Annotated in this window: 48 protein-coding genes (2 of these 48 cut by a window edge); 28 read left to right on the top strand and 20 right to left on the bottom strand. The window is 65.6% G+C overall.

The annotated features are described in order from the left end of the window. The 3 genes in view from FHY19_RS15815 to FHY19_RS15805 are tightly spaced (each overlapping or abutting the next) and all read right to left on the bottom strand, a layout consistent with a single transcriptional unit that may run on beyond the window. Positions 1-412: the 5' portion of a glycosyltransferase family 2 protein gene (locus FHY19_RS15815; protein ID WP_259157357.1), read on the bottom strand. The gene continues 410 nt to the left of window position 1, outside the view; 412 of the gene's 822 nt are visible here — the first part of the coding sequence; the start codon lies at positions 410-412; its stop codon lies off the left edge, out of view. After that, positions 409-1,182: a beta-ketoacyl synthase chain length factor gene (locus FHY19_RS15810; protein ID WP_259157356.1), complete on the bottom strand. Its 774-nt coding sequence runs from the start codon at positions 1,180-1,182 to the stop codon at positions 409-411. The genes FHY19_RS15815 and FHY19_RS15810 overlap by 4 nt, the downstream gene beginning before the upstream one ends. Further along, positions 1,182-2,378: a beta-ketoacyl-[acyl-carrier-protein] synthase family protein gene (locus FHY19_RS15805; RefSeq protein ID WP_259167154.1), complete on the bottom strand. Its 1,197-nt coding sequence runs from the start codon at positions 2,376-2,378 to the stop codon at positions 1,182-1,184. Before FHY19_RS15805 ends, FHY19_RS15810 begins: the two co-directional genes overlap by 1 nt. 218 nt (positions 2,379-2,596) lie before the next feature. Here FHY19_RS15805 and FHY19_RS15800 point away from each other — a divergent pair, with 218 nt between their 5' ends. From FHY19_RS15800 to zwf, 5 genes are all read left to right on the top strand, one after another. After that, on the top strand, positions 2,597-2,857 hold the full coding sequence (locus FHY19_RS15800; protein WP_259157354.1) for a YcgL domain-containing protein: 261 nt from the start codon (positions 2,597-2,599) through the stop codon (positions 2,855-2,857). Next, positions 2,850-6,170 (top strand): ankyrin repeat domain-containing protein, encoded by a 3,321-nt coding sequence (locus FHY19_RS15795; protein ID WP_259167153.1) that lies wholly within the window; start codon positions 2,850-2,852, stop codon positions 6,168-6,170. Before FHY19_RS15800 ends, FHY19_RS15795 begins: the two co-directional genes overlap by 8 nt. A gap of 29 nt (positions 6,171-6,199) precedes the next feature. After that, positions 6,200-6,526 carry a phosphotyrosine protein phosphatase gene (locus tag FHY19_RS15790; protein WP_259167345.1) on the top strand — a complete coding sequence of 109 codons (327 nt, stop codon included), beginning with the start codon at positions 6,200-6,202 and terminating at the stop codon, positions 6,524-6,526. A gap of 63 nt (positions 6,527-6,589) precedes the next feature. Next, a complete protein-coding gene (locus FHY19_RS15785; protein WP_259167152.1) occupies positions 6,590-8,389 on the top strand; it encodes a glycoside hydrolase family 15 protein in 1,800 nt (599 codons plus the stop codon). Then, a complete protein-coding gene (gene zwf, locus FHY19_RS15780) occupies positions 8,386-10,224 on the top strand; it encodes a glucose-6-phosphate dehydrogenase (protein ID WP_259167151.1) in 1,839 nt (612 codons plus the stop codon). The genes FHY19_RS15785 and zwf overlap by 4 nt, the downstream gene beginning before the upstream one ends. A 323-nt stretch (positions 10,225-10,547) precedes the next feature. Here the strand turns inward: zwf and FHY19_RS15775 are convergent, their stop codons facing one another. After that, on the bottom strand, positions 10,548-12,359 hold the full coding sequence (locus FHY19_RS15775) for a monovalent cation:proton antiporter-2 (CPA2) family protein (protein WP_259167150.1): 1,812 nt from the start codon (positions 12,357-12,359) through the stop codon (positions 10,548-10,550). Between the two features lie 538 nt (positions 12,360-12,897). Here FHY19_RS15775 and mgtE point away from each other — a divergent pair. Then, entirely contained in the window at positions 12,898-14,265 is a 1,368-nt protein-coding gene (gene mgtE / locus FHY19_RS15770; RefSeq protein WP_259167149.1) for a magnesium transporter, read from the top strand. Between the two features lie 219 nt (positions 14,266-14,484). Here mgtE and FHY19_RS15765 read toward each other — a convergent pair whose 3' ends face one another. From FHY19_RS15765 to FHY19_RS15755, 3 genes are all read right to left on the bottom strand, one after another. Then, positions 14,485-16,824, bottom strand: a complete 2,340-nt coding sequence (locus tag FHY19_RS15765) for a TonB-dependent hemoglobin/transferrin/lactoferrin family receptor (RefSeq protein ID WP_259167147.1) — start codon at positions 16,822-16,824, stop codon at positions 14,485-14,487. Positions 16,825-16,966: 142 nt separating this feature from the next. After that, positions 16,967-17,866: an EF-hand domain-containing protein gene (locus FHY19_RS15760; RefSeq protein ID WP_259167145.1), complete on the bottom strand. Its 900-nt coding sequence runs from the start codon at positions 17,864-17,866 to the stop codon at positions 16,967-16,969. Between the two features lie 140 nt (positions 17,867-18,006). Then, complete coding sequence (locus FHY19_RS15755) at positions 18,007-18,792, bottom strand: DUF4198 domain-containing protein (RefSeq protein ID WP_259167144.1); 786 nt, start codon at positions 18,790-18,792, stop codon at positions 18,007-18,009. A gap of 200 nt (positions 18,793-18,992) precedes the next feature. Here FHY19_RS15755 and FHY19_RS15750 point away from each other — a divergent pair, with 200 nt between their 5' ends. From FHY19_RS15750 to FHY19_RS15660, 19 genes are all read left to right on the top strand, one after another. Then, positions 18,993-21,686, top strand: a complete 2,694-nt coding sequence (locus FHY19_RS15750; protein WP_259167143.1) for a bifunctional acetate--CoA ligase family protein/GNAT family N-acetyltransferase — start codon at positions 18,993-18,995, stop codon at positions 21,684-21,686. A 334-nt stretch (positions 21,687-22,020) separates the two neighbouring features. Further along, on the top strand, positions 22,021-23,058 hold the full coding sequence (locus tag FHY19_RS15745; protein WP_259167142.1) for a DUF475 domain-containing protein: 1,038 nt from the start codon (positions 22,021-22,023) through the stop codon (positions 23,056-23,058). 178 nt (positions 23,059-23,236) lie between these two features. Continuing rightward, positions 23,237-23,872, top strand: a complete 636-nt coding sequence (locus tag FHY19_RS15740; RefSeq protein WP_046963568.1) for a VWA domain-containing protein — start codon at positions 23,237-23,239, stop codon at positions 23,870-23,872. Positions 23,873-23,920: 48 nt separating this feature from the next. Then, entirely contained in the window at positions 23,921-24,976 is a 1,056-nt protein-coding gene (locus FHY19_RS15735) for a TerY-C metal binding domain-containing protein (RefSeq protein ID WP_259167141.1), read from the top strand. A gap of 3 nt (positions 24,977-24,979) precedes the next feature. Further along, positions 24,980-26,617 carry a protein phosphatase 2C domain-containing protein gene (locus FHY19_RS15730; RefSeq protein WP_259167140.1) on the top strand — a complete coding sequence of 546 codons (1,638 nt, stop codon included), beginning with the start codon at positions 24,980-24,982 and terminating at the stop codon, positions 26,615-26,617. Continuing rightward, positions 26,614-28,146 (top strand): kinase, encoded by a 1,533-nt coding sequence (locus FHY19_RS15725; RefSeq protein WP_259167138.1) that lies wholly within the window; start codon positions 26,614-26,616, stop codon positions 28,144-28,146. The genes FHY19_RS15730 and FHY19_RS15725 overlap by 4 nt, the downstream gene beginning before the upstream one ends. Positions 28,147-28,243: 97 nt before the next feature. Next, the gene (locus FHY19_RS15720; protein ID WP_259167136.1) at positions 28,244-29,452 is read left to right on the top strand and encodes a TerD domain-containing protein; all 1,209 of its coding nucleotides are present in this window, start codon (positions 28,244-28,246) and stop codon (positions 29,450-29,452) included. Between the two features lie 111 nt (positions 29,453-29,563). Next, on the top strand, positions 29,564-30,142 hold the full coding sequence (locus tag FHY19_RS15715; protein ID WP_259167135.1) for a TerD family protein: 579 nt from the start codon (positions 29,564-29,566) through the stop codon (positions 30,140-30,142). A 125-nt stretch (positions 30,143-30,267) separates the two neighbouring features. After that, on the top strand, positions 30,268-30,849 hold the full coding sequence (locus FHY19_RS15710; protein WP_046963562.1) for a TerD family protein: 582 nt from the start codon (positions 30,268-30,270) through the stop codon (positions 30,847-30,849). Between the two features lie 101 nt (positions 30,850-30,950). Further along, positions 30,951-32,009 carry an ATP-grasp domain-containing protein gene (locus FHY19_RS15705; protein ID WP_259167132.1) on the top strand — a complete coding sequence of 353 codons (1,059 nt, stop codon included), beginning with the start codon at positions 30,951-30,953 and terminating at the stop codon, positions 32,007-32,009. Beyond that, positions 32,006-33,175 (top strand): phosphoribosyltransferase domain-containing protein, encoded by a 1,170-nt coding sequence (locus FHY19_RS15700; protein WP_259167130.1) that lies wholly within the window; start codon positions 32,006-32,008, stop codon positions 33,173-33,175. The genes FHY19_RS15705 and FHY19_RS15700 overlap by 4 nt, the downstream gene beginning before the upstream one ends. Continuing rightward, positions 33,176-33,931, top strand: coding sequence for a hypothetical protein (locus tag FHY19_RS15695; RefSeq protein WP_259167129.1), 756 nt, complete (start codon positions 33,176-33,178; stop codon positions 33,929-33,931). Beyond that, positions 33,928-35,025, top strand: coding sequence for a cysteine protease StiP family protein (locus tag FHY19_RS15690; protein WP_259167127.1), 1,098 nt, complete (start codon positions 33,928-33,930; stop codon positions 35,023-35,025). The genes FHY19_RS15695 and FHY19_RS15690 overlap by 4 nt, the downstream gene beginning before the upstream one ends. Beyond that, positions 35,018-35,893 carry an HpcH/HpaI aldolase/citrate lyase family protein gene (locus tag FHY19_RS15685; protein WP_184406448.1) on the top strand — a complete coding sequence of 292 codons (876 nt, stop codon included), beginning with the start codon at positions 35,018-35,020 and terminating at the stop codon, positions 35,891-35,893. Before FHY19_RS15690 ends, FHY19_RS15685 begins: the two co-directional genes overlap by 8 nt. Before the next feature lie 687 nt (positions 35,894-36,580). Next, positions 36,581-39,079, top strand: coding sequence for a ribonucleoside-diphosphate reductase subunit alpha (locus FHY19_RS15680; RefSeq protein ID WP_259157346.1), 2,499 nt, complete (start codon positions 36,581-36,583; stop codon positions 39,077-39,079). Positions 39,080-39,271: 192 nt separating this feature from the next. Next, entirely contained in the window at positions 39,272-40,315 is a 1,044-nt protein-coding gene (locus FHY19_RS15675; RefSeq protein ID WP_039521116.1) for a ribonucleotide-diphosphate reductase subunit beta, read from the top strand. A gap of 89 nt (positions 40,316-40,404) precedes the next feature. Beyond that, positions 40,405-40,890 carry a flavodoxin gene (locus tag FHY19_RS15670; protein WP_259167123.1) on the top strand — a complete coding sequence of 162 codons (486 nt, stop codon included), beginning with the start codon at positions 40,405-40,407 and terminating at the stop codon, positions 40,888-40,890. Further along, complete coding sequence (locus FHY19_RS15665) at positions 40,862-41,188, top strand: thioredoxin family protein (RefSeq protein ID WP_259167121.1); 327 nt, start codon at positions 40,862-40,864, stop codon at positions 41,186-41,188. The genes FHY19_RS15670 and FHY19_RS15665 overlap by 29 nt, the downstream gene beginning before the upstream one ends. 382 nt (positions 41,189-41,570) lie before the next feature. Continuing rightward, on the top strand, positions 41,571-41,978 hold the full coding sequence (locus FHY19_RS15660) for an acyl-CoA thioesterase (RefSeq protein WP_259167119.1): 408 nt from the start codon (positions 41,571-41,573) through the stop codon (positions 41,976-41,978). A gap of 6 nt (positions 41,979-41,984) precedes the next feature. On the opposite strand, the gene FHY19_RS15655 is transcribed toward FHY19_RS15660, so the two are convergent. From FHY19_RS15655 to FHY19_RS15640, 4 genes are all read right to left on the bottom strand, one after another. Then, a complete protein-coding gene (locus FHY19_RS15655) occupies positions 41,985-42,500 on the bottom strand; it encodes a hypothetical protein (protein ID WP_043889539.1) in 516 nt (171 codons plus the stop codon). A gap of 811 nt (positions 42,501-43,311) precedes the next feature. After that, positions 43,312-44,250, bottom strand: a complete 939-nt coding sequence (gene panE / locus FHY19_RS15650; protein WP_259167118.1) for a 2-dehydropantoate 2-reductase — start codon at positions 44,248-44,250, stop codon at positions 43,312-43,314. Between the two features lie 200 nt (positions 44,251-44,450). Further along, positions 44,451-45,263 (bottom strand): ABC transporter permease, encoded by an 813-nt coding sequence (locus FHY19_RS15645; protein ID WP_259157341.1) that lies wholly within the window; start codon positions 45,261-45,263, stop codon positions 44,451-44,453. After that, the gene (locus FHY19_RS15640) at positions 45,260-46,255 is read right to left on the bottom strand and encodes an ABC transporter ATP-binding protein (RefSeq protein ID WP_259167116.1); all 996 of its coding nucleotides are present in this window, start codon (positions 46,253-46,255) and stop codon (positions 45,260-45,262) included. Before FHY19_RS15640 ends, FHY19_RS15645 begins: the two co-directional genes overlap by 4 nt. Before the next feature lie 35 nt (positions 46,256-46,290). On the opposite strand from FHY19_RS15640, the gene FHY19_RS15635 reads away from it, so the two are divergent. Further along, a complete protein-coding gene (locus FHY19_RS15635; RefSeq protein WP_259167114.1) occupies positions 46,291-47,118 on the top strand; it encodes a ferredoxin--NADP reductase in 828 nt (275 codons plus the stop codon). 78 nt (positions 47,119-47,196) lie between these two features. On the opposite strand, the gene dmeF is transcribed toward FHY19_RS15635, so the two are convergent. Continuing rightward, on the bottom strand, positions 47,197-48,204 hold the full coding sequence (gene dmeF, locus FHY19_RS15630; RefSeq protein WP_259167113.1) for a CDF family Co(II)/Ni(II) efflux transporter DmeF: 1,008 nt from the start codon (positions 48,202-48,204) through the stop codon (positions 47,197-47,199). A gap of 65 nt (positions 48,205-48,269) precedes the next feature. On the opposite strand from dmeF, the gene FHY19_RS15625 reads away from it, so the two are divergent. Beyond that, the gene (locus FHY19_RS15625; RefSeq protein ID WP_259167112.1) at positions 48,270-48,542 is read left to right on the top strand and encodes a metal/formaldehyde-sensitive transcriptional repressor; all 273 of its coding nucleotides are present in this window, start codon (positions 48,270-48,272) and stop codon (positions 48,540-48,542) included. Between the two features lie 113 nt (positions 48,543-48,655). On the opposite strand, the gene FHY19_RS15620 is transcribed toward FHY19_RS15625, so the two are convergent. The 4 genes from FHY19_RS15620 to FHY19_RS15605 form a co-directional block, all read right to left on the bottom strand. Next, positions 48,656-50,215: a beta-xylosidase gene (locus FHY19_RS15620; RefSeq protein ID WP_259167111.1), complete on the bottom strand. Its 1,560-nt coding sequence runs from the start codon at positions 50,213-50,215 to the stop codon at positions 48,656-48,658. 533 nt (positions 50,216-50,748) lie between these two features. Continuing rightward, complete coding sequence (locus tag FHY19_RS15615; protein WP_259157335.1) at positions 50,749-51,159, bottom strand: nuclear transport factor 2 family protein; 411 nt, start codon at positions 51,157-51,159, stop codon at positions 50,749-50,751. A 4-nt stretch (positions 51,160-51,163) separates the two neighbouring features. Next, positions 51,164-52,063, bottom strand: a complete 900-nt coding sequence (locus tag FHY19_RS15610) for an MBL fold metallo-hydrolase (protein ID WP_259167109.1) — start codon at positions 52,061-52,063, stop codon at positions 51,164-51,166. A gap of 35 nt (positions 52,064-52,098) precedes the next feature. Beyond that, on the bottom strand, positions 52,099-52,737 hold the full coding sequence (locus tag FHY19_RS15605; protein ID WP_259167106.1) for a DsbA family protein: 639 nt from the start codon (positions 52,735-52,737) through the stop codon (positions 52,099-52,101). Positions 52,738-52,815: 78 nt separating this feature from the next. On the opposite strand from FHY19_RS15605, the gene FHY19_RS15600 reads away from it, so the two are divergent. Further along, the gene (locus FHY19_RS15600) at positions 52,816-53,775 is read left to right on the top strand and encodes a LysR family transcriptional regulator (protein WP_259167104.1); all 960 of its coding nucleotides are present in this window, start codon (positions 52,816-52,818) and stop codon (positions 53,773-53,775) included. On the opposite strand, the gene FHY19_RS15595 is transcribed toward FHY19_RS15600, so the two are convergent. The 4 genes from FHY19_RS15595 to FHY19_RS15580 all read right to left on the bottom strand — a co-directional run. Beyond that, positions 53,760-54,806 (bottom strand): LLM class flavin-dependent oxidoreductase, encoded by a 1,047-nt coding sequence (locus FHY19_RS15595; RefSeq protein WP_259167103.1) that lies wholly within the window; start codon positions 54,804-54,806, stop codon positions 53,760-53,762. The two genes, FHY19_RS15600 and FHY19_RS15595, sit on opposite strands and share 16 nt — an antisense overlap. Positions 54,807-54,908: 102 nt before the next feature. Further along, positions 54,909-55,838 carry an amidohydrolase family protein gene (locus FHY19_RS15590; protein ID WP_259167102.1) on the bottom strand — a complete coding sequence of 310 codons (930 nt, stop codon included), beginning with the start codon at positions 55,836-55,838 and terminating at the stop codon, positions 54,909-54,911. A 114-nt stretch (positions 55,839-55,952) separates the two neighbouring features. Beyond that, positions 55,953-56,684 carry an SDR family NAD(P)-dependent oxidoreductase gene (locus tag FHY19_RS15585; RefSeq protein WP_259167101.1) on the bottom strand — a complete coding sequence of 244 codons (732 nt, stop codon included), beginning with the start codon at positions 56,682-56,684 and terminating at the stop codon, positions 55,953-55,955. A gap of 199 nt (positions 56,685-56,883) precedes the next feature. Further along, on the bottom strand, positions 56,884-57,671 hold the 3' portion of the coding sequence (locus FHY19_RS15580; RefSeq protein WP_259167100.1) for an aldehyde dehydrogenase family protein. The gene runs 679 nt beyond the window's last position; only the last 788 of its 1,467 coding nucleotides appear in the window; the start codon falls outside the window, past its right edge — the gene reads right to left on this strand; it ends in the stop codon at positions 56,884-56,886.

Below are 57,671 nucleotides of genomic sequence, written 5' to 3'. Positions count from 1 at the left end.
AGTCGTTGCCGATCCGGCGGATGGTCGGCTGGGTGGCGCGCTTGCGCATGCGCGCACCGACGATCACGCAGCCGGGGTGGCGGTTGGCCGCGGCTAGCAGGCGCGGGAAGTCGGCGGCCTTGTGCTGGCCATCGCCATCCATGGTCATCACCGCGCGCATGCCCATCTGTTGCGCCTGCGCAAAGCCGCTGCGCAACGCGGCGCCCTTGCCCATGCGCTGCGGATGGCGGATCAGGCGCACCGGCAGATCGGCGATGCAATCGGCGGTGCCATCGTCGGAGCCATCATCGATCACGATCACATGCGAGCAGTAGGTCAAGGCATCGGTGACCACTTCGCGGATGCGCAATGCCTCGTTCAGGGCGGGCACCAGAATCGCGGTGTCCTCGCGGGTCAACGGCACCCGGCTCATCGCTGCAGCTCCACGCGCAGCACGCGGCCAGGGCCGGCATACAGCGCAGCGCTGTCGCCGTGGCCGGCCAGCAGCGCAAACAGCGGCAGCATCGGCGCCATCGCATTGCCTGCGACATGGTGCGCCAGCGCGCCATCATCGGGAGACGGCGCGCCATCGTCCAGCCGCGCCTGCAGTTGCGGTTTGCCGGCCTGGCCGGCGCGGCCCAGCACCAGCGCGCCACCGAGCAGGCCCTGGCTGGGCGAGATGCGGCCAAGCGGCCCCACCGAGCGTGCGTCGTAGCCGGCCAGCAGCACCGCATCGACGCCGGCGGTGAGTTGCACCAGCGCTTCCAGCAGGCCCTGCGCAAAACTTGCGGCGTGGGCGCTGATCGCCGTGGCCGGGGTCATCGCACCGGCGCCGATGGTCCAGTAGCCTGCTGCGGCGTTGTGCACCGAGTTGTGGAACTTGGTCGGCGAGATCGCCAGCGGGTCGCTGGCCAGCGTGGTGCACATGTAATCGGTGATGGCCAGATCGCCGTGCGTGGAAGTGAACACCGACGGCAGGCTGGCGGGGTCGCGGCCGGCGGCCGTGCAGGCGGCCAGTGCGGCTTCCAGCGACACCGCCACCGTATCGGGCGCGCGGCGGCGCTCGTTGGCGGCCAGCAGTTGCGGTGCCGGACGCGTGGGCGTCTCCTGCAGCGGGGCGCCATGCACGAACGCATGCGCCGCTTCCCAGGTTGGCAGGCCCTGGGTCCAGAAACCGATCCCTTCGATGGTGGCGGTCAGCATCAGCGTGCCCGCCCGAACAGCAGCGAACAGTTGTTGCCGCCAAAACCGAAGGAGTTGTTCATTGCGTAATCGATCCGGGAATGGGCGTTGTCGAAGCGGATCTGCGGGCCGCAGGCGGGGTCGGGCACGGCACTGTTGAGCGTGCCCGGCAGCACGCCGTCGCGCAGCGCCAGCAGCGCGATCACCGACTCGACGATGCCGGCCGCGCCCAGAGTGTGGCCGGTCCAGGCCTTGGTCGAACTGGCGTGCAAGGTGTCCGGGAAGATCGCCGCCACCGCTGCCGCTTCCACGCTGTCGTTGGCCGGCGTGGCGGTGCCATGCAGATTCAGATAGCCCACCGCTGATGCGTCCAGGCCGGCGCGTTCGAGCGCGCCGCGCATCGCCAGCTGCGCGCCCAGGCCCTGCGGATGCGGGGCGGACATGTGGTGCGCATCGCTGGATTCGCCGTAGCCGTACAGCCATAGCGTCGCCTCCGGGGCGGCGGCGGTGCGTTCGACCAGCGCAAAGCCACCGGCTTCGCCCAGGCTCAGGCCGACCCGACGCGCGTCGAACGGCTGGCACGGTTCGGGCGCGACCACCTGCAGCGAGTTGAATCCGAACAGCACGCTGCCGCACAAGGTGTCCACGCCGCCGACCAGCGCCGCGTCGATCACCCCGGCGTCGATCAGCCGCGCCGCCTGGGCGAAGACCTTGGCGCTGGACGAACAGGCGGTGGCCACGGTCACGCTGGGGCCGCGCAGGCCGGTGGCGTGCTGGACGAAGTCGCCCAGCGAATGCGGGGTGTGCACGATGGGGCGGGCCAGATCGTCCGGAAACCGCGCGCCGTCGGCGTCGTCGACCAGCCGCGTATAGGCCTCTTCGCTGGCGCCGATGCTGGAGGTGGAAGTGCCGATGATCACCGCCACGCGCTCGGCGCCGTAGCGCTGGGCGGCTGCCTGCACGGCGTCGGCCATGCCGTCCTGCTGCAGGGCCAGCCAGGCCAGCCGGTTGTTGCGGCAGTCCCAGCCTTGCAGCGCATCGGGCAGCACGACTGCTTCCACGCCTTCGACGCGGCCGATCCAGCACGGCAGCGGTTGCGGTCCGAAATCGTTGTAACGCAGGCCGCTGCGACGCGACTGCAGGGCGGCGGCCTGGGCCGCGAGCCCGGCGCCGAGCGCGGTGGTGGAGGTGTAGGCGGTGACGGCGACCGGGGCCATCTGGGACGAATGCTGCGCTTGGCTCACGATGGTCTGGCTGGCAAAAAGTGCTCGCAGTATATCGGCGGCGTGCGCCGGCCCCGTCGACGGCGCAACTGAACGCGCCGGTCATGTCGCTGACGTGGCTGGGATTTTTCGCAGCGGCCGCGCTTTCGCCGTCGCCGCAATTGGGACACAATCGACGCGACCTACCGCTCTTAGAGCGCGATCACGCGCGCATGCACGCCTACGTCTATAAAAGCCAACGCAAGCAGGACACCTTCGTCTACCTGGCCACGCGCGACGACTTCTCCGGTCTTCCCGCTGCCGTGCACGCGCAGTTGGCGCCATTCGCATTCGTGCTGGAGGTGGCGTTGACGCCTGAGCGCCGCCTGGCGCAGGCCGATGTGGCAACCGTGCGCGAAGCGCTCGGCAAGCACGGGTTCTACCTGCAGCTGCCCAAGACGGTGGTGCTGGCGGGCGAGTGCGACTATGACTGAGCCGCAGCGTGCCGCGCGAGTGCGCGCCGCAGCGCTGGCAGGTGCAGCCGGCGTGGTGTTGTCCCTGCTCGGTGGCCTTGGCGGCGCCGTTGCTGCGGTAAGCCTGTGGCTGGCGCAGCCGGCCTTTGCACTGGCGGTGTCGTGGGCGCGCGGCACCCGCGCGCTGGCGACGCAGCCGCGCGCCATCGCGCAGGCGTTGCCGCCGTTGCTGGCGATCTGGGGCGTCGGCCTGCTCGCCTTGGCGGCATTGATCAGCTGGCCGCTGACCGCGCTGCGCGACAGCGGCAGCCTAGCCGCAGCGTTGGCCCTGAGCGTGGCCGTGAGCGCCGCCTTGCTGGGCCTGTGGCGCACCTGGCCGTTGTGGGGCGAGGTGGAACGCGACGGTGGCGCGCTGGCGCCACGCTGGCACGCGCTGGCCACGCAGGAATTGCATGCCTGGCGCGGCCTGCTGGCGGCCGCCCTGGTGCTGGCGGTGTGCACCGTCGTGGTGGTGGTGGCCTGGCCGGGCTGGTTGTCCGGCGGCCTGCGCTGGGGCCTGGCGATTGCCGCCAGCGCGCTGCTGCCCGCCGCCCATCTGCTGCTGCAACGCACCGCCGCACCGGCGCGCAGCGATGCGCCAGTGGCCAGGCAGGCTGCCGATTTCTTCTCCGAAGCGGCCGCCGAACCGCGCCCGCTGGAGCCGGTCGCCCAGCATCAGCTGGTGCCCGAATTGTTCGAAGCCGCGCGTAGCGGCCGGGTGGACCGCGCGCTGCAGTTGCTCGAAGCAGGCGCCGACCCGCAGGCGATGCCGCTGCCGGAATGGCGCGACCAGCGCAGCCTGCCGGCGCTGGCCGCGGTGCTGCCGGATCTGCGCCTGCTGCGCGAGCTGATCGTGCGCCGCGTGGACGTCAACCAGCCGCATCGCGGCATGACGCCGCTGCTGGCCGCCACCCGCGACAGCTGGCATGGCCGCCCGGATGCGGTGATGACCCTGCTGGCCAACGGTGCCGACCCGCGTTCCACCGACAACGACGGCAATACCCCGCTGCATCACGCCGTACGCAGTTCCGACCCCGGCGTGGCTGCGTTGCTGCGCGATGCCGCCGCCGAACTGGACGCGCTCAACAACGAAGGTCACTCGCCGCTGGCGATGGCCTGCCAGGTCGGCAATTGGCGGCTGGCGAAATTTCTGCTGGAACGCGGTGCCCACTCCGAGCCGGACGGCGGTGCGCCGGTGTTGCTGGCCGCGGCCGGCACCGAAGAGGACGACCCGGCCGGCGTGCAGTTGCTGCTCAAGCACAAGGCGCGGGTGGATGCGCGCGACCGCCAGCGGCGTAGCGCCCTGCACGAAGCGGCGCTGGCCGGCCACGGCGACATCGTCGAGGCGCTGTTGTCGGCCGGGGCCAACCTGGAAGCGCGCGATCTGCTCGGCCGCACGCCGTGGCTGGACGCGGCGCGTCAGGCGCGCAGTGCGGTGCTCGAACGCCTGGTCGCGCGCAAGGCCGATGTGCTGGCCACCGACGGCGACGGCCGCAATGCGGTGATGCTGGCCTGCGCCGCCGACAGTGTGTCGCCGGCCTTGATCCGCCGTCTGCTTGATCTGCAGGTGCCGGCCGACAGCGTCGATGTGCATGGCCGTCGCGCCGTGGACGTGGCAGCCGAAGCCGGGCGTTGGGCGATCGTGCAACTGCTCGACCCCGGCTATCCCGTGCCGGCCGCCGTCAGCGATGCGCACGGCGATACCCCCGGCGTTGCGGTGCTGCCCGATCGCCCGCCGTTGGTGTTGTTGCGCGAAGGCCTGCAGTTCGGCCAACGCGATGGCCTGGACGCGCTGGCGCGGCTATGCGCCCCGGAAGAACTCGGCGGCCTGCTGCATGACGCGCATCTGGCGCTCAACGCCGATGCGGTGGACTGGCTGCTGCGCCACGGCGCCGATGCCGAGATGCGCGATGCCTGCGGCGACGTGCCGATGTTTGCGCTGCTCTCGCGCGGCGTGGAAGCGGTGCCGGCGCTGCAGGTGCTGCTGCGTCACGGCGTGTCGCCGGCCGGTGCGGGCGGCCTGACCCGGCTGCTCAGCGCCTGCGTGCAGCACGATGCCGCCTCGCGCGGGCTGGAACAGTTCGCACTGGAGTTGCTCGAACGCGGCGCCGACCCGTTTGCGCCGTCGGCAGCCGGCGACCCGCCGTTGTCGCTGGCCGTGCGGCTGGGCTGGCTGCGCCTGCAGCAGTGGTTGCTGGAACACGGCGTGGACCGCGAGGCGCGCGACAGCCACGGCATGACCGCGCTGCATCTGGCGACCGCGCTCGGTCGGGACGCCTCGCTGAAATTGCTGGTCAAGCAGGGCGCCTCGCCGGAAGCGCGCGCCGCCGACGGGCAGACCCCGCTGGGCGTGGCGTTGTCGATCGGCCGGCGCGATCTGGCCGACTGGCTGGACTGGCGGATCTGGTCGCTGCCAGGCCGCACGCTGCGCGAAGCGGACGTGCCGGCGGCAGCGATGACCGGCGACACCGATGCGGTGCGGCGGCTGATCGACCTCGGCCTGCCGGTGGATGCCGTCGACGCCCAGGGCTGCACTGCGCTGCTGCGTGCGGCCGGTGGCGGCCACCTGGGTGTGGTCGCGCATCTGCTCGGCCGCGGCGCCGATCCGCAACGCGCGGCCAACAGCGGCGCCACGCCGTTGTCGGCGGCAGTGAGCATGCGCCAGACCGACATCGTCGCCGCACTGTTGCAGGCCGGCGCGCAGATCGAACATCGCCTGCCGGGCGGAGTGACCGTGCTGATGCTGGCCTGCGCGCTCGGCCTGCCGGACATCGTGGCGCGCCTGCTCACGGCTGCAGCCGACGTGCACGCCACCGACAATCAGGGGCTGGCACCGCTGCACTGCGCGGCGCTGTACGGCTTCACCGCGCGCGACACCACCCGTCTGCTGGCGTTGCTGGACACCTTGTTGCTGGCCGGCGCCGACCCGGATGCGCTGGCCGGTGGGCGGGTCAGCCCATTGCTGCTGTTGCTGGGCGCGCGCGCCGAACCGGGCACCGCCTGCGACGAAAAGGTGGTGCTGGCCGGCGTCGAACGCCTGCTCGATGAAGACGTCTCGCTGGATGTGGCCGATCAGCGCGGCTTCGGCCCGCTGCATCTGGCCGCACTGCATGGCCTGCCGCTGCTGGTGCAGCGCCTGCTGCGTGCCGGCGCCGACGCCGACCGCCGCGACGCGCTCAACCGCACCCCGCGCGAGATCGCCATCATGCGCGGCTTCATCGATGTGGCCGGCCAGTTCGAACCCGCCTTGCCGGGCGTGTCCTCGATGGCGCGCTTCCTGCGCGAAGGCCGCTGAGCCGGCGCGGCGGTTCACCGCTGCGGGTACTGTTCGTGTGCAGCCGCAACCGGCTGCGCAGCCCCACCGCCGAGCGCGTGTTTGCCGAATGGCCGGGCGTGCAGACCCAATCGGCCGGGCTGGCCGCCGATGCGCAGGTGCAGGTCACCCCCGAGTTGCTGCACGAGTCCGACCTGGTGCTGGTGATGGAGCGCCGCCACCTGCAGCTGCTGCGCAAGCGCTTCGCCGCGCATCTGCGCCATTGCCGCGTGGTGTCGCTGCAGATTCCCGATGACTACGTTTACATGGATCCGGCACTGATCCGTCGGCTGGAACACACGGTGCCACCGCTGCTGCGCCTGCCGGCGTATTCGTAACCTGATCCCGACACCGCGCATGCAAGACTGGGCGTTCCCTCGCACGAAGGAAGCGCCTCTACGATGAGCGTGCGTATCGAGGACCACGCCATGCTGGGCAATTGCCACAGCGCGGCCCTGGTCGACCACCGCGGCACCATCGACTGGCTGTGTCTGCCACGTTTCGATTCCGATGCGTTTTTCGCATCCCTGCTGGGCGACGAGCAAAACGGGCAATGGGCGTTATCGCCGTCCGGCGACTTTCGCAGCGAACGTGCCTATGAAGACGACAGTCTGGTGTTGTGCACCCGCATGATCACCGACACCGGCACGGTGGAGCTGGTCGACTTCATGGTCGCCAGCGACGAAGGCGACAACCACCAGCGTCTGGTGCGCATCGTGCGCTGCGTGCAGGGCGAGGTGCCGATGCACATGCGCCTGACCTTTCGCTTCAACTATGGCCGCACCGTGCCGTGGGTCACCGGCATCGACGGCGGCATCCGCGCCATTGCCGGCCCCGACCAGCTCACGTTGCGCTCGCCGCAGGAACTGCACGGCGAAGACATGGGCACCGAGTCGGACTTTACGCTGCGCGAAGGCGAAAGCACCTGGTTCCTGCTCAGTCACGGCGCATCGCATGAGCCCACGCCGCCGCAGATCGACCCTGAACAGGCGCTGCAACGGACCGCCGCGTTCTGGCATGGCTGGGCACGTCGCTGCACCGATGTCGGTCCGTGGACCGGGCAGGTGCGTCGCTCGCTGGTGGTATTGAAGGGGCTCAGCTACCTGCCCACCGGCGGTATCGTGGCCGCGCCCACTGCCTCGTTGCCCGAGCACCTGGGCGGCACGCGTAACTGGGATTACCGCTACTGCTGGTTGCGCGATTCGGTGTTCACGCTGATCGCATTGCTGCAAGCCGGCTATCGCGATGAGGCCGCTTCGTTTCGCGACTGGGTCCAGCGCACCATCGCCGGCTCGCCGGATCAGTTGCAGGCGCTGTACGGCATCGGTGGCGAGCGTCGTCTGCAGGAATGGGAAGCGCACTGGCTGCCCGGCTACGAAAATTCCGGGCCGGTGCGTATCGGCAACGGCGCGGTGGATCAGTTCCAGCTCGATGTCTATGGCGAGTTGATCGGCGCGTTCCATTACGCGCGCGAAAAGGGCGTAGCCCCGCCGTCCGATGACGATGGCTCGTCGGCATCGCTGCTGGAAAAGATCCTGGATACGCTCGAAGACCTGTGGCGCCTGCCCGATGAAGGCATCTGGGAGATCCGCGACGAGCGCCGGCATTTCGTGCATTCCAAGGTGATGGCGTGGCTGGCATTCGATTGCGGCAGCCGCGATGGCATCACCAATGCCGATGCTGACAAGCGCGCGCACTGGGGCCGCATTGCCGACGAAATCCGCGCAGAAGTGCTGGAAAAAGGCGTGCACCCGGACGGCCACTTCGTGCAGAGTTATGGTTCCGACCGTCTGGACGCTTCGCTGTTGCTGATCCCCATCGTCGGGTTCCTGCCGGCGGAGGATCCGCGCATTGCCGCTACTGCCGATGCGATTGCGCGCGAGCTGACCATCGATGGCCTGGTCGAACGCTATCGCGCCGACGACAGCGCCGACGGCCTGCCGGCGGGCGAGGGCACCTTCCTGGCCTGCAGTTTCTGGCTGGTGGAAAACTTTGCGTTGATCGGCCGCACCGATGAGGCGCGCGCATTGCTTGAGCGTCTGCTTGGGTTGTGCAACGACGTGGGCCTGCTCGCCGAAGAATACGACCCACGTGCAAAACGCATGCTTGGCAACTTCCCGCAAGGGTATTCCCACGTGGCCCTGGTCAATGCGGCATTGCGCCTGCATGGACGCATGGGCGAGAAGGAACAACATCCATGAACGAGCAACAGACCACACCGCCGTGCATCATCGTGGTGTTCGGCGCACGCGGCGATCTGACCAAGCGCCTGGTGATGCCGGCGCTGTACAACCTGCGCCGCTCCGGCGCACTGGGCGAGCAGTTCGCCATCGTCGGCATGGATCACGGCGATATCAGTGAGCGTTCGTGGCGCACGATGATGGGCCAGTCGATGACCCAGCTGCTCAGCAGCCGCGACGCCGAATTCCAGACTGACGAGTTCGATACCGACACTTGGGAGTGGCTGCGCGAGCGCATGCATTATCTGCGCGGCGATTTCACCGACCTGGGCGCCTATCAAACCCTGGGTGGCGCGCTGGAGAAACTGCACAAGCGCTACGGCACGCAAGGCAATGTGCTGTTCTATCTCGCCACCGCCGCACGTTTCTTCGAGCCGGTGTTGTTGAATCTCGGCGAAGCCGGCCTGGTCAAGCAGCGCGAAAACCAGGGCTGGCGCCGCGTCATCGTGGAAAAACCCTTCGGCCACGACCTGCCCAGCGCCATCGCGCTCAACGCCACCGTCGCCAAGGTGCTGCACGAGGATCAGGTGTTCCGCATCGACCATTTCCTGGGCAAGGAAACCGTGCAGAACATTCTGGCGTTCCGTTTCGCCAATGGCCTGTTCGAGCCGGTCTGGAACCGCGACCGCATCGATCACGTTCAGATCACCGCTGCCGAAACCATCGGGGTAGAGGGGCGCGGACGCTTCTACGATCCCACCGGTTGCCTGCGCGACATGGTGCCCAATCACCTGTTCCAGTTGCTGGCGATGATTGCGATGGAACCGCCGGCCGCCTTCACCACCGAGGCGATGCATCGCCGTCGTGCCGAGGTGATCGAAGCGGTGCGCCCGATCAAGCCGGAAGACGTGGTGCGTGGCCAGTACGCATCCGGCGCGGTCAATCGCAGCGCCGTGCCCGGCTATCGTGAAGAAGACACCGTGCCGGACGATTCAGAGACCGAAACCTATGTAGCGATGAAGCTGCAGGTCGACACCTGGCGCTGGGCCGGCGTGCCGTTCTATCTGCGCACCGGCAAGCGGCTGCGCGAGCGCACCACCGAGATCGCGATCCGCTTCAAGCCCGCGCCGCTGGCACCGTTTCGCAGCACCGAAGTGGGCGGTTATGGCCCCGACTGGCTGGTGCTGCATATTCAACCCGATGAAGGCATTTCGCTGCAGTTCGACGTCAAGCGCCCCGGCGCGCAGGTCGCGCTGGCACCGGTGCGCATGGACTTCCGCTACCGCGACTGGTTTCCCAAGGAGTACACCGTGGGTTACGAGCGCCTGCTGCAGGACTGCATGAACGGCGAAGCCGGCCTGTTCCAGGACGCAGCGATGGTGGAAGGTGCCTGGCGCATCGTGCAGCCGATCCTGGATGCCTGGAAACAACCAGCCAGCGACTTCCCCAACTACGCCGCCGGCAGCGCCGGTCCCTCGGCCGCCGACGCGCTGCTGGCCATGAACGGCGGACACGCCTGGCGCGCGCTCACCCCTGGCCGCAAACCACCGCCGCGCCGGGCACCGGAAGCGCGCAGCAGCGCTACGACACCGGTGAAGAAAGCTACCGGGAAGACAGCAAAGAAAGTCGCCAAGGTGCCAGCCAAGAAGATCGCCAGCGCGCCAGTCAAACGCACATCTGCGGCGTCAGCAGGACCATCGCAGGATGCGGCTGCATCGCCTGGCAGCGCGGCCAAGAAAGCCGTGCGCAAACGCGCGGCCGGCAAGGTCGCAAAGACCGCCGGCAAAACCGCGGAGGGCAAGCGCGCAGCGAAGAAGTCGACTAGCAAGGGCGCGGTGCGTACACCGCGCCGCTAGGGGAGGCGAGCGGCATACAGCCGCCGCAGATCCACGTAGGAGCGCGCTTGCGCGCGACCGGGCTTTATCGGTAACGCCTGGTCGCGCGCAGGCACGCTCCTACGAAAAGCTCAGCGATTGTTTGTGTTGGTGCGGGTTGGCCATCCACATCGGCTCATGACATGTAGGCGATGGAACGCTCGCTTGCAGGCTGTTTCCCCAAGACATCGACTACGCAGCTACCGCTGGCGAGCGATGCACGACATCCACATCGGAGCTTGCTCGCGCGCGACGGGTTTTATCGGTAACGCTTGGTCACGCGCAGGCACGCTCTTACGAAAAGCTCAGCGATCCTGCGTGGTGGGCGCGGGCTCCCCTTCCACATCCGCCTTGACGTCGGCTTCAAACAGATTCATCAGGTCTTCGCGCGCGTCGCGCGAGGTCTGGATCACCTTGGCCTCGTCGTCGTAGACCAGGTGCTGGGCGCGCATCAGGTCTTCGTCGTGCTTGCGGAAGCGCTCGACGTGTTCGCGTGCAAGCGTATCGGCCACACCGAGCGAGGTCAGCACGCGCCCGCCCAGTTCCAGGCTGGTGGCGAAGACTTCGCGGAACGGTTCGGCGCCCAGGTCCATCAGTTTCCAGGCATGTTGGCGGTTGCGCGCACGCGCCAGCACGGTGGCTTGCGGGTAAAGGCGGCGGATCATGCGTACCGTCTTGATGTTGGTTTCCGGGTCGTCCAACGTGATCACGAAAACCTTGATGCGGTCGGCACCGGCGGCGCGCAGCAGCTCCGGCCGGGTCGGGTCGCCGTAATACAGTTCGCCGCCGAAGCGGCGGATATCTGCCACCGTGTCGGGATTGTGCTCCAGCGCCACGAACGGCACGTGGCGCGAGGTGAGCAGGCGTGCCACCACCTGGCCAAAACGGCCCACGCCCGCGATCAGCACCTGCGGCGACTGCGCATCGATGGTGTCGAAGGGGCGCTCGGACTTGGGCGCCTGCACCCGCAGCGGTCCGTTGAGCAGGCGCTGCATGCCGAGCAGCAACACGGGCGTCAACGCCATCGACACGCCGACGATGGCCACCAGGCGGTCATGATTGGCCGGGTCCAGCAGGCCGACGCGATCGGCTTCGTTGAACACAACGAACGCGAATTCGCCACCCAGCCACAACACGCTGCCCAGCATCAGGCTGCTGCGTAGCGGCAGTTTGGCGACGCTGCCGATGCCGACCAGCAGCGAGAACTTCACCACCAGCAAGATCGCAACGCCAGCGGCGATCAATCCCGGCTCGGCAGCCACGCGATTGAGGTCGATGCCCATGCCCACCGAAATGAAGAACAGGCCCAGCAGCAAACCTTCGAACGGTTCGATCTGCGATTCGAGTTCGTGGCGGAATTCCGAATCGGCCAGCAGCACGCCGGCGATGAAGGCGCCCAGGCTGGCGCTCAGCCCGGCTTCCTGCATGATCCAGGCGGTGCCCAGCACCACCAGCAACGCGCTGGCGGTGAACACCTCCGGCATGCGCGTGCGCGCCACCATGTTGAACAGGTGGCGCAGCACGAAGCGCCCGAACAGGATCACCAGGGCCAGCGCGGCCATCGCCTTGGCCACATCCGGCCAGGCGAGGGTGGCGTTCTTGCTGCCACCGAGCAGTGGAATGGCCGCCAGCAACGGGATCGCGATCAGATCCTGAAACAGCAGGATGGCGAAGGCCAGGCGCCCGTAGTCGCTGCCCAGCGCCTTGCGCTCGGCCAGCAGCTGCAGGCCCACCGCAGTGGACGACAACGCCAGCGCCACGCCAACGATGAGCGCGGTTTTCCAGCCCAGGTTGCCCAGCATCAGCAGTCCGCCCAGGATCGTGGCAGTCACCACCACCTGGGTGGCGCCGGCGCCGAACACCGAGTGGCGCATCACCTTCAGGCGGGCCGGGGAGAGCTCCAGGCCAATCACGAACAGCAGCATCACCACGCCGATCTCGGCCGCGCCGCTGATGCGCTCGGCGTCCTGCACCACGCCCACGCCATCCGGGCCCAGCACCACGCCGGCGACCAGATAGGCCAGCACCGCGCCCAGGCCGAAGCGCTTGAAGACCGGCACCGCCACGATGGCGGCCAGCATCAGCACCAGAGCCAGTTCCAGACCGCCGCTATGCATGTACGTTCTCCGTTGAGGTGCGCATTATGCCGCCGGCGTGCAGCTGCCGGCCCGGATCGGCGTGCGCTGCGTGCAACGGTGTGGATTGGCGGTGTGCTCTGCGTCGGTGGTGCAAGCCGGCAGCATCGCGTCGCTGGCACAGATTCACCACGTCGTTCCACATCAGCGAGCCGCATCGCCGGGCATGCACGCGTGCATGCAAGCCACCGTTGCGGGCAATGACACAACGTCTGGGTGGGTGGCAGGCGGCCGGTCATCGTGTGCGATGCAGTCGTTGCCGGCATGCCAGAGCCTGCGCCGTGGCGTCCGCCTGGACGCCCGCTGAGCATGGCCTGCGCAGGGCATTGACCAGGCGGGCGCAGGCGCGCAGACTGCGCCGCGCTGCCGCCCGGATCACCGGTCGGTGCGCACCTTTCGGAGCCCTTACCCATGTCCAGCGACAGTCACCCTAGACCCGGGTCGATGACCCAGCTGGCGCGCGCCTGAGGCTCAGGTTCGCCGGCTGTCATCGACGACGGTCGTCACCAGGCGAACCACCATGTACAACGAAACCCTGCGCCTTGTCCAAGGCGTCGATGCCTTGATCGCACCCATGGCCGACTTCAACACGGCCGATGCGGTGGAATACCTCAACACCCTCGACCGCGACGCCGCCGCACAGGTGCTGGCCGCGCTGCCGCAGCCGCGTGCGGTGAAAGTGCTCGAACAGCCCGAGCTGCACGCCGCCAGCGCGCTGGTCGCGCTGCTGCCGGCCGAGCAGGCCGCATCCTTGCTCGGGCAGATGGCCGACGACCGCGCCACCGACATCTTCCATGGTCTGGATGCCGATCAGCGCCAGCCGCTGCTGTGGCTGCTCAGTGCCGAAGCGCGGTTGTCGATCCAGGCGCTGATGCGCTATCCGCCCAACACCGCCGGCGCGCTGATGACCACTGAATTCGTGGCGGTGCCTGCCGACTGGACAGTGGGCCGCACCTTGCAGCACATCCGCGAAGTGGAGCGCAGCCGCGAGACCGTCTACGCCATCTATCTGCTCGACCCGCAGACCCGCGTGCTGCAGCAGGTGGTCACCATGCGCCGGCTGATCACCGGCGCGCCGGATGCGCCGATCCTGGAGGTGGCGCAGGTCAACCCGCCGGTCACGGTGGACCCGGCACTGGATCAGGAAGAAGTCGCGCGCCTGATCCGCCGCCACGACCTGCTGGCGATCCCGGTGGTGGATGCGCATGGCCATGTGCTCGGCATCGTCACCGTGGACGACGTGCTCGACGCATTGATCGCCGAATCCACCGAAGACGTGCACAAGTTCGGCGGCATGGAAGCGCTGGACAAGCCCTACATGCAGATCGGCTTCGGACAGATGATCAGGAAGCGCGCCGGCTGGTTGAGCGTGCTGTTCCTGGGCGAAATGCTCACCGCCAGTGCGATGCAGCACTTCGAGGACGAGTTGTCCAAGGCAGTGGTGCTGACCTTGTTCATTCCGTTGATCATGAGCTCGGGCGGCAACTCCGGCTCGCAGGCCACCTCGCTGCTGATCCGCTCGCTGGCGCTGCGCGAACTGCGTCTGGGCGACTGGTGGAAGGTGGCGCTGCGCGAGCTGCCGACCGGGCTCACCCTGGGCACCATCCTGGGCATCCTGGCGATCGTGCGCATCACCATCTGGCAGACCGCCGGCCTGTACGACTACGGCCCGCACTGGCAGATGGTGGCGCTGACCATCGGCGCGGCGCTGATCGGCATCGTCACCTTCGGCTCGCTCTCCGGCTCGATGCTGCCATTCGTGCTGCAACGGCTCGGCTTCGACCCGGCCAGTGCCTCGGCGCCGTTCGTGGCGACCTTGGTGGATGTCACCGGGTTGGTGATCTATTTCAGCATTGCTGCGGCGATCCTCAGCGGCACCTTGTTGTAGCGCAGCGGGCGGGGCGCGCGGAAGTTGCGCCCCGCCATGCCCTGGATGAGGACTGCGATGATCGAGGTGCCGCATGTGTTGCAGCACCTTTGGCCAGATGGCTGACGCCGCGGACCGGCACCCGGCGTAGCGCGGCAGGTGCAGGCTCAGGCCGTAGTGCCTGGTTCACCGCGCATCGCTGCACAGCAGGCCATGCAGCGATGCGCAGCGGCGATCGTGTCAGAAGGTCACATACAGCGTGGCACGCAGGTTGCGTCCCGGTTCGCTGTAGCGGCCGATGCCGTCGTCGGTGGCATAGCCGTACAGATAGAAATCGCCGCGGGTGATATTGCGGATGCGCGCCCACTGGTAATAGCGCTCGTCGAACAGGTTGTAGACGCCGAGATTGACGCGCACGTGCGCGTTGAAGCGGTAGCTGCCGAACAGGTCCACCACGCTGTAGGCCTCGCTGAGGAACGGCTCGGCCGCAGCGCCGAAGATGTCGTTCTCGACAGTGACGTCCTTGGTCTTCTTGGCCAGCGCGTGGGTGATGTTGGCGGTGATGCGCAGGCGCTCGTCCAGGCCCTGCCAGCTCAGGCCGAGCACGCCGCGATCCGGATTGATGCTGTCCAGCGGGCGGCCATCTTCCAGTTCGCCCTGGTTGTGGGTCCATGCCGCGCGCAGCAGCCAGGCATCGCCGAGCTTGAACTGCGCATCCAGTTCCACGCCCTTGACCTCGACCTGGCCGACATTGAGCAGCGTGGTGTAGGCGTAGCCGTTGCGCGTGCTGCACACGCCGCGGGTACAGGTCTGGTAGAGCGTGCCGGCGTTGGCGATGACGGTCTCGCTCTGGATGAAGTCGTCGTAGCGGTCGCGGAACACCGACAGGCCCACGCGCGCCCACTCGCTCTCCCAGCGCCAGCCCAGTTCCAGGTTGAGGCTGCGCTCGGCCTCCAGCGCGGGATTGGCGGCCACCGTCGGCACGTTGACGGTGGCGCCGGTGTCCAGCCGGGTCAGTGCGGTGATGCTGGTCGGGGCGTACATCTCGGCGGTGGTCGGTGCACGGAAGCCGCGCCCGGCCTGGAACCATAGCGTCTGCTGCGGGGTGAAGGCGTAGCTGATGCCGGCCTGCCAGGTCGGTGCGGCGAAGGTCACCTCGCGCACCGTGCCGGTGACATCGGTGAAGGTGGACGACAGCGTCGGCGCGTAGCGGTAATGGTCGTAGCGCGCACCCAGGGTCAGCTGCAGGCGGTCGTCGAGCAGGCCGATGCGGTCGCGCAGGTACACGCTCCAGCTGTCGGCATCGGTCTTGGGCACCTGCGCCGGGTCGATGGTGGCGGTGTCCAGCGTGCCGGCGTTGTTCCAGCGGTAGTCGATCGCGCTGAAGTCGATGCTGCGGCGCTGCCAGGCCGTCCCGTACAACAGCGCTTGCGACCAGCCGTTGCCATGCACCAGCTTGTCGAAGTCGACCGCGAGGCGGTCCAGGGTCTGCTCGGTGTCGCGGTCCTCGGCCCGGTGGCACGGCAGCGCCACCGTGCAGCGCGTGGTGGCGGCGGTGGCCGGTGTGCTCGAGCTGCCGCTCTGGGTGAGGATGCGGGTGGTGCCACGGCTTTCGGTCTGCTGGCGGTCCAACTGCGCCTCGAGCGTGTCGAACAACGCGTTGTTCGCGTTCCAGATGTAGCGCAGGCCGTAGCGGTCACGGTCGTTGCTGTCCTCGCCGATGCGTTCGGCGTAGCTGGGCGCGCTGACGCGGCTCAGGTTGTCGACCCGGTTCTGCGCGCGGTTGCGCTCGTACACCACGCCGAAGCGGTGCTGTGCGTTCGGCACCACGTCGAGCTTGGCCAGCACGTTGTCGCTTTCGCTGTCGATCGGGTCGGGCGTGCGCCGCGCGCTGCCGGTGTCGATCTCGGTGCTGGAGTACCAGCCCTCCGACTCGTGGCCCTCGCGGCGGGTATAGCTCAGCATCGATTCGACGATGCCGCTGCGGTTGGCGACGGTGAGGTTGCCCAGCCATTGGTCGTTGTGGCCGGTGTAGCCGGTCTTCAGGCCGACATGGCTGTCGTTGCCCTGCGCCTTGAGGTAGTCGTAGGGATCCTTGGTGGTGAACACCACCGCGCCGCCGAGCGCGCCGCTGCCGGCACTGATGGAGTCGGCGCCCTTGACGATGTCCACGCTCTTGAGCGAATCCACATCCACGCCGCCGCGGCCGGCGCGGAAGAACTCGTAGTCGCGCGCGGTCTCCACGCCCTCGGCCATCGACAGGCCATCGATGGTCATCGCCACGCGGTCGCCTTCCAGGCCGCGGATGTTGAAGCCGTTTTCGCCGAAGCGGCCCATGTCGGCGATGCTCACGCCGGGAATGTAGCGCACCAGGTCCTCCATGCTCTCGGCCTGTTCCTGCTGCAGCTGCGCGGTGTCGAGGGTGGTGACGTTCTGGTTGCTGGAGGCGCGCTTGTCGCGCGCGGCCTTCACTTCGACCGGGTCGAAGGTGGTGGCATCGGCGGGTGCCTGTTCGGCATGCAGCGGGAAGGCCAGGCCGGCGGCGATCGCCAGGGCCAGCAGGGTCGGTGTCGAGTTCATCGTGGAGTCCACAGTCAGGAGGAGGAATGGGCGCCGGAGGGCGCGGACCTGGCTGTGGGCGGCAGGGGACGGCCGCGTGGCTGGGTGGGGCCCGCCAGTGGCGGGCCGGGCGCTGCGGGCAGCGAAGCCCGCGGCAGGAAAGTCAGTCGGCGCGAGCCGGCGTGGCGGCCGGCGCAGTTACGGTTACAGGAGCAGGCAACGCGGCGTCGCCGGCATCGACCACGCCGTCGTGATTGCGGTCGACGCGGGCGAAGGTGCGCAGGCCAGAGGCCTGGTATTCGGCGAAGCTCATGCGCTGGTCCTTGTCGGTGTCGAGCACGGTGAAGCGCACATGCACCTGGCGGTCGTCGGCCAGTTCGAGCGCGGTGAGGCGGCGGTTGAGGCGGTCCTCGAATTCGACTCTGTACTCGTCCAGCGAAAGCGCACCGTTGTGGTCGCTATCGGCGCCGGCAAACTGCGCTTTGCGCAGGTCTGCGTATTCCGCCTCGCCCACCTTGCCGTCGCCGTTCTCGTCGTACAGCGCGAGGAAGCCCTCGGCCGAGCCGCTGTCGGGCATGCCGGGGCGGCCGCCATCGCGGTCGAAGGCGGCCGTTGTGTCGCCCGATGCAGCCTTTGCAGCGGCCGACACGGCTGCCTGTCCGCGCGCCCAGTCCTGCGCACCGGCCGCGTCGAATTCGGCACGCGACACCTGCCCGTTGCCATCGGTATCCAGTGCCGCAAAGCGGGTCTTGCCTTGTGCGGCCTGTGCGCTGCGTTCCTGCTCCAGCGCACGCTGGCGGCGCTCGCGAAACTCACCCACGTATTCGTCCTCGTCGACCGTGCCGTCGTGGTTGCGGTCGGTGGCGTCGAAGCGGGTGCGGCGGAAGGCCGCGAAGTCGGCGGCGGTGATGCGGCCGTCGCCGACTTCGTCATGCTGGGCGATGAAGGCCTGCACGTTGTTGCCATGCCCGCCGAGCAGCGGGCGCGGCGCGGATTGGGCGAATGCAGTAGCAGGAAGCAGCAGCGCGCACAGGCACGCGCCGGCCAGGGAGCCAGTGTTCATGGATTGCCTCTTGATGGGAGAAACGGTGCCGGGCCGTGGCGTGGGCTGGGCCTGCAGGCGGAGTGCGGTGCCGGGCGGATGGCCGCGCCGGTGGTGTCATGCTGCCAGGGCGATGCAACCGCGGTAGCGGTTGCGCAACGCTATTGTTCTAGTACCTGGAAAGTAAGCGTGGTGCTGTTGCTGTACTCGCGCACCGGCGCGTCGGCCGGGGCCGGTGTGCGGTGACGGGTCAGCGCCAGCCAGGTGCCGGCGCGGTCCAGCTTCAAGGTTGCGCGGCCCGCCGCGTCGGTGGTCACGCTGACCACTGTCGGCTTGCGATCGGAGGTCCACACTGCCTCGCTGATGTCCACGGTCTGCCTGGCCAGCGGCACGCCGTCGTACTGCACCGTAAAGACGAAGCTCTCGCCCACATACAAGTCGTTGGGATGCGAGACCGGCACCAGTTCCAGACCCTGGTTGCGCGGCGCCAGCGCGCTGCGATCGGGTTTGCCGACAGTCAGATAGGTTTCCGCCAGGGTGCGCGACTGGAAGCTGGCAACCAACGTGGCGCCCTTGGGCATGGCTACCTTCGGGTCGCGCACGGTCTCGCGCTTGCCGCCCAGCTCCCAGGTACGGAACTGCGCCCCCACGCGCAGGCCGCTGCTGACCCGGTAGGTGCCGGGCTGTTTGCCCAGGGTATGTTCGAGCACGGTGCGGGTGTCGAGCGCCTGCACCCGGGTCGGTTCGACATCGCGGCCGTCGGGCCCGGTGATGCTGAATTGGCTCTGGTCGAAGGCCGCTTCCGGGACGAAGAAAGTCTCGGCGAAGGCCGCATCCAGCGTTACCGTCTGGCCGGGCTGGGGAGCAAAGGTGTTCGGTGCCAGATAAGGCGTGTGCGCAGAAGCGGAGGCTGCAAGCAGCAGCGCCGACAGTGTCAGTAATTTCATGGGAGCCCTGTTCCGAATGAGTCGCTGGCGGCATGGGCGCGGGGCGGCGCAGGGAGCTGGCTGACCACGCAATATTAACGAAAATGGGAATCGTTCACAACAATAGGATGTGCGTGGTCGCTTTTCTTGCGTTGCCGGGTCGATGACGTCGGCTCGGGCCGACGTGTACCGTGTCCGCTCCCCCGCTGTTTCTTTTTGCCATGAGTACCTACCACCTGCAGCAGGTCTTTCGTCCCACTACCGTGGCGGTGGTGGGCGGCAGCCCGCGCGATCGCTCGGCCGGGCGGGCGGTGGTGCGCAATCTGCGCGCGGCCGGGTTTCCCGGGCAGATCGGCTGGGTGAGCCCGCGCTACAGCGAGATCGACGGCGTGCGCACGGTGGCGCGGCTGACCGATCTGCCCTGGGTGCCGGACCTGGTGGTGATCACCGCGCCGGCGCGCATCGTGCCGCGCATCGTCTCCATCGCCGCGCGGCGCGGGGTGGCCGCGGCGATCATCCTCACCGCCGGGCTGGGCAGCGGCCCCGGCTCGCCGGCCGCGCGCATGGAGGCGGCCGCGCGGGCAAAGGGCATGCGCATCCTCGGCCCGCACTGCCTGGGCGTGATCGCCCCGCATGCGCGGCTCAATGCCAGCATCGCCGCGCATTGCCCGCAGGCCGGCGACCTGGCATTGATTTCCGAATCCAGCGCGATTGCCGCCGCGCTGGTGGAATGGGGCGTGGCGCGCTCGGTGGGATTCTCGGCGGTGGTGTCGCTGGGCGATACGCTGGATGTGGATTTCGGCGACCTACTCGACTACTTCGCCACCGACTACCGCACCCGCGCCATCCTGCTGTACGTCGAACGCATCGGCGATGCGCGCAAGTTCATGTCGGCCGCCCGCGCCGCCGCGCGTGCAAAGCCGGTGGTGGTGGTCAAGTCGGGCCGCCAGTTCCGCATCAATCCCAATGCCGATACGCATGCGCAGGCGCTGGCCGGCTCGGACGCGGTGTATGGCGCGGCATTCGCACGTGCCGGCCTGCTGCGGGTGGGCGCGCTGGACGAGCTGTTTGCCGCCGCCGAAACGCTGGGCCGGCTCGGCAGTTTTCCCGGCCGGCGGCTGGCCATCCTCAGCAATGGCGGTGGGGTGGGGCAGCTGGCGGTCGACCAGCTGGTGCTGCGCGGCGGCACCCTGGCCGAGTTGTCGGCCAAGACCCTGGAGCGGCTGGACCAGTCGTTGCCGCAAGGATGGTCGCGCAGCAATCCGGTGGACATCATCGTCGATGCCGATGGGCCGCGGTATGCCGCCGCGATCGAAGCCTTGCTGGACGACCCGGAGAACGACGCGCTGCTGGTGGTCAACGTGCCCACCGCGTTCACCTCCTCGGCCGATGCGGCCAAGGCGCTGACCCGCGCGCTGGACCAACGCGACCGCTACCAGCGCGAAAAGCCGGTGTTTGCGGTGTGGCTGGGCCAGGACGATGCGGCAATCGCCGCGCTCAATGCCGCGCGCGTGCCCACCTATGCAACCGAGTCGGATGCGGTGCGCGGCTTCACCCACCTGGTGCGCTACCGCGAGGCGCAGGCAGCGTTGATGGAAACCCCGCCCAGCCTGCCGGAAGATTTCGTGGTGGATGCGGCCATCGCCCGCACCGTGGTCGACGACGCCCTGGCCGCCGGCCGGCGCTGGCTGGACCCGGTCGCCACCAACCGGCTGCTGGCCGCCTACGGCATCCCGATCGTGCCGCTGCAGGTGGCCGCCACCGCCAACGAGGCCGCCTTGCTGGCCGACCCGTTATTGGCTGTCGGCCGCACGGTGACCTTGAAGGTGTTGTCCAGCGACATCGCGCACAAGTCCGACGTGGATGGCGTGCGCCTGAACCTGTCCAGCGTGGCGGCGGTGCGCGAAGCGGCGACCGGCATCCTGGCGCGTGCGCGCGCCGCGCACCCCACTGCGCTGATCGAAGGGGTGATCGTGCAGCCCACCGTGCTGCGGCAAAAGGCGCGCGAACTGATCGCCGGGATCGCCGACGACCCGGTGTTCGGCCCGGCGATCGTGTTCGGTCGTGGCGGCACGGCAGTGGAAGTGATCAACGACCGCGAGCTGGCGTTGCCGCCGCTGGACCTGCGGCTGGCCCACGAGCTGATCGGCCGCACCCGGGTCTCGCGCATCCTCAAGGCCTACCGCGACGTGCCGGCGGCCGACGAGCGCGCGGTGGCGCTGGTGCTGGTCAAGCTGGCGCAGCTGGCCGCCGACATCCCGGAAATCACCGAGCTGGACATCAACCCGCTGCTGGCCGACCGCGATGGCGTGATCGCGCTGGACGCGCGCGTGGCGGTGTCGCCGCTGCGCAGGCTGCACAAGGGCCGCGGCCATCCGCGCTTTGCGATTTTCCCGTATCCGAAGGAATGGGAACGCCAGATCGCACTCGGCGACGGTACCCATGCGCTGGTACGCCCGGTCCGCCCGGAAGACGATGCGCTGTTCCGCGCGTTCTTCGCGCGGGTCACAGACGAAGACCTGCGGCTGCGCTTCTTCCAGTCGGTCAAGCATTTCAGCCACGAATTCATCGCCCGCCTGACCCAGCTGGACTACGCGCGCTCGATCGCGTTGGTGGCCATCGACCCCAAGACCGGCGACATGCTCGGCGCGGTGCGCCTGCATGCCGACGCCGACTACGCGCGCGGCGAGTACGGCATCCTGATCCGCTCCGACCTCAAGGGCCACGGCATCGGCTGGCAGCTGATGCGCATCATGATCGAGTACGCGCGCTGGCTGGGCCTGAAGCAGATCGAAGGCCAGGTGCTGCGCGAGAACCGCACCATGCTGGCGATGTGCCAGAGCCTGGGCTTCGGGGTCCGCCCGGATCCGGACGATGCGACCCTGATGGCGGTGACACTGCCGGTGGCCGGCTGAGGCGCAGGCAGGGCCTCGCTGGTACTGGGCTGTGAATGGCCGTAGACTCTCGCTGCACGGGATTCCACCCGCAGCCGATTCCGATTTCATGGACGATGTCATGTTGGAAGGCGATGATCGGCCGACGCTCCTCAGCCCTGCCGCAGTGCCAGATGCGCACGCGTCACCGGAGTGCGATTTGCCACACCACGGGCGGATCAAGCCAGTGGGCAGGCGCGACGCAGTGGTACGTGGCATTCCCCTTTTTGTTCGCTTCGTCTCGAAACGCGTAGGCATTGCCTACGTGCCAAGGTCGTGACCGCTCGTTTTAGTCTCAGCACTGTCGGGAGTTTCAATGTTTCGTGATTTCAGAATGTCGTTCGTCATTACCGCACTTTGTCTGGGTGCCGCGGCGTGGTGGGGCCATAACTCCAGCATGGGGGTATGGCAGGCGTTGTGGCTATGCGCGGTCCTGAGCGTGCTCGAGGTCTCGCTGTCCTTCGACAATGCGGTGGTCAACGCCGGCGTGCTCAAGCACATGAGCGAATTCTGGCGGAAGCTGTTTTTGACCGTCGGTATCCTGATCGCCGTGTTCGGCATGCGATTGGTGTTCCCGATCGTGATCGTGTCGGTGGCGACCGGCATGGGCTTGATGCCGGTGATCGATCTTGCGCTCAACGAGCCGGAAAAATACAGCCAGGTGCTGACCGACCATTACCCTTCGATTGCGGCTTTCGGCGGCATGTTCCTGCTGCTGGTGTTCCTCAACTTCCTGTTCGATCGTGATCGCGAGCTGCACTGGCTGGGGCCGGTGGAACGCCTGGTCGGCAAGCTGGGCAAGGCCGATGCCATGTCCGTGATCGTCGCGGTCGCCGTGCTGTTGGGGACTAAGCTGTTCCTGCCGCAGGACATCTTCCAGAGCGTGCTGTTCGCCGGTATGGGCGGCATCCTGCTGTACCTGCTGGTCGATAGCGTGGATGCGCTGTTCGAGTCCGAGGAGGATGAGGGCGGTGTCAGCGTCGCCAAGCGCTCGGGCGTGGCCGCGTTCCTGTATCTGGAAGTGCTGGATGCCTCTTTCTCGTTCGACGGGGTCATCGGCGCGTTTGCGATCACCCGCGACGTGGTGATCATCATGCTGGGCCTGGCAATCGGCGCGATGTTCGTGCGCTCGATGACGGTCTATCTTGTGCACAAGGGCACGCTGGACGAATTCGTGTTCCTGGAGCACGGCGCGCATTACGCCATCGGCGTGCTGGCGATCATCATGCTCATCGGCACGGTGCACCATGTACCGGAAGTGCTGACCGGCCTGATCGGCGTGGCCTTCATCGCGGCCTCGGTGTGGTCCTCGATCCGCTACCGCAAGCGGTACCCTGCTGGCGACAACGCATAGCCGACTGTCGTTCGCTGTTTTCGGCAGGGAGCGACGCTGGTGCGGCCATGTCCACAGCGTCGCGCCACGCCGGACTGGCCGGCACCGGCGCGGCGCGCTGCGCCGGCTACCTGTCTGGCCAAAGTGCCTGCACGATGAGCCGGCCTCTTTCCCGCATTTCCTCTTATCAGGTGAAGTCATGCGTCGTTTGCCAGTCTACTTGCTACTCGATACTTCCGGATCCATGCGCGGCGAGCCGATCGCTGCGGTCAATGTCGGGCTGCGTGCCCTGGTGACATCGCTGCGGCAGGATCCATCGGCCCTGGAGAGCGTGCACATCTGCCTGATGACCTTCGATGCGGACGTCAAGACCATCCTGCCGCTGACGCCACTGGACCAGCTGCAATTGCCGGAGATCACAACCCCCGATTCTGGTCCCACCATGCTCGGCAAGGCGCTGGAGCATGTCTGCGAGCGTGTGGATCTGGAAGTGCGTCGTTCCAGTGAAGATGCCAAGGGCGATTGGGCACCGTTGCTGTTCGTGATGACCGATGGCAGTCCTACCGATCTGCAAGTGTTCGAAGAGCAGATTCCCGAACTGCGCAAGCGCAACTTTGCCAACATCATCGCTTGCGCGGCAGGTCCCAAGGCCAAGTCGACTTACCTGTCCATGTTCACCGCTAATGTGTTTGCGCTGGATACGCTGGACAGCGCGTCGTTCACCAGCTTCTTCAAGTGGGTGTCCGCAGCGGTCAGCGGTGGCAGCCGGAGCCAAGGCACCCCGGAGGGCACGGCGCTGCCGCCGCCGCCGAGCGAAATCCAGTTGGTGCTGTAACTGCGGTTGCCGCGTTCTTGAATCGCTGTCTTCGTTGCGGAGTCTGAGATGCGTCGCCTTCCGATCTATTTCCTGCTCGACGTCTCCGAGTCAATGATCGGGGAAAACCTATATCGGCTCGAAGAAGGCCTGTCGCATATCGTGGCGACGTTACGGACCGATCCGCACGCGCTGGAAACCGCGTGGATTTCGATCATCGCCTTCGCCGGCCAAGTGCGCCGGTTGCTTCCGCTGACCGAACTGACGAGCGTGGTCGTGCCCAGCCTGCCGGCGGGCGGCGGAACCTCGCTAGGCAGGGCAATGAACTATCTGATGGACGAGGTGGATGCCTCGGTGTACCGCAATACCCCTGAGCGCAAGGGCGACTGGAAGCCGATCGCCTTCCTGATCACCGATGGAAAGCCAACCGACGATATCGCGCCGGCCCTGTCCCGCTGGCAGCAGCACTACGCCAGCCGCGTCTCATTGGTTGCGGTCTCGATCGGGCGCAATGCCGACCTGGGAGTGCTCAGCCAGTTCACCGATGCCGATAAGGTGCTGACGCTCGATGACAGCAGCGACGGTGCGTTCCAGCGCTTCATCGCCTGGGTCACGCAATCGGTACAGGCGCGTAGCCGTAGCGTGGGTGATGTGACCAAGGAAGAGCAGCTACCGGACGCCGACGTGTCGATTCTGAAGAAGCTCAATCTGGACAAGCCGATGGAGCGCGTCGACGAGTCCAACGCGTACTTCGTGTCCAAGTGCCAACGTAGCGAATTGCCGTATATCTCGCGCTACGAGCCGATGCATCAATCCTTCGATGTCGGCAGCGCGCAACTCAGCGCCACCACGTATCGGCTGGTGGGCTGCTATCCGGTCAAGAACAGCTATTTCGAGATGTCTTCAGAGGCACCCAACTTCGCTACGGTGGAGTCGGATCAGATCTTCGGCACGCCAAGTTGCCCGCATTGCGGTAACCGGATCGGATTTGCGATGTGTTCCTGCGGCAATACGTTCTGCGTTGCCGGGGAAGGAGAGCAGACCTGCCCATGGTGCCAGCAACGCGCCTACTTCGGCTGTTTCGCCGATGGGGAGTCGGTCGAAATCTCGCGTGCGCGGGGCTAGCTGATGTCGCCATTGCCACCACCGGCGCCGCCGGCGCACGTGCAGGCGCAGGCCGCTCTGGCCGAGGTGCTTGGCAGCTACCTCGGTCAGCACGGCGTTGCGCCGGAACCGGCCCTGCTCCGGCAGCTGCTGCAGGAAGCGCCGGTGCTGGAGTTGCTGCATTGGCTCGACGCCACCGCCTTGCGCCTGGCGCCGCCGCTTGCGGCTGCATTGGCATCCACGCCGCCGCCCGCTCCTTCCGCGACAGCCGAGGCGCAGATTGCAGCGGTACCGGGTCAAGGCGGGCAGTCCCAGGTCGAATCGATCACGCTGGCTAGGGATGCTCCTGCAGGACCGGTGTCCGCTTCGGGGGGGGCGGTCGATGCGCTCTTCGTGGCTCCCGCCACCACCGCGCCCACAGCAACGGCGCTGCGTTGGCGATTTGCCAACGCCACCGCGGGTACGCCGTATCGCGCCCAGGCCACGCCAGTCAGCGATCCGCAGCGGCCCCAGCTTCAGTATCGCCTGATGGCGGTCGATGGCCTTCAGGGAAGCGGCTTGCGCTTCGACGCAGCGGACGGCGTCCTGTCCGGTGTGCCGAGCACAGCCGCGGCGACCGGTGAAGAAATGCATTTTGTCGCGCGGTTCGTGCCGGTCGATGCGGCAGGGGGCGCTCCAGTCCATGCCGGCGTGGCCAGCTTGCTGGTCAATCCCGACCCGCGCGTGCTGTGGAAACAGCGTGAGCCGGACGCGGCCTTGGGCCTGCGTAAACCGCATACCGCAACGGCGCACGCGCAGATTGCCGGTGCGCAGGTGGTCGCTGCCAGTGTGCGTGGGCGGTCACACGCAAATGCGGCCAGTTTCCGCGAAGACGATTTCGCCATTGCCACCGACCAAGATGCACGCTGGCTGGTCTGCGCGGTTGCAGACGGCGCCGGGTCGGCGCCGCTGTCGCGACGCGGCTCGGAGCTGCTGACGCGGCATGCCGTCACCACGCTGGCGGCGCACATGGATGGCATCGAATGCTGGGCGCGCAGCCAGGCGCTGCAGTGGCCGCAGCACGCCGAGGTCCTGCCCAGGGTGCAACCACGTCTGTTGCAGGCCGTGTGCGCCAGCCTGGTCTCGGCCAGCCAGGCCCTGGTCCAGCACGCCACCCTGCTTGGCGTGGATGAAAGTGCACTGGCCTCGACGTTGATGCTGACTGCCGTGCGGCCCTGCGGCGAGCAGCTGCTGGTGCTCAGCTACTGGATCGGCGATGGAGCCGCGGCGGCCTACGACGCTGCCACCGGCCAGGTGCAGTTGCTCGGGCATGCCGACGCCGGCGAATACTCCGGTCAAACCAGGTTCTTCCTTTCCGATGCGTTGGCCGGCGATCCGCAGGCGGCCGTACAGGGGCGCCTGCGCTGTGTATGGCTGCCTGCCGGCGCCAAGGTGATCCTGATGAGCGATGGCGTGTCTGACCCCAAGTTCGGCACCGAGCGCGCCTTGCAGGACCCGGTGCAGTGGCAGCACTGGTGGCAGACCGATATCGCGCCGCCGCTATCCGCCGTGCAGGACATCGCGGCCCTGCCGGAGGTGCTGGTGGACTATCTGGGCTTCTGGTATCCGGGCGAGCACGACGATCGCACTTTGCTGATGATCCAGACCGAGCGCGCACCATGACCGCTGCCATCGTCCACACCAGTGCCCACGATGGAAGTACGGTCGAGTTCTACGATCAGCTGCGTGGCAGCGGCGGGTTGAAGGACTGCTATTTCAGCGTGGATGGCAGCTATGTGGTGCTGTTCTTTCGCCAGCCCCCCGATGCCAATGTGCGCGAGCGCATCGCCAACATTGCTGGCCGCTTCCGCGACGGCATCTTCAATCAGGTGGGCGGCGAGTACTGGAGCGGCATGTTCTGCTGGCCGCAACGCACCCTGGAATGGAACGGCCGCTTTGGCCTGGTCGCACCAATGTATGCGCGGCACTTCTTTTTCGAACATGGCTCGCGCAATGGCGACGTGCTGCAGATCGCTGGGCGCGAGAAGGAAGGCAAATGGTTTGCCTCCGCCAATAACCGCAGCAAGTACCTGGACCCGCGCGAGCTGGGTAACTGGGCCAGCCATCTGCGCATCTGCCTGCTGATCGCGCGCGCCGTCCGCCGCCTGCATATGGCCGGCCTGGCGCATTCGGACCTGTCCTACAAGAACGTGTTGGTCGACCCTGTCGGCGGCAACGCCTGCATCATCGATATCGATGGACTGGTGGTACCGGGGAAGTATCCGCCGGACGTGGTCGGCACACCGGACTTCATCGCGCCGGAGGTCGTGGCCACCGCCAGCCTGCCCAAGCACGACTCGCAGCGTCGCCTGCCGTGTATCCAGACCGACCTCCATGCGCTGGCCACCCTGATCTACATGTACCTGCTGTATCGCCATCCATTGCGTGGAGGCAAGATGCACGACCCGGATGCCACGCGCGACGAAGAGCTGGCGATGGGCGAACGGGCGCTGTTTGTGGAGGATCCGCTCGATGGGTCCAATCGCGTGCGTTTGAGTGATGTGCGCAGCAGCGAACTGCCCTGGGCCGATACCACCACGCGGCCGTATACGTTGACCGGCCCCTACCTGGCGCCGCTGTTTCTGCGCGTGTTTACCGCAGGGCTGCATGATCCGCAGCAGCGGCCGCAGGCCTTGGAGTGGGAGAATGCGCTGGTACGTACCGTCGATCTGCTGCAGCCATGCAGCAATGTCCGCTGCGAGCAAGGGTGGTACGTCTTCGACAATACGTCGCGGCCGCGCTGCCCGTTCTGCGCAACGCCGTATCCCAATGCGCTGCCGGTGCTGGACCTGTATTTCTCCACGCATACGCCGGGACAGTTTCGGCCGGAAAATCATCGCCTGGTGGTGTATACGGGGCAGTCGCTGTTTCCCTGGCACGTCAATCGCCATGTCGCACCCAATGAGAAGCTGGCCGTCGAGCAGCGGCGACGGGTGGGCTATTTCGTGTTGCACGAGGGCCACTGGTATCTGGTCAACGAGGCGATGCCCGAGCTCTACGACGCCACCGCCGGCGCATCGGTGCGGATCGGTGAAAAAGTCGAGCTGAGCCAGGGACGTCAGCTGTTGCTGTCGCGTGCCGAGGGCGGGCGTCTGGTCCATGTGCAACTGGTGTTGCCCGATGCAGCGAGCGGCGCCGTTGCGGTTGACTAGACCTGCGGGGCAGGTCAATCTTTCGACCTGCTGATCGCAGGCCGGTTGCGCCAACGCCGCCGTGCAGCGCAGATGGGCCAAGCCAGGGACAGGGGCAGTGACGACTCTACAGATCGGACAAAACATAGCCCTGGAGGGCGATCGGCTTGATGCGCAGGTCACGGTCGCTGGCGTGCCTTCCGGCATGGATCTGGATGTCAGTGCCTTCGTGCTGGGCGCCCAGGGCCAGGTCCTCGATGACAGTGCATTCGTGTTCTATGGGCAGCCCAGCTTTCAGGCCGGCGCCGTCACTGTCGATGCCAATGCGCGGCGGGTCGGCATGCAGCTGTCTGCGTTGCCGGCGCAGGTCGAGCGGGTGGCTGTTGCGATCACCATTGATCAGGGTCTGCGCCGGGCGCAGCGCTTCGGGCAGCTGCAGCAGCTGACGTTGGCCGTGACCGCCGGCAACCAGACCTGCAGCTTCGCCCCGCCGCTGGTTGGCATGGCAGAGACCGCATTGATCCTTGCCGAGGTCTACCGGCGCAACGGTCAGTGGAAGCTGCGCGCGGTGGGACAAGGATTTACCGGCGGGCTCGGCCCGCTGGCCAAGCATTTCGGCGTGGCTGTGGATGACGATCCGGACGCGACCACGGCCACGCCGCCGGTGCCGCCGGCGATCCCTGCCGTTCCGCCGCCGCCAGTTCCTGCACCGCCACCGCCTGCTGCACCGCCACCGCCGCCGTCGGTGAACCTGTCCAAGATCGTTCTGGAAAAGTCCAAGCCGGTCGCGCTGGAGAAGGCCTCCGGCAAATTCGGCGAGATCGTGGTCAACCTGCGCTGGAGCCGCGGTGGCGGGATGTTCTCGCGCGCCATCGATCTGGACCTGGGCGCCATGGTGGAACTGCAGGACGGCAACAAGACCGTCGTCCAGGCGCTGGGGGGGAGTTTCGGCAGCCTGGTGCAGCTGCCTTACGTCAAACTGATGGGCGACGATCGCAGCGGCAGCTCCGGTCAGGGCGAATTCCTGCACCTCAACGGCGACGAGTGGGCGCGGATCAAGCGCGTGCTGATCTTCGCCTTCATCTACGAGGGCGTTCCCAACTGGTCCAATGCCAACGGCGTGGTGACCATCCGCACGCCGGGCCAGCCTGAGCTGGAGGCACGCCTGGACAGCCCGAACAATCGCGACGGCATGTGTGCCATCGCCATGCTGGAAAACAGCAACGGCGCCATCCGTGCAACCAAACAGGTGGACTATTTCACCGGGCACGACACCATGGACATGCGGTTCGGCTTTGGATTTGAGTGGAGAGCCGCTCGCAAATAGCCTGCGTGCCGTGTCCAGCGGGCGCTGTCATGCGCCGGCATACGATCAATCGCGTTTCCCGGGAACCGCAAGGTTCCGATTCTTACCCGCAACAATCTAAAGGAGTGCAGTATGGGCGTCAGTCTTTCCAAGGGCGGTAATGTCAATCTCAGCAAGGAAGCACCTGGCCTGAGCGAGGTCGTTGTGGGTCTGGGTTGGGATCCGCGTGCCACCGACGGCAGCGAATTCGACCTGGATGCCAGCGCGTTCCTGCTCAAGCCGGACGGCAAGGTGCCGGACGACAGCAGCTTCATCTTCTACAACAACAAGACCTCCGCAGACGGTTCGGTCGTGCATCAGGGCGACAACCGCTCCGGCGCCGGCGAAGGCGATGACGAGCAGATCGCCGTGGCGCTCAACGGCGTCCCCGCCGCTGTCGACAAAGTGGCTTTTGCCGTCACCATCCATGAGGCCGAAAGCCGTCGCCAGTCGTTCGGCATGGTGGGCAACGCGTACATCCGCGTCGTCAACAAGGCCGACAACAAGGAATTGGCGCGCTACGACCTGACCGAAGACGGCTCCACCGAAACGGCGATGATCTTCGGCGAACTGTACCGCAATGGCACTGACTGGAAGTTCCGTGCGGTTGGCCAGGGCTTCAAGGGCGGCCTGGGTCCGCTGGCTGCACAGTACGGCGTCAATATCGGCTGATTACGGCATGGGCAGCTGCGTCGACGCAGCTGCCACGGAGATGGATCATCGGTGGCCGCGCGAATGCAGATTCGCGCGGCCACCTTCACACCGGGCCGTCTCGGTGATGACTCAAGGAGACTGCAATGAGCGTTAGTTTGAGCAAGGGACAGCGTATCTCGCTGAGCAAGGAAGCCGGCGCACAACTGACCAAGGTGGTCATGGGGCTGGGTTGGGATGCAAAGAAGACCAAGGGGTTTTTCGGGTTTGGCCAGCGTGACCAGTCGATCGATCTGGACGCCTCGTGCCTGATGTTCAACGATGCCAATCAGCTGGTCGACCAGATCTGGTTCCAGCAATTGAACTCGCGTGACGGCAGCGTTCGACATACTGGCGACAACCGCACCGGTGATGGCGATGGTGACGACGAGCAGATCGTCGTGCAGCTGGACAAGATTCCGACCGGAATCAAGAGCCTGGTGTTCATCGTTAATAGCTTCACCGGCCAGAGTTTTGCGGAAATCGAAAACGCCTTCTGCCGCCTGGTGGATGCCAATGGCAACAAGGAGGTCGCACGCTACAACCTGTCGTGCCAGGGCAATCACACCGCCCAGCTGATGGCCAAGTTGTATCGCCATGAAAACGACTGGAAGCTGCATGCCATCGGCGAGTCCTGTTCCGGCCGGACGTTCCACGACATGCTGCCGGTCATCAACGGCCAGCTGTAAACATCCAGCTTTAAACACTCAGGACGGCTGCCGCGCCTGCGGCGCCGTCCTTATCGGTCGGCACCATGCGCGGGGCCGCGTTTGATCTTTCGAGTATCCGTATGTCACTTCCCCACGCACGCGTCTGGTTCAACCGGCACTACGCGACCATTGCGCGCATCATCGATCATCTGCGTGGCGAGGCCGAGCCACTGCCGATCTGGGCATGCGTCTCCCATCGGCAGGAGAACTTCCGTGGCTTTGCCCGTGCCGACCATGCCTTGCTCGAACCTGCGGGCCTGAGCCAGGCCGACTATCTGCAGTGGTGCTATCAAGTGGTGCAACAGCTGCAGATCACCCACCTGGTGCCCGGTTACGAGCAGAGCCTGCTCACCAGCCACCGCGCCGAGTTCGCGGCGCTGGGCTGCCACATTGTGCATGCGGCGCCTGCGGACATCCTTCCCAACCTGCATCACAAGCAGTGGGTCTACGCGGCAGTGGAAGGGTTGGTGCCGCTACCGGAGTACCGCTATGCAACCACGCTGGCGGAGGCGGTTGAGGCAATCGAGCAGCTGAGCGCGGATGGGGCGGTGTGCGTCAAACCCACCGTGTCGGTGTACGGCAAGGGCTTCTATCGACTGGTGGACGGGATCGAGCCGAGCACCTATGCCTGTAGCCCGCAGGAATGGATGGAGCGCATGCAGCGCCTGCCCGCGTTTGAGCCGCATCTGGTCATGCGCTATCTGCCGGGTGTGGAGTACAGCGTGGACATCGCCGCGCGTGATGGTGAGGTGCTGGCGTGCGTGGTGCGCCAGAAGGATCCCAACAGCAAGGTGCAGCAGCTTTCCATGCGCACGGATCTGGTGGGCTTTGCCACTGCGATGGTGAAGCGTTTTGGCGCCAACGGTCTGATCAACGTGCAGTTCAAGGACGATATTGCTGGTGCGCCGATGTTGCTGGAGATCAATCCGCGTGCGGCCGGCGGGATCGGCATGAGCTGCATGTCCGGCATCAATCTTCCGCATGTTGCGTACCGCGCCTGCATCTTTCCCGAATTGCCGGTGCATGTTCCTGTGCCGCGCCTGGGCATTCGAGTGACCGAAATCTCGCTGGCGGTGGAGCTGCCTGATGCGCATCCCTTGCCTGGCACGGTGATGCCGCAGGTTGCGGTCGACGCATGAGCACGTTGCAGGTCACCTTGCCTACCGGCACGCTGCGCTGCGCCGGCCGGCCCGGCAATACCCGAGCGCTGAGCGAGATCTGTGGCATTGGGGCGCGCCGCAATCCCAAGCGCGGCTTCGTCTTCGTCTCCAAGGTGCTGGGTAAGCATTGGCCCGCCTCGCCGTCCACGATGGCGCAGGTGCAGGCCGAGCTTGCGGCGCAGATTCCTGTGCCGGCCGATGAGATGGTCCTGTTTGTGGCGCTTGCCGAAACCGCGACCGGCCTTGGTCACGGGGTGTTCGAAGCGTTCCTGCAACGCGTCGGTAGCCGGGCGATGTTGCTCCAGACCACCCGCTACCCGCTCGACGGCGCGCAGGTGCTGCGGTTCGAGGAAGAACATAGCCATGCCACCCAGCAGTTCCTCTATCTGCCGGAGTCGCCAGAGCTGCGTGCGGCGCTCGAGCGGGTGAGCACGGTAGTGCTGGTGGATGACGAGGCAACCTCGGGCCGGACCTTCCTGAACCTGGCAATCGCCTTGCGAGCAGTGTGCCCGCGCCTGCGTACGGTGCATCCGGTGGTGCTGACCGATTTTTCCGAAGGCCGGGTGCAGGCGTTGCTGTCCGCGCTGCCGGGCATCGCCGAGGTTGCGCCCATCTCGCTGTGGTCCGGCACGTACCGTTTCGAGCGTGATCCAGCGGCGGTGCTTGCACCGGCGCCTGTGGCCTACGCTGCGGTGACTTGCCGTCGGCAGCACGTCAGCGCCTACACCGCCCGGCTGGGCCTGGTCGCCGCCATCGCGCTGCCGGACGTGCTGGTGCAGGCTTGCAATGCGGCGCTGGACCAGCGTCCGGTCTTGGTGATCGGTACCGGCGAATGCATGTATCCGGCGCAGCGGCTGGCGCAGGCGCTGGAAGCGCTTGGTCATGCGGTAGTGGTGCAATCGACCACGCGCTCGCCGCTGATGCAGGCCGGTGCCATCGACGACATCGCCATGGTGGAGGACGTCTATGGCGAGGGGATTCCCAACTATCTCTATAACCTGACGCGCTCCCCGAACGTGGTACGGATCGTGGTGCACGAAAGCCGCGAGCGCGCCTGCGTTGACCGACTGGTGCAGCAGCTGCAGGCCATCGAAGTGGATCTGGTCGAGCAGCGGGTCACCACGCCGATGCAGGCGGTGGCCTAGATGTACCAGGTAGCCTTGGTCGATCTGGACGACACCCTGTTTTCGTCGTTGCGCAAGCAGCCGCAGTCAGAGGGGCTGGAGCCGGCGGCGTTGTTGGTCGATGGCACTGCGGTGAGCTACACCTCGCCGCGCCAGCGCCTGTTTGCACAGTGGCTGCGGCAGGCCGATCTGGTGGTGCCGGTGACGGCGCGCACGCTCGAGACTTTCGCGCGCGTGCTGCTGCCTTTCCACGGCCCGGCGATCGTGGCCCATGGCGCCACCATCGTGAATGCGCAGCGGCAGATCGACCCAGTGTGGGCAGCAACGATCCAGACCCAGATGCAGGCACAGCTGCCGGTTCTGCAGCAGCTGCAACAGGCCTTGTCGGACCGGTTCGGCGATGCGCTGGAGGTCAGCATCGCCGGCGCGCCGCAGCAGCCGGCGTATCTGGTGGCGCGCGAGCCTTCGCGCGACGAACAGGCGGTGCGCAGGATTTCCGATCAAGTCATCGCGCCATGGGTGGAGCAGCATCCGGGATATACCCATCACGTCAACGGACGCAATCTGGCGGTGTTGCCACCGTGCGTGGACAAGCGATTGGCGGTGCAGTATCTGCTGGAAGGGCTACGGCAGCAGCATGGCGAGCTGTTCGTCATAGGGGCAGGCGACAGCGTGACAGATCTGCCGTTCCTGTCGCTGTGCGATATGGCGATCGTGCCCACCGGGTCGCAGGCCTGGGCGCAGGTGCGCGGTCTGGTTGGCGGACCGCACGCATGACATCGCTTGGGTTCTCCGGCAGCTATGCGCCAGGTGATGTGACCTTCCTGCTGACCCAGATCGCCGTCGCGCCGATGGCGGATCTGCAGGAAAAAGAACGCCTGATCCAGGGCGGGCACACGCATTATTCGGAAATGTTGACGCCCGAGCAGTTGCCAGCTCCGGAATATCTGGCCTTGTTCCGCAGTGCCGTGGCGCGTCATCTGCCCACCATGGCGCACGACCTGCTGCAACTGGCGAGCGCGGTGCGGCAACGGTATGCGCGTCCGGTGCTGGTATCGCTGGCGCGCGCCGGCACGCCGGTCGGGGTGGCGTTGCGGCAGGTATTGGCCAGCCGCTGGGGCATGCAGGTGCCGCACTACTCGATCTCGATCCTGCGTGGCCGCGGGATCGATACGGTGGCGCTGGCCCACCTGTGCGCGCAATACGATCCGGCATCGCTGGTCTTTGTCGATGGCTGGACCGGCAAGGGCGCGATCACCGCCGAGCTGCGCGCCTCGGTTGCCGCGTTCAACCAGGCCCAGGGCACGCAGGTCTCGCCGGATCTGTTCGTGCTGGTGGATCTTGCCGGCTGCAGCGCCGGGCATGGCTCCGTCGAAGACTATCTGATTCCGTCGGCCATCCTCAACGCGACCGTGTCGGGCCTGGTCAGTCGCACCGTGCTCAACGCCAGCATCGCCTCCGACCAGTTCCACGGCTGCGTGTTCTACCAGGACCTGCGCACGGGCGATATGTCGCAGTGGTTTGTGGCGCAATTGCTGGAAGCGGCCGCCGCGCTGCCCGCGCCCACGCATGCTGACCAGCACACCCAGCGCAGCCAACGCGCTGCCGCCGCACAGCGTTGCAGCGACAGCCTGCAGCAGCTGCGCGACGCATTCGCGGTGCGCGACACCCATTGCCTGAAAGTGGGAATCGGCGAGACCACCCGGGCGATGCTGCGCCGCGCGCCGCGCGCGCTCTGCCTGCAGCAGCCCGACGATTCCGATACCGCTCATCTGCGGTGGCTGGCGCAGACCCGCGGTATTGACGTAAACATTCTTCCCAGCCTGCCATTGAAGGCGGCGGCGGTCATCAAGGATCTGCGACATGTCTGAAGCCTATCGGTTGGGTGCCTCGCTGTACGTGCCTGCGACCAACGACAATCTTTCCGAAGTGCTGTCGGGGCGCCAGTTTCCGCAGGCGCGTTCGCTGATCGCTTGCACCGAGGATGCGGTGTCGTCCACCGACCTGCCGCATGCGATGAGTCACATCCGACGCACCTTGCCGACCTTGCCGCCACGGTCGCACGGCCCGCTGCGGTTCATTCGCCCGCGCAATGCTGAAGTGCTTGGGCAACTGCTGGCGATGCACGACATCGATCGCGTACATGGGTTCGTGCTGCCCAAGATCGATACCGACACGCTGGGCGCCTATGAGCGGCAGCTGGCCGATCACGATTTCTGCATCATGCCGACCCTGGAGACGCCGCAGGCGATGGATCCGCTGGGGCAGCGCGAGATTCGTGCCTGCCTGCAGGGTAGCCCGTTGAGTTCGCGGGTGCTGGCGGTGCGTATCGGCGGCAACGATCTGCTGAGCATGCTGGCAATGAAGCGGGTGCGCGGCACCACGATCTACGACACGCCGGTGGGCCTGGTCATTCAGCAACTTGTCCTTGCATTCCGGCCGTATGGCTTTCAGCTCACCGCGCCGGTCTACGATTTCTTCGATGATCCGCAGACATTGCGGCGTGAACTTGCCATCGATACCGCGATGGGGCTGGTCGGTAAGACCGCGATCCATCCGATGCAGATTCCCGTGATCGAGGACGGGCTGCGGGTCAGCGACGAAGACCTGCGCGCTGCGCGCGAGGTGCTCGGCGCCACCACGGCCGTCTTCAAGTCCAACGGCGGCATGGTCGAGAAGGCCGTCCACACGCGTTGGGCGCAGGCCATCATTGCGCGACAGGCCATCGTGGCGCTTTGAACGAATGAGTCGCAGCCGGCGCAGTCGGGCCAGCAGGTGCATGGCATGGACTGGCGCGCGGTGTGAGGCTGGGTGGCTCCCTTTGTTGAGCGGCAGGGGCGCGCAGAACTGTGACCGCCGGCGGCCAGCGTATGTGCGGCCGCCAGCCCAACCGGACCCAACTGGTCGGCAAAAATGCCGGTTTAGGGCTTGACTGCGCAGTCCACTTGGACGGGTTCGCAGCCTTCCGCCGACCGTTCGTCAGACAGTGCTTTGTCCTGCAAGGGTTTACGGGATTTTCCTACATTTGGTGTTGACCCCTCCGGGGGACCCCACTATCTTGGGGGAGTCGGTGGTTGGTCGCCCAAGGCGTCCGGACCAGTGAGAGCATTGATTTGCAGCAGGTTGCCCATCAAACGCCTCTCCGCGGCGGCAGCAACGAACGATCACAGCCATCCGGGCGTCGCCTGGAGCGGGCGGCGTGGTCTCGTTGCGCCGCTGTTGTTTCGCCACCGACCACTGCGCGACAGCACACCGCGCGGTGGCGGCCGTGGAATCTCCGGTAAGGAGATGGCTGGTAAGGCGATGCCGCCGCAGACCGTGGGTCTTGCGTGCTGGTCGTCGCGTACCGCCATCGCTGTCCAGGGAGTCCGGATCCGGCCGCAGCCCGTCCCCGAGCGGGTTCGTGTGCCTACGCATGGAGGACGCATGACCACCAACGACACCCTTGCCGCGATCGCCGCCGGTACCCTAGCCACACCCAGCGTTCCCGCCAGTGTCAGCGCGCCCGGTTGTGGCGCGCCGGAGTTGACCGACCCGTCGGACGTCGTGCCGCCCCCCCGCCAAGCCATTGCAATGCACGCACAGACCATCGAAGAACAAGCCGTCGCCACCTGGATCACCAAGGAAGCCGGCAACCGCAAGATTCCGTTCGAGGCCGAGCGCCTGGATCGCGCGATCGACCAGATCCATGCCGAGTTCCCGCAGCTGGACGTGGCCGATTACAAGCGCTCGGTGTTCGGCTTTGTCGAGCGCAAGGACAGCGTCAACGCCGACGACCTGGTCGACCATCTGATCCGCGAGGCCGAGGCCCGCGTCGATCTGACCACCCCGGAGTGGGAGCACTTCGCCGCGCGTCTGTACCTGCGCCGCTTGTACAAGCGCGCCAGCCGCAACCGGTTCTACGACGCCAGCCAGAAGTACGGCTCGTTCGTCGGCCTGCAGGAGAGCCTGGCCGACCGCAATGTCTATTCCAACGACATCCTGCGCCGCTACTCCAAGGACGAACTGATCGAAGCCGGCAAGATGATCGAGCCCGAGCGCGACAAGTTGTTCGCCTACAACGGCCTGTACCTGCTGGCCACGCGCTACCTGGCCACCGACAACTCGCGCGGCGTGTTCGAGCTGCCGCAGGAGCGCTGGCTGACCATCGCGCTGTACCTGATGCAGGACGAGATCGGCAATGGCAAGGGCAGCCGCGAGCGCCGCATGCAGCTGGTCGGCGAGGCCTACTGGGCGCTGTCCAACCTGTACATGACCGTGGCCACCCCGACCCTGGCCAATGCCGGCAAGGTCGGCGGCCAGCTGTCGAGCTGCTTCATCGACACCGTCGACGACAGCCTGCAGGGCATCTACGACTCCAACACCGACGTGGCGCGCGTGTCCAAGCACGGCGGCGGCGTGGGCGCGTACCTGGGCTATGTGCGTTCGTCCGGTTCGGCGATCCGCGGCGTGTCCAATTCCTCCGGCGGCGTGGTGCCGTGGATCAAGCAGCTCAACAACACCGCGGTGTCGGTGGATCAGCTGGGCCAGCGCAAGGGCGCCATCGCGGTCTATCTGGACATCTTCCACCGCGACATCGAGTCGTTCCTGGATCTGCGCCTGAACAACGGCGACCAGCGTCTGCGTGCGCACGACGTGTTCACCTCGGTATGCATCCCCGACCTGTTCATGGAAGCGGTCGAGCGCCGCGGCGACTGGTATCTATTCGATCCGCACGAAGTGAAGCGGATCAAGGGCTGGTACCTGCAGGACTTCTTTGATGAGAAGAAGGGCGACGCCAACAGCAGCTTCCGTCGCAAGTACGAGGAAGTGGTTGCGGACGAGCGCATCACCCGCAAGACGGTCAAGGCGATCGAGATCTTCAAGCGGATCATGGTCAGCCAGCTGGAAACCGGCAATCCGTTCATGTTCTATCGCGATGAAGTCAATCGCAAGAATCCGAACAAGCACGAGGGCATGGTCTATTCGTCCAACCTGTGCACCGAGATCCTGCAGAACATGAGCCCGACGCGGATGATGCAGGAGATCATCAGCGGCAATCAGATCGTCACCACCAAGAAGGCCGGCGACTTCGTCGTGTGCAACCTGTCCTCGATCAACCTGGGCCGCGCGATCATCGCGCAGGACGACCAGGCCGATCTGCTGGGCGCCGATGTGCTGGAGCGTCTGATCCCGATCCAGGTGCGCATGCTCGACAACGTGATCGATCTGAACCAGTTGCCGGTGCCGCAGGCCACCATCACCAACCAGAAGTACCGCGCCATCGGCCTGGGCACCTTCGGTTGGCACCATCTGCTCGCGCAGAAAGCCATCCATTGGAATGCCAAGGAAGCCGAGGACTACAGCGACGAGCTGTACGAGCGCATCAACTACCTGACCATCCAGGCGAGCATGGAGCTGGCCAAGGAAAAGGGCACCTACAGCGTGTTCCGCGGCAGCGACTGGCATAACGGCGAGTACTTCCGTGCGCGCGACTACAACAGCCCGCAGTGGCTGGAGCTGTCGGCGCAGGTGTCGGTCAATGGCGTGCGCAATGCCTGGATGCTGGCGGTGGCGCCGAACATGAGCACCGCGCAGATCGCCGGTTCCACCGCCTCGATCGACCCGATCTACAGCGCGTTCTACTACGAGGAAAAGAAGGACTTCCGTCGTCCGGTCGCCGCTCCGGGCCTGTCGCTGGAAACCTGGCCGTACTACGAGAAGGGTGCCTACAAGGTCGACCAGTTCGCCAGCGTGCGTCAGAACGCGCGTCGCCAGCGCCACGTCGACCAGTCGATCAGCTTCAACTTCTACGTGCCCAGCACCATCCGTGCGAGCACGCTGCTGGACCTGCACATGACCGCCTGGCGCGAAGGCTTGAAGACCACGTACTACGTGCGCTCCAACGATATCGATATCAGCGAGTGCGAGTGGTGTTCGAGCTAAAGCGCGTTCAGTAGCTAAGCGCATTCGCGCTTCGCTTCCACGGTTCGCGTTGCGAACCGTGGACCCTGCTTCACCAGCTCCCACACCCCGCGCCTTCGGCGCGCCCCCTGACTCAGGGGGCTTTCCTCCAGAACGATTGTTGCCGTCGTCCTTGCTGCACACGCGCGACGCCTGAAACACGAGTAGAGACCCATGTCCGCAACACCGCTTGAGCGCATCAAGATCCTGGAGCCGCGTCACCCCAACCGCTCCACCGCCATCATCAATGGCGAAACCTCCGGCATCCTCAACTGGAACGATATTCCGTACCCGTCCTTCTATCGGGCGTACAAGGAGCTGTCGACCAACTTCTGGATCCCCGACGAGGTGGACATGAAGGGCGACGCGCGCCAGTACAACGAGCTGTCGGCGCGCGAAAAGAATGCCTACGATTCGATCATCGGCCTGCTGGCCACGCTGGATTCGCCGCAGACGCGCTTCATCTACAACGTTGCCGAATACATCACCGACCCGGCCGCGCATGCCAATGCTGCGATCATCGGCCAGCAGGAAGTGATCCATAACGAGAGCTACAGCTACGTGCTGGCCTCGATCACCGGCCTGGCCGACCAGAACCGCGTGTTCGAGATCGCGCGCACGCATCCGACCATCATCAAGCGCAATGCGCCGATCATGGGCGCCTACGAAGACTTCATGCGCGACAAGACGGCCGAAACGCTGATCCGCGCGCTGATCCAGTCCTCGATCCTGGAAGGCATCAACTTCTATTCCGGCTTTGCGTATTTCTACAATCTGGTCCGCCAGAACCGCATGACCGGCACCGGCAAGATCATCAGCTTCATCAACCGCGACGAGCTGGCCCACTCCAAGTTCATCAGCGAGCTGATTCGCGCCATCATCGGCGAGAACCAGGCATTGCAGGGCGATCAGCTCACCGATTACGTGCACAAGGCCTTCGAGCACGCGATCGACCTGGAAACGGTGTGGACCGCCGAAGTGCTGGACGGCATCGACGGCATCGACGTGGACGAGATGATCCGCTACGTGAAGTACCGCGCCAACAAGATGGCCGGCATGCTCGGCATCGAGAAGCTGTACGAAGGCGCCAACGACAACGTGATGCCGTGGATCAAGGCCTACGCCGACAACTTCACCGAAACCAAGACCGACTTCTTCGAAATGCGCAATGCCAGCTACAAGAAGACCAATTCGGATAACGGCTTCGACGATCTGTGAGTAATAGGGAATAGGGAATCGGGAATGGCAAAAGCAGACAACACTGCGCTCTTCCGATTCCCCATTCTCCATTCCCAATTCCCCGCCCCATGAACATCCTGCTGGCCCTGGCATCGTTGAGCGGCAACACGCGTGATGTGGCGCGCAGTGTCGCGCTGCACTGTGAGGCGGCCGGGCACACGGTGACCTGGCTGGAGACCGATGTGCAGCGGCTGGAACAGGTGCCGCATTCGCCGGGACAGTACGACCTGTTCCTGTTTGGCAGCTGGACCGACAACGGCGGGCGCACGCCGTCGGAGATGAAACGTTTTATCGTCGAGTTGGTTGAAACGCTGGGCAAGCCACCGCAGGTAGCCGTGTTCGGCACAGGCGAAACCCAGTGGGGCGAGGACTATTTTTGCGGTGCGGTGCATCGCATCGCACAGTTCTTCGCCAGCCCGTTTCCGCGTTTGACCATCGAACAGATGCCCCACGGCCAGCGCGACGCGCAGGCCATCGCCGCCTGGACCGACGAGGTCCTGTCCCAATGCACACACGATCCCCATGATGCAGACCATTACCGTCACGTCGCCTGAGCACTACACCCAGATCCTGGCCGCGCACCCGCGCGCACTGGTGGATTTCTACAAGGACAATTGCCCCGGCTGCCGCATGCTCGACATGTCGCTGGACAAGTTCGCCAACAGCGATGCCGCCGAAGGTGTGGCCTTGTTGAAGGTCAAGCTGGAGGTGGTGGGCGAGGAATTCTTCCGCGACCTGGGCCTGCGTCAGACCCCGACCCTGGCGTTGTACCGCGACGGCAACGAAGTGGCGCGCCTGCCCGGTTTCCAGTCGCCGGCGCAGGTGGAAACCGCGGTCAAGACCAGTCTCTGAGCCACCGTGGCGCGCAGCCGCCTGCGCGCTTGCGGTTGCACGCCATCGCATCGGAAAGGTGGCTGCATGCCGCCGCCTAAGCGAGCGAGCGCGACGCAAACTGATGCTCGCGTAGGAGCGGCCCCGGCCGCGACCGCCGTCCCGATAAACCCCATCGTGCGCGCTGCGGTACACGACAGCCACGCCGAATGCCGGCCACCGGCCGACCCGCCCACGCCAGCCGCGCTCAAGCGCAGTGCAGCGCCCGCGTCGGCAAGATGGCTGCCAATCACCACTGCGCTACGTTCCGGCGTACGCCGCTGCGGCTGACCGCCTATCCTGTCGGTGCCAGGCTGCTGCAATCGCCCTGGCGCGCAGCGCCCCCCTTCCCTGGAAACAGCTCATGTCAGACAGCTTGCAGACCCAGCCACCGATCGAAGCGCGCATGGCCGAGATCGTGTTCCCCAACCACACCAATCATATGGGCACCTTGTTCGGTGGCCAGGCGTTGGCGTGGATGGACAAGGCGGCGTTTCTGGCCGCGTCGCGCTATGCGCGCCGCACCGTGGTGACCGCGCGCTCGGACCAGGTGGACTTCAAATTGCCGATCCGCCAGGGCCAGATGGTGGAGACCATCGCCCGGGTGGTGTCGGTGGGGCGCAGCTCGATCAAGGTGGAAGTGGAACTGATCGCCGAAGACCTGCTCAGCGGCTCGCGCGAGCTGTGCACGCGCGGCAACTTCGTGATGATCGCGCTGGGTGACGACGGCAAGCCAACCACGGTGCCGCCGCTGCCAGCCGTCAGCAGCTGACGGCGCTTATTCCTCGACCTCGCGATCCTCGCGCTTGGTTTCTTCCATCGCTTCTGGCTCCAGCTCTTCGGCGCTGCGATTGAGTTTGACGAATACGCCCCAGGCGATCAGCAACAGCGCCGCGCACAGACCCACGGCAGCCGCGTACGGCAGCTTGGCCGGGTCGTCGTGCATCAGCTCGAAGATCGACACCAGCGTCTCGATCGCCAGCGCGATCACGATCACCACGAAGAACCGCGACAGGTAACGCCGCACGCGCGTAGGGCCGCTGACTTTGACGTCGCGCAGGATCTCTTCTTCAAAGATGGTCTGGCCCAGCTCCAGCGTCACCAGCGCCACGGTGAGCAGGCCGATGGCTTCCAGCACCACGTTGAAGCGGTCGCGCACCACCATGTCGCCGCCCGGCGTAAAGCCATGCCACAGCTCCAGCCCGGCCATCGCCACCAGCCCCGCCGCGCACAGCACAAAGAACGCCAGGATCACGAAATGACCGGCACGGAACAGGTGGCTGAGCAGCTTCATGATGACGACGGCGATGGAGGGTTGCAGAGCATCGTGTGCGTGGCGTCGTGGCAGCGCGAAGGCTACGCCAACCAGCCCGCCCTCATCCGGCGCCTTGCGCCACCTTCTCCCGTCGGCGGGAGAAGGGACGGAATCTGCGGGGAGCAGGCAGTGGGGTTGCGAGGAGGTCGCTGTGGCGGCGTGACGGCTGCGGCGAGCGGACGCGCCCTCATCCGGCGCTTTGCGCCACCTTCTCCCGCTGGCGGGAGAAGGGAAGGGATCTGCGGGGAGCAGGCGGTGGGGTTGCGAGGAGGTCGCTGCGGTGGCGTGACGGCTGCGGCGAGCGGACGCGCCCTCATCCGGCGCTTTGCGCCACCTTCTCCCGCCGGCGGGAGAAGGGAGGGGATCTGCGGGGAGCAGGCGGTGGGGTTGCGAAGAGGTCGCTGTGGCGGCGTGACGGCTGCGGCGAGCGGACGCGCCCTCATCCGGCGCCTTGCGCCACCTTCTCCCGCCGGCGGGAGAAGGGACGGGATCTGCGGGGAGCAGGCGGTGGGTTGCGAGGAGGTCGCTGTGGCGGCGTGACGGCTGCGGCGAGCGGACGCGCCCTCATCCGGCACTTTGCGCCACCTTCTCCCGCTGGCGGGAGAAGGGAGCTGCGCCAGCGGGAGCAGGGATTTGTTGGTGCCAAGCGGCGCAGGAGCACCTGGGTCGCTCCTCCGGTCACGCAGCGGTAGCTACTACCACTTCCTTCTCCCGCCTGCGGGGGAAGGTGCCCGAAGGGCGGATGGGGGCAATGCATGCGCAACACGCGCAACGTCGCCCGCCATACCCGTCAGCTCTGCCGCAACACCTGATACGCCTGCAGATGCACATTCGCCGCCATCAGCAGTGGCGCGTTGCGTCCGGTTTCGCGTACACGCCTTAGCATGTCGCCGACGATCTGCGCCGCTTCCACTTCCTGGCCGGCTTCCAGGTCGCGCAGCATCGAGGCCTTCAATGGCGAGTCGACCTGCAACAGCGTCTGCAACGCCTTGGCGCGCGCGGCTTCCGGAATCGACTGGCCGGCTGCGTCGGCGGCCCACAGGCATTCGTTGTACAGGCCGTTGATCAGCGCACGCCCGTCGTCGGTGGCCACGATCGCCCCGACCGGCGCACGCATCAGGCAGGTGGCCGCCGCCAGCGCGGTGAGGAAGCTGTACTTGATCCATTGTTCCTGCGCGATCTGCGCGCTGGCCACATGATCGATGCCTGCCTGCGCGCACAGCGCAGCAATCGCCTGCACGCGCGCCGATGCGGCATTGCCATCGCGCTCGCCGAAAGTGATCGCCGCCGGCTTGCCCAGGTGCAGGATCTCGCCGTGCGCGCCCTTGGTCGCGCTGATGAAGCACAGCCCGCCCAACACCCGCGCCGCACCGAAGCGTTCGTCCAGCGCCGCGTAATGGCGCAGTCCATTGAGGATCGGCAGCACCGTCGTGTGCTCGCCGACCGCCGGTGCAATCGCCTCGAGCGCGCTGTCCAGGTCGTAGGCCTTGCAGCTGAGGATCACCAGATCGAACGGACGCTGCGCAACCAGCGCCGGCAGATCCTGCGCGGTGACGGTTGCCACCGGCAGATCGGCATCGCCGAGCGGGCTGCGGATGCGCACGCCATCGGCCTGCAGCTGCGCCGCCCGCGCATCGCGCACCAGGAAGGTGACATCGACACCTGCCTGCGCCAGACGTCCGCCGAAATAGCCGCCGGTACCGCCGGCACCCAAGATCAAGATACGCATGAAAAATTCCTTTCAACTTAATTCGAACGCGCAGACGTCAACTATTATTTCAGCCGGATCGGGAATTCTCGGTCGCATCAGGCTCTGGCGGAATCGCCGGAGCCTTTTGTTTTTACGGGAAGCACTTCAACCCATAGCCGAGATAACGGCCAGCCGCATCCTTGGTCTAACTTCCAAGATGTCGTCGCTGAACTGCACGCTCAGCTCCGCAAACCCACGCCACGGCGCAGCAACCACAGCGCCAGCGCGCTGAGCACCGCGACAAAGCCCAGCATCAGCGCATAGGCCACCCAGATCGGCACGTCCGAGCTGCCGAGCAGGCCGTAGCGGAACGCGTTGACCATGTAGAAGATCGGGTTGGCATGGGTGGCCGCTTCGGCCCACGGCGGCAGCAATTTCACCGAATAGAACACGCCGCCCAGGTAGGTCAGCGGAGTCAGGATGAAGGTCGGCACGATCGCCACGTCGTCGAACTTCTTGGCGTACACCGCGTTGACGAAGCCGGCCAGCGAAAAGATGGTCGCGCCCAGCAGCACGGTGGTCAGGGTGACCAGCGGATGCGGGATGCGAACCGGGGTGAAGAACATCGCGATGATCAGCACCAACGCGCCCACCATCACCCCGCGCAGCACCGCGCCGGACACGTAGCCCCACAGGATCACCCAGTTGGGCATCGGGCTGACCAGCAGCTCTTCCACATGCCTGCCGAACTTGGCGCCGAAGAAACTGGAGGAGATGTTGCCGTAGCTGTTCTGGATCACGCTCATCATCACCAGGCCCGGCACGATGAACTGCATGTACGAGTAGCCGCCCATGTCGCCCACGCGCGAGCCGATCAGCCCGCCGAAGATCAAAAAGTACAGCGTCATGGTGATGGCCGGCGGTACCAGGGTCTGGCCCCAGATGCGCAGGATGCGCTGCACTTCGCGGCGCACGATGGTGCCCAGCGCAATCCAGTTGCGTTGGCGGGATGTGGCGGGCGTGACGGACATCGACGGCTCCGAAGGGCTCATGAGTGACCTGCCGGGCGCACAGGCGCCGCTGCAGCAGGGGCCGGGGTGGCGAGGCCCTCGCCGGGCCCGGTCAGGCGGACGAACAACTCTTCCAGGCGATTGCTCTTGGTGCGCATCGAGCGCACCCGGATGCCGGCATCGCCCAGCGCGGCGAACACGCGGTTGAGGTCCATCGCGCGCGGCATGTCCAGATCCAGCGTGTGGCCGTCGATGGCGGTGAGCGTGGTGCCTTCGATCGCCGGCAACTGCGCCGGCAGCTCACCGTCGATATCGAACAGGAAGCCTTCCACGTCGAGCTTGGCCAGCAGTTCGCGCATCGGCCCCTGGGTGACGATCTGGCCGTGGTTGATGATGGCCAGGTTGCGGCACAGGTGCTCGGCTTCTTCCAGGTAATGCGTGGTCAGGATGATGGTGGTGCCCGACGCGTTGATCTCCTTGAGCACGCGCCACATGTCGCGGCGGATCTCGATATCCACGCCGGCGGTGGGTTCGTCCAGGATCAGCAGGCGCGGCTGGGTCATCATGGCGCGGGCGATCATCAACCGCCGCTTCATGCCGCCGGACAGCGTGCGGCTCATCACCTGGGCCTTTTCCCACAGATGCGCCCGGCGCAGCTCCGCTTCGGCCAGGCGCTCGGCTTCCGCACGCGGCATGCCGTAGAAACCGGCGTAGTTCACCAGGATGTCGAAGGGTTTTTCGAACAGGTTGAAGTTGACCTCCTGCGGCACCAGGCCGATCAGTCGCATCGCATCGCTGCGATGGGCGACCAGATCGGTGCCGAACACCTCCACCTGCCCGCCGGACAGGTTCACCAGCGAGCTGATGATGCCGATCAGGGTGGATTTGCCCGCGCCATTGGGGCCGAGCAGGGCGAAGAAGTCGCCCGGCGCCACATCCAGCGAGACGCCCTTGAGCGCCTGGGTGCCGTTGTCGTAGGTCTTGCGCAGATCGCACACGCGCAGGGCGGGCGCACTGGGAGAGGGTGAATTCAAGATGGTCCTTCGCGCCGGGGTGCCGGCGCAGCGAGTTGCAGCCCGTTATTATAGAAGCCCGTGGGGGTTCGCCCCGATCACAGACTGTCCCAAATACGTTCGTGCCCGTTCAATTCCCCCTCAAGCTTGTCGACCGGCGCATGATTGCGCCCACCGTGGCCCACTGCCAGTTCGTGCGTGACGACGGGCAGCCGCTGGATTTCCAGCCCGGGCAGTTCATCCAGATCCACTTCAACGGCGCCGATGGCACCCCGACCAAGCGCAGCTATTCGCTGGCGACCATCCACGATCACGCGTTCGGACCGGGCGAGGCGGTGGATATCGCGGTGAGTTTCGTGCCCGGCGGCTCGGCCACCGCGCTGTTCGAAGGCCTGCAGATTGGCGACCAGGTGCAGGCAAGCGGCCCCTACGGGCGTTTCTGCCTGCCACCGGGCGATGCCAACCAACGTTATGTGCTGATCGCCACCGGCACCGGCGTTACCCCGTACCGCTCGATGTTGCCGCTGCTGGCCGAGGCGATCGCCACCCGCGGCGTGCAGGTGCTGCTGCTGCAGGGCGCACGCACGCCGGCCGAGCTGTTGTACGGCGACGACTTCCGCGCGTTTGCCGACGCGCACCTGCAGTTCCGCTACGTGCCGTGCTTGTCGCGCGAGCTGCCTGCCGCGCCGCATGCCGATGTCCGGCATGGCTATGTGCAGCAGCATCTGCCCGAATTCGCGCCCGATGCGCAGACCGATATCGCCTACCTGTGCGGTAACCCGGACATGGTAGATACCTGCGTCGAGGCGCTGAAGGCTGCCGGCCTGACGAATGCGCAGATCCGTCGCGAGAAATACGTCAGCCCGACGCCGCCGAAAACCTGAGCACCCAGGTCTTCGGCGCAGCGGTACCCTCGGCAACTGCACCGCATGCAAAGTGCATGCGGTTGCGCATACGCGGCGCTATGCCTGCGCTGCATGCAGCGCAGGGCGCTGCAGCTCGACGGTGATGTGCACCAGTTCTTCGTGGATCTGCAAGGCGTTGCGCACCGTATCGGCGTCGATGTCCGCAGCAGTCACTAGGCTGACGATGCAGGCGTAGCGGTCGCTTCCGACCCGCCAGACATGCAGGTCGGCGATGTCGATCGCATGTGGGAGTTCGGCGATGACCTGCCTTACTTCCGCCACTACCGGCGCGTCCATCTCCGCATCCAGCAGCACGCCGCCGGTGCTGCGCAGCAGCCCCCACGCCCACGCGGTGACCAGTACCGCACCGACGATGCCCATGATCGGATCCAGCCACGTCACGCCCCAATGCATGCCCGCGACCAAGGCCACGATCGCCAGCACCGAGGTGGCGGCATCGGCCACCACGTGCAGATACGCCGCGCGCAGATTGAGATCGGCGTGACCGTGGCGGTGGGCATGATCATGCTCACCATGACCATGACCATGACCATGACCATGGTCGTGGTCGTGGTCGTGGTCGTGGTCGTGACCGTGATGATGCCCATGCGAGTCGCGCAACCACCACGCACAGATCAGATTCACCAGCAGGCCGACGACCGCGATGACCGTCGCTTCCTGATAGTGAATGGGCTTGGGCGAAAACAGCCGTTCCACCGACTGGAACGCCATCAGGCCGGCGACGCCCAGCAGCAGCATCGCGCTGGTATAGCCCCCCAGCACCTCGACCTTCCAGGTGCCGAAGGTAAAGCGCACGTCGCCGGCATGGCGCCGCGCGAAACGGTAGGCGAACAACGCCAGTCCCAGCGCAAGCGCGTGCGAGCTCATATGCCAGCCATCGGCGAGCAGGGCCATGGAGTTGAGCGTCCAGCCGCCGACGATTTCCACCACCATCATGGCCACGGTCAGGATCACCGCCTTGCGGGTGCTGCGCTCCGCCAACGGGTTGGTGCCGGCAAAGCGGTGCGACTGCGCGCAGTGGGGCGCGGTGTGCGTGGTCGACATTGGTGGGAGCTCTGGCTACGATACCCCCACAGGGTATCTGAGATACCCCCATGGGGTATAGCGCAATGTCACATCTGAACCACGACAAATCCAGGCTGCTGGCGCGCGTGCGCAGGATCCGCGGCCAGGTGGAAGGGCTGGAGAAAGCCTTGGCGCAAGACGTGGACTGCACCGCGCTGTTGACCCAGGTCGCCGCTTTCCGTGGTGCGGCGCAAGGGCTGATGGTCGAGCTGCTCAGCGAGCACCTGCGGCATCACGTGGCCGCGCCGGACGTGCTGGGCGACAGGGAGCTGGCGGTCGACGATGTCGCCGCCATCCTCAAGACCTATCTGAAGTGACCTCGCCGCTGGCGTGATGGCGCGCCACCGATTGCCTGCGCACCAGCGTCCATCGCTGCGCTGCCAGCCACAGCCACAGCGATGGCGTGGCTGCAGCCTCGATTGCGCATCGCTCAGCGCGGTTGCAAGGTCACCAGCACGACATCGTTGCTACGCATCGGCACGCTGACCTCCACCACGCCATCGGCGCCGACACGGATGCGTTTGTCCTGTTCGGGCGTGTCGCGCGTTGCCTGCTGCAGTTGGCTCAACTGTTTCTGGTTCAACGCCTTGGGCAGGCCCATGTCGATGTAGAGCGACAGCGGGTCGTTGCGGCGGTAGCCGGTCTTGCGCACCTGCAGGGTGTAGTTGCCGGCAGGCACCTGGGTCATGCGCAGATGCAATGGTACGCTATCGGTGGCAGCGACCAGCTTGGTATAGAACGGGGTATTGCTCACCGCCTGCACCGGCTGCTGCCAGTCCCACACCAGCGCGGCGATGCGCTTGCCATCCACCGCCGCCAGCGCATGCGCATCGGCCAGCGGAATCTCGCGGCCCTGCAGCGCGTTCAAATACTTGTAGGCAAACCATGCCGGCTTGCGAATGCCTTCTCGATTCATCAGCCCGAACCCGCCGTGGAACGGCGTCGGTGGCGGGCCGGGTTCTTCGAACAGATCGGTATAGGTCCAGTAACTCATGCCCTGCACCAGGCCTTGCACCTGCTTGAGCTTGGTCAGGATATAAGGCGCATTGACATAGCTGTCGTGGACATAATCGCGCGGCGTGTAGCTGCTGCTCCACTCGGTGAAATACAGTGGCAGATCCGGAAATGGCGAGGCCTGGATCTGCGCGTGCACGCGGCGCACATCGCCGACGATGGCATCCGGCGATGCGGACAGTTTGACGTCCTGCTTGCCGTCTTCATCGAGAAAGCCGCCGTCCACGCCGTAGGTATGCGTGGTGACGAAGTCGATGGGCAACTTGTTCCTGGCAACGAAAGTCAGCAGTTCCGGCACCCAGTCCGCACCGGCCGTGGATGGGCCGCCAACGCGCAGCTGCGGGTCGATCGCCTTGATCGTGCGTGCGGTGTTGGCATACAGATCGAAATAGGCCTGCTGATCGGCGTTTTCCCAGAAATCCTTCAGATTCGGCTCGTTCCACACCTCGAAATACCACTGCCGCACTTCATCGGCACCGTAGCGGTCGCGGATATGCCGCACATACGCATCGATCAACTGGGTCCATTTGGCCGGATCCGGATGCGAGGTATTGCCCTTCCAGTAGAACAGCGTTTGCTCGGAGGTCTTCATCGCAGCTGGGGTAAAGCCCAGCTCGACAAACGGGCGGATGCGCTTGGCCAGCAATGCGTCGTAGAGCTGATCCAGCTTGGTCCAGTCGTAGACCAGTTTGCCGTCCACTTGCTTGACGGTGCCAAGCGCATCGTGGAAGACATCGTGGAAGCGGAGATAGCGAAATCCCAATTCCTGCACGGCAGGCACCAGGTGCGCCTGCGTATCGGCGCGGATCAGCGTGCCCGGAAAATCCGAGCCTACCGACAGCGTGGCGAAACGATCCACCGGTGCGCCGGCGGTGGAAAGATCCACCTGAACGTCGCGCGCTGCGGCGGCGTGCGCCAGTGCCGGCAATCCAGTGCTACAGGCCAGTGTCATCGCAAGCAAGGTGCGTAACCGCATCGTCTCTCCTGATGTGTGTATGCAACGACCCATGCGCTACGTGCGTGCGCAAGGACTGCGCGCAGGCGTTCTGCGGGCGGTCGCCGCCGGAACTCAAGAATAACGGAATGCGTGGGCTAACCATCGCTGCCAGCTGGAGTCCGCGTGCGCCAGCAGGCGCGCAGTCGCGTTCGTTCGCGGTCGCATCGGTTGCATGAGGCAAGCAGCGGCGGTAGCGGTGGCAGCGTGGCGCGACTGTGCGTGAGGGCAGCGCGGTCTGGCGCTCTTCGCAGGAACGAGTGCTTGGCAGCGGGGCCGCACCTGGTCGCAATCACTGCCGCAGTCCTGACGCAGCTGATCGATTTCCGCCACAGCAGTCAGCGGTCAGCGTCCAGGCGAGACACCAGCGCGATCCCTGGCGGGCATCGCTTGCCCAGGGTGATCTGGTTGAGTCGGGCCCAGCTGCGTGCGGCCGTGGTGTTTCCAATGTGGTCTTGACGATGCGACACATCGTCAAGACCACTGCCTGCATCAACACATCCGCAGAGGGTGTGCTAGCCCTGCTGTTCTTCGACTCCTGCGATCGCTTGGTGAACCATCAGGCTATCGACATACTGCTCCATGCTCAGGATCTTGCCGTCCTTGAGCCGATACAGATGCGCGAAGGTGGCGCGCATGAACTTTCCGGTCTTGGCGTAGGTGCCGGAATATGTACCAAACGCTGCGACATAGTCCCCGTCGGCCAAGTAAGTGTGGACCTCGGCCTTGTAGCCCACCCACTCGGTCGCGAGCCGATGAAAGACATGCTCGAAGACTTCTGCCGGACCGGTGTAGGTCCCTGCGTATGGGAAGCCGGCCGCCTCTGTCCAGGTGGCGTCAGGCGCTAACGCGGCAGACAGGTGCTTGCCGTTGTCTTCCGAAGAACCCTCATAGGTTGCTCGGATGATGTCCAGATTGGTCTTCATCGGATCAACCCCACTTCATCTCACCCTTGGCGACCTTGGCACCAATCTGCAGTGCCGTGCCCATGCCGGCTCCCGGATAGCGCCTGGTCATGGCCTCGATGAGCGCGGAACTATCGGATGCCTTGCCCAGCTCTTCCTCGAATGCCAGCAGGTAATCGCGCGTGTAGCGGATCGCCGAGGCGTCGGTCGCTGCGCCCGGTGCCATATGTCCAGGAATCACCACCGCCGGTTTGCGGGCCGCCATTGCATCGAGTGTCTTGATCCAGGCCTGGCGGCCCTGGGCACTCGGTGTGTCGGCTGTCCATACATGCACCCCAGAGAACACCAGCACGCCACCGAAGATCGCGTCCAGCGATTTGAGCGCGAGGTAACGGCGATTGGCCAGGCCGTCTGCATCCACGATGGCGATGGACTGGCCTTCCAGCGAGAGCGCGTTGCCGTCGAATGCGTCCGGCATCACGATGTCTGCAAGCGTCTGCGGCCCGTTGTCCTTGAGCTGGGGCCCCCAGGTCGCAAGCTTCTTCTCGACGCTGCTCTTGATGGCCGCGACGGTGGCAGATGCCGCGATGATGCGCGCATCGGGAAACGCAGCCTTGATCGGGCCCAGGCTGAAGTAATAGTCAGGGTCGCTTTGGCTGACGTAAATCGTGGTCAGTGTCTTGCCACCGGCCTTGATTGCATCAACCAGCGCCTTGCCATCGGGTAGCGTGAAGCCGCCATCGACCAGCACGGCGTCGCGCTTGCCGGAGATCAGGACCGGGGCACGGAAAAACCCATTCTCACCCGCGGGAAAGTGCTGCAGCTTTAAGGGCGCCTGTGCGGCCATGGCGCTGTTGACGGAAGGGGCAGCTGAGGCGATACCTGCCACGGCAATGGTTTTAATGACTTCTCTGCGTGTGGTCATGATCCGTTCCTTTTAGGAGAGATGAAGCGTTGTCTTCAAGCGGCCTGAAGTTGACGTTTGAATGCACTTGGATCGGTGTAGGCGGCATGTGCGTCTATCAGCCATCGCTTCCCGCCGGATTCAGCGATGAACGTCGGTACGCCTTGGGCGCCGAACTCACGCATCAGCGCTTGCGCACCTTCGATGCGCGTTCGATTCGCGGCCAGAAGCTGTGCATCTGCCTGCGCCAGCCGCGTGGCGGCGTCCGCAAGGTGCAGCTCTTCCAGAAGCCTGACCAGCCCGGCAGTGGTGGTCACGTCTTTCCCGTCCACGTAGCGAGCCTGCTGAATGGCCGTCAGCGTCTTCAGTTGCTGTGCCGGTGCTACCAGGGACACAGCAGTCAGCGCCAATGTAGCTGCACCACTATCGAAGCGCTGCTGGCGATCGCCGAGAACCTCCTGGCGATAACGTTCGGTGAAGCGCTGCCCGGTCAGATGTTCAATGCGTTGATCGTTAGCCCAGGCAAAGCCGGCGAAGTGATCGTCCATCGCCCGCGCACCCATGCCGGCGAACAAACCGGAAGGCCGAAGCTTGATCGCGATGCCGGGCTCGGCGGCCAGTGAGGAAACGGTCGCCGCTGCGCCATAGCACCAGCCGCACAACGGGTCGAACAGATAGTGCAAGGTGGTGTTCATGGGCATTCCTTGTGACTGTCAGACACATCCTAGAGACCCATAATTGATCGATAAATACATACGTGATAAATACATCGTATGTTGAAAGCATCCAATCAAGCGGGGGACAGGCCAGGCGACCTTGGCAATCTTCGTCGCCTGGCCTACTTCGTCGCCGTGGTGGAAACCGGGTCGTTCACCGCGGCGGCCGAGCGCCTGGGCATCACCAAGGCGGTAGTGAGCCAACAGGTCGCCCGACTGGAACGCGAGTTTCGGACCTCTCTACTGGTGCGTACCACGCGTAAGGTGCAAGCCACCGATGTGGGGCAGGAGTTCTACGAGCGCTGTGCGGTGATCCTGCGCGAGGCGGAGCATGCATTTGACGGCTTGGCCGATCGATCTGCCGAGCCATCGGGCGTGTTGCGGCTTACCGCACCGTTCGACTATGGCGTGGGAGTGGTTGTGCCTGCGATCGCTGCATTCACTAAGCGCTACCCCACCTGCAAGGTAGATGCCATGCTCAGCGACCAGACGCTGGATTTGATGTCCAGGAACATCGAGGTTGCCATCCGTGTCGGATGGCTGGCCGAAACAAGTGAACAAGCTCGAAAAATCGGTACCTTCCGCCAGCTGCTTGTCGCTTCCTCATCCATGGCAGCAGAGCTTGCAACGCTCCAGAGCCCGGCCGACATCATCGCGTTACCCTTCGTCGCCAACACTGCGTTGCATGATCATTTGCGATGGACCTTCTCCTCGGACCAGCAGCACACCCAGGTGGTGCACGTGCAGGCATCCATTTTTCTCGATGCCACGATGGCTGTGCGCGAAGCGGTGTGTCAGGGTGCCGGGCTGTCCGTGCTTCCAGACTATGTGGTTGCCAACGACCTCGCCGCAGGGCGTCTGATTGAGGTGCTTCCGCATTGGTGCCTGCCGTCCGGAGGCATCCATGCGGTATTTCCTGCTGCACGGTATCGCCCGTCCAAGGTGCGTGCATTTGTGGATTTGCTCATCGAGCGAGAAGCCTTGCGACAAGCCACGCAAGGCTATATCCGCGGTTGAGCAAGGATGGCCTTGATGGCAGGCGCCACCTCGGTGCCCAGCAACACGATTGAACGTTGCATGGCCTCGGTCTGCAGCATGGCCGAGCTCATCTGGAAGGTAAGGCGCGCAATACCGCCGAGCGCTGCGTTTGCAGCAAGAATCTTCTCGCGCACCGTATGCGGGTCGCCGATGAGAAAGGCACCGCCAGGGCCGCACATCTCGTCGAACTGAGCGCGTGTGGCGGTCGACCAGCCCCGCTCGCGGCCTATCTCGGTAAACATGTGTGCCCAACCCGGGAAAAACGCATCTCGCGCATCGGTGTCGGTGTCGCCCACAAAACCCATGGCGTGGATGCCAACCTTGAGGACATCGGGTGCATGCCCCGCGTTGCGGCCTGCCTCCCGGTACAGATCGACGAGCGGACGAAAGCGCTCGAAGCTGCCACCGATGATCGCTACCATCAGTGGCAAACCCAGGCTGCCCGCGCGAACGAACGATTGCGGCGTGCCGCCAACGCCGAGCCAGATCGGCATCGTTGCCTGGTGCGGTCGCGGGAAGATGCCCTGGCCATTGAGCGGTGGTCGAAAGCGTCCGCGCCAGGTGAGGTGGGTGTCGGCGCGCAGTTTCAACAACAGGTCGAGCTTCTCGGCGAACAGCGCGTCGTAGTCTTCCATTGCAAAGCCGAACAAGGGATAGGCTTCGCCGAAGGAGCCGCGCCCCACGACGATCTCTGCGCGCCCCTTGGCGATCAGATCGATCGTTGCGAACTCCTGGAAAACCCGCACCGGATCGGCTGCACTGAGCACCGTGACGGCACTGGCGAGCCGGATGCGTTGCGTGCGTGCCGCCGCCGCCGCAAGAATGACCGTGGGCGCGGAATCCAGAAACTCCTGACGGTGATGTTCGCCGATACCGAAGACGTCGAGCCCGGCGCGATCGGCAGTTTCCACCTCTGCAAGCAGGGCAGCCATCCGCTCGGTGGGCGATACCATCTGTCCTGTCGCAGGGTTGGGGATGGTCGCGGCAAAACTGTCGATTCCGATTTCCATCGAAAATCCTCTTGGTCGAGTTGTACAGCCAATTTGCAACGCAGTGCGCACACCCCCACCTGCCAGGTCACAGCGCGTCCGGCGGCAGGTGACCAGCAAGCATCACGGCGTTCTTCCAAGCAGGCGAGCGGCGTTCTGGCGGTAGATCGCCGGACGCGACAGCCCGGTGACGTCCATGGCCTCCAGCGCCGCGCTGAACGTGTCGAGTCCGAAGTCCGGTGCCATCGGGAAATCGGTCCCGAAGACGATGCGCCCAGGATCTGCCACCTGGGCCAGGGCGGCAAACGTCGCCGCGCCCGCCGCCAGTGCGGTGTCGTAATAGAACGCCCGAAATGCCTTGGCCGGGTCGCCGATCCGGTCGATGACGCCCGGCATCATCTGCAGGCTGAGCGCGATACGCGGGAACAGGAACGGCAACGCACCGCCTGCGTGCGACAGGATGAAACGGATCCCGGGAAAGCGCGACAGGACCCCGGCGATGATCAGGCTTGTCGCGGTCCGCGTGGTTTCGAACGGAAATTCCAGCACGGACGCCGGTGCAACGCGGGGCAAGCTGTAGGACGGCTCGTTGGGATGAATCAGCACCACCACGCCACGGCGGTCGAGTTCGTCCCACAGCGGCGTGAACCGCTCGTCCCCAAGGTAGGCTCCCTCGTAACTTGTGAACACGATGAAACCGTCGGCCTTGAGCGTATCCAGGGCATAGGCGGCTTCCGCAAGGCTGGCGTCCATGTCGGGCAAGGGCAGGCTGGCAAACGCGCCAAAACGGCCTGGATACTTCTGGCGTAGATCGGCCGCAGCGTCATTGCAGCCGCGTGCGATCGTCCCCTGGCGATCGGTCATCGGGACCGAGGAAACCGACAGGATGCCTTCGGCGATGCCAGCAGCGTCCATCATCGCGATCGCCTTGTCGGGCGACCATTCTGGTGCACGCTTGTTCGGCATCTGCGCTGCAAGCACGTCCATGCCGACCGCGTCGACATAGACCTTGGGGAAGAAGTGCTGGTGCGTGTCGATCTTGTTGAATGACATGATGGCTCCCTGATTGGCATACGCCGCGACGCGCAGCGCTGGATGAATCGGCGCGGCCTGGCGTCGAGCATCCGAAGGGTCGTCACCTGATCGGTGGCGAGAAGGGTGGGCTGCTCAGGAAATCTTGTACTGCCCGCCGTCCACCGGAAGCGCCTGGCCAGTAATGAACGCTGCATCGTCGCTGGTCAGAAAACAGACCGAGCCGGCGATATCCTCAGGCTCGGCAAAACGCTTGATCGCCTGGTGCTGCCAGGTCTGGCGTTTCTCCTGCTCGGGCATCTCCCGGGTCAGGCGCGTATTGGTGATGGAGGGGAGCACCGCATTGACGGTGATACCGAAATCGGCAACATCGTTGGCCAATCCCCGCACGAACCCGATGACTCCCATCTTCGAGGCCATGTAGTGGCTCATGCCCGGGATGGCCAGTCCGATGGAGTTGGACGATATGTTGACGAAACGGCCCCAGTTGTTCTTGCGCATCTGAGGCACGAACTGTTTGGCGCTCAGAAAGTGCGCGTCGAGATTGATGGAGAAGGTCTTCTTCCATTGCTCCCAGTCAAGCTCGTCGATCAGCTTCGGGCTGCCGATGCCGGCATTGTTCACCACGATGTCGGTGCGGCCGAAGCGTTGCTGTACCTGCTGATCGATCCGCTCCCAATCCGCAGCGCTGGTGACATCGCCGGTAACGATCAGGCTGTCGCCGGCGAGCATGCCGGCGGTATCGTGTGCTTGCTCGATGTCCAGCAACACCAGCCGGGCACCATGCGCGGCGAGCTTGACTGCAATGGCCTGACCAATCCCGCGGGCGGCGCCTGTCACGACGGCAACGCGGCCATCGTGGCTCAATTTCATCGGTGTCATGTCGGTTCCTTGAAAGTCAATTAGGTACGCAACGCAAGCGACGCGGTGGTGCTGTGCCTTCCGCCCGAGGGGCGGCCAACACAACACCTGCTCAGTGCGCGGTGCGGCACGCACCGCGCTGGCGGTGGGCGCCACATGTCCGCGACCTGACGCCGCGTGCGACGCTCTGCCGGTCGCGCTTCGCTCAGAACGGGTATTGCTCTTCGTTCTTGCTGTGCCGGGCGTTGATCCAGATCGTATCGGTGAAATCGTTCATGCAATCCGGCCCGGTGCGACCCCAGCCGCTGTCGCGCACGCCACCCATCGGCACATGCGCCTCGTCGTTGACGGTTGCGGTATTGACGTTGACCACGCCGGCCTGGATCCGCGGCGCCAGCTCCAGGCCACGGTAGGTGTCGCCACTCAGGATCGAGGCAACCAGGCCATACGCGGTACGGTTTGCGACCCTGACAGCGTCTTCGACGCTATCAACGGGTTCGACGATGACCACCGGACCAAAGGTCTCTTCATTGGAGATCGTCGCCTCATAGGGAACATTGGTCAGGATGGTCGGTTGATAGACCTGGCCTTCGAACGTCCCGCCTGTCTCTATCCGCGCGCCCATCGCGACGGCTTCCTGCACACCTTTATGGACTTTTTCGATCGCGGCCTTGTTGATCAGTGGCCCGATCAGGGTGGCAGGATTGGACGGGTCGCCCATGGGGAGCTCGCGGGCGCGCTGGACGAACTTTTCAAGGAATTCATCATGCAGCTTGCGTGCAATGATGATCTTGCGCGTGTTCATGCAGATCTGTCCTTGATGGAAGAATGCTCCGAACGTCGCAGTGCGCACCGCGAAATCGACATCCACATCGTCCAGCACGATCAGCGGGTTGTAGCCGCCCAATTCCAGCACGGTACGCTTGAGCGTGCGCCCGGCACGCTCGGCCAGTATCCGCGCAGTCTGTACGCCGCCGATCAGGTTGATGCCAC

This window comes from Xanthomonas sp. 4461 (assembly GCF_024806475.1).
Lineage (GTDB): Bacteria > Pseudomonadota > Gammaproteobacteria > Xanthomonadales > Xanthomonadaceae > Xanthomonas > Xanthomonas arboricola_F.
This window is presented reverse-complemented; position numbering and strand designations above follow the sequence as displayed.

Coding starts and splice junctions, on each gene's coding strand:
- FHY19_RS15725 (WP_259167138.1), top strand. CDS start 26,614: ATGACCGCTGCCATCGTCCACACCAGTGCCCACGATGGAAGTACGGTC.
- mgtE (WP_259167149.1), top strand. CDS start 12,898: ATGTACAACGAAACCCTGCGCCTTGTCCAAGGCGTCGATGCCTTGATC.
- dmeF (WP_259167113.1), bottom strand. CDS start 48,204: ATGTCGACCACGCACACCGCGCCCCACTGCGCGCAGTCGCACCGCTTT.
- FHY19_RS15795 (WP_259167153.1), top strand. CDS start 2,850: ATGACTGAGCCGCAGCGTGCCGCGCGAGTGCGCGCCGCAGCGCTGGCA.
- FHY19_RS15755 (WP_259167144.1), bottom strand. CDS start 18,792: ATGAAATTACTGACACTGTCGGCGCTGCTGCTTGCAGCCTCCGCTTCT.
- FHY19_RS15730 (WP_259167140.1), top strand. CDS start 24,980: ATGTCGCCATTGCCACCACCGGCGCCGCCGGCGCACGTGCAGGCGCAG.
- FHY19_RS15810 (WP_259157356.1), bottom strand. CDS start 1,182: ATGCTGACCGCCACCATCGAAGGGATCGGTTTCTGGACCCAGGGCCTG.
- FHY19_RS15805 (WP_259167154.1), bottom strand. CDS start 2,378: ATGGCCCCGGTCGCCGTCACCGCCTACACCTCCACCACCGCGCTCGGC.
- FHY19_RS15675 (WP_039521116.1), top strand. CDS start 39,272: ATGTCCGCAACACCGCTTGAGCGCATCAAGATCCTGGAGCCGCGTCAC.
- FHY19_RS15800 (WP_259157354.1), top strand. CDS start 2,597: ATGCACGCCTACGTCTATAAAAGCCAACGCAAGCAGGACACCTTCGTC.
- FHY19_RS15740 (WP_046963568.1), top strand. CDS start 23,237: ATGCGTCGTTTGCCAGTCTACTTGCTACTCGATACTTCCGGATCCATG.
- FHY19_RS15615 (WP_259157335.1), bottom strand. CDS start 51,159: ATGAAGACCAATCTGGACATCATCCGAGCAACCTATGAGGGTTCTTCG.
- FHY19_RS15695 (WP_259167129.1), top strand. CDS start 33,176: ATGTACCAGGTAGCCTTGGTCGATCTGGACGACACCCTGTTTTCGTCG.
- FHY19_RS15610 (WP_259167109.1), bottom strand. CDS start 52,063: ATGACCACACGCAGAGAAGTCATTAAAACCATTGCCGTGGCAGGTATC.
- FHY19_RS15605 (WP_259167106.1), bottom strand. CDS start 52,737: ATGAACACCACCTTGCACTATCTGTTCGACCCGTTGTGCGGCTGGTGC.
- FHY19_RS15735 (WP_259167141.1), top strand. CDS start 23,921: ATGCGTCGCCTTCCGATCTATTTCCTGCTCGACGTCTCCGAGTCAATG.
- FHY19_RS15775 (WP_259167150.1), bottom strand. CDS start 12,359: ATGCATAGCGGCGGTCTGGAACTGGCTCTGGTGCTGATGCTGGCCGCC.
- FHY19_RS15600 (WP_259167104.1), top strand. CDS start 52,816: ATGTTGAAAGCATCCAATCAAGCGGGGGACAGGCCAGGCGACCTTGGC.
- FHY19_RS15685 (WP_184406448.1), top strand. CDS start 35,018: ATGTCTGAAGCCTATCGGTTGGGTGCCTCGCTGTACGTGCCTGCGACC.
- FHY19_RS15620 (WP_259167111.1), bottom strand. CDS start 50,215: ATGCGGTTACGCACCTTGCTTGCGATGACACTGGCCTGTAGCACTGGA.
- FHY19_RS15645 (WP_259157341.1), bottom strand. CDS start 45,263: ATGAGCCCTTCGGAGCCGTCGATGTCCGTCACGCCCGCCACATCCCGC.
- FHY19_RS15655 (WP_043889539.1), bottom strand. CDS start 42,500: ATGAAGCTGCTCAGCCACCTGTTCCGTGCCGGTCATTTCGTGATCCTG.
- FHY19_RS15595 (WP_259167103.1), bottom strand. CDS start 54,806: ATGGAAATCGGAATCGACAGTTTTGCCGCGACCATCCCCAACCCTGCG.
- FHY19_RS15785 (WP_259167152.1), top strand. CDS start 6,590: ATGAGCGTGCGTATCGAGGACCACGCCATGCTGGGCAATTGCCACAGC.
- FHY19_RS15760 (WP_259167145.1), bottom strand. CDS start 17,866: ATGAACACTGGCTCCCTGGCCGGCGCGTGCCTGTGCGCGCTGCTGCTT.
- FHY19_RS15745 (WP_259167142.1), top strand. CDS start 22,021: ATGTTTCGTGATTTCAGAATGTCGTTCGTCATTACCGCACTTTGTCTG.
- FHY19_RS15670 (WP_259167123.1), top strand. CDS start 40,405: ATGAACATCCTGCTGGCCCTGGCATCGTTGAGCGGCAACACGCGTGAT.
- FHY19_RS15700 (WP_259167130.1), top strand. CDS start 32,006: ATGAGCACGTTGCAGGTCACCTTGCCTACCGGCACGCTGCGCTGCGCC.
- panE (WP_259167118.1), bottom strand. CDS start 44,250: ATGCGTATCTTGATCTTGGGTGCCGGCGGTACCGGCGGCTATTTCGGC.
- FHY19_RS15590 (WP_259167102.1), bottom strand. CDS start 55,838: ATGTCATTCAACAAGATCGACACGCACCAGCACTTCTTCCCCAAGGTC.
- FHY19_RS15660 (WP_259167119.1), top strand. CDS start 41,571: ATGTCAGACAGCTTGCAGACCCAGCCACCGATCGAAGCGCGCATGGCC.
- zwf (WP_259167151.1), top strand. CDS start 8,386: ATGAACGAGCAACAGACCACACCGCCGTGCATCATCGTGGTGTTCGGC.
- FHY19_RS15705 (WP_259167132.1), top strand. CDS start 30,951: ATGTCACTTCCCCACGCACGCGTCTGGTTCAACCGGCACTACGCGACC.
- FHY19_RS15710 (WP_046963562.1), top strand. CDS start 30,268: ATGAGCGTTAGTTTGAGCAAGGGACAGCGTATCTCGCTGAGCAAGGAA.
- FHY19_RS15715 (WP_259167135.1), top strand. CDS start 29,564: ATGGGCGTCAGTCTTTCCAAGGGCGGTAATGTCAATCTCAGCAAGGAA.
- FHY19_RS15625 (WP_259167112.1), top strand. CDS start 48,270: ATGTCACATCTGAACCACGACAAATCCAGGCTGCTGGCGCGCGTGCGC.
- FHY19_RS15750 (WP_259167143.1), top strand. CDS start 18,993: ATGAGTACCTACCACCTGCAGCAGGTCTTTCGTCCCACTACCGTGGCG.
- FHY19_RS15690 (WP_259167127.1), top strand. CDS start 33,928: ATGACATCGCTTGGGTTCTCCGGCAGCTATGCGCCAGGTGATGTGACC.
- FHY19_RS15680 (WP_259157346.1), top strand. CDS start 36,581: ATGACCACCAACGACACCCTTGCCGCGATCGCCGCCGGTACCCTAGCC.
- FHY19_RS15765 (WP_259167147.1), bottom strand. CDS start 16,824: ATGAACTCGACACCGACCCTGCTGGCCCTGGCGATCGCCGCCGGCCTG.
- FHY19_RS15665 (WP_259167121.1), top strand. CDS start 40,862: ATGCAGACCATTACCGTCACGTCGCCTGAGCACTACACCCAGATCCTG.